A 56,862-nucleotide genomic window follows, 5' to 3' on the forward strand; every position below is an offset into this window, starting at 1 on the left:
GCTGGGTACCGCCTACCTGTCCATGGTCCATGCCCAGTTCAACGGCAACCGGGTGCTGGCCTCGGCGGCCTACAACGCCGGTCCCGGCCGGGTGAAGCGCTGGCTGAGCGGCGCGCGCCACCTGGCCTTCGACGTCTGGGTGGAGACCATTCCCTTCGACGAGACCCGGCAGTACGTGCAGAACGTGCTGGCCTATGCGGTGATCTACGGCCAGAAGCTCAACGCACCGCAACCGCTGGTGGACTGGAACGAGCGCTTCTTCGACGAGACCTGAGTGCCGCCAGGCTAGCCCTGATACCAGCCCAGCGGACTCGAAGGCACAACCGAGTCCGCTGCCCAGCCGCACGCCAGGGCCCTTCCAGCGCCCGACCGCCTGATCCCGCCGAGCTTGGTCCCTGGTGCGGGCTGCGCAAAGCAGCGCCACCCCCTATACTGCAGCCCCCTTTTTTCCGCTATTGAACCGGAGAAACCCATGCTCAAGCGTTCGCTGGCCCTGGCAGCAGGCCTGGCCCTGTCCCTGACTTCCCTGCTCTCCCACGCCGCCGACGAACTGCGCGTCTCGGCCATTCCCGACGAGGCGCCCACCGAGCTGATCCGTAAGTTCAAGCCCCTGGGTGAATACCTGGAGCAGCGCCTGGGCATGCCGGTGAAATTCGTGCCGGTCTCCGACTATGCCGGCGTGGTGGAAGCCATGGCCGCGGATCGCCTGGACCTGGCCTGGTTCGGCGGCTTCACCTTCGTCCAGGCCCAGCGCAAGGCGCCGATGATTCCCCTGGTGCAGCGCGAGGAAGATCAGCAGTTCACCAGCAAGTTCATCACCGCCGACCCGGCCGTGCAGACCCTGCAGGACCTCAAGGGCAAGACCTTCGCCTTCGGTTCGGTCTCCTCGACCTCGGGCAGCCTGATGCCGCGCTACTTCCTGCAAGAGGACGGCATCGTCCCCGAGCAGTTCTTCTCGCGGGTGGCCTATTCCGGTGCCCACGACGCTACCGTTGCCTGGGTCGCCGCCGGCAAGGCCGATGCCGGGGTGCTCAACGCCTCGGTGTGGAAGAAGCTGGTCGATGCCGGCAAGGTCGACACCGACAAGGTACGGGTGATCGCCACCACCCCGCCCTACTACGACTACAACTGGACGGTACGCGGCAACCTCGACCCGCAACTGGCGGCCAAGATCAAGCAGGCCTTCCTCGACCTGGACCCGGCCAAGCCGGCGGACAAGGCGATCCTCGACCTGCAGGCGGCCAGCCGCTTCGTGCCGACCTCGCCGGATAACTACAAGGGCATCGAGGCTTCCGCCCTGGCGGCCGGCCTGCTCAAGTGAGTCTCGCCCTCAGGGGCGTGACGCTGGTACACGCCGATGGCTCGCCCGCCCTGGCCGATCTCGACCTGCGCCTGGAGCAGGGCGAGCAGGTCGCCCTGATCGGCCCCTCCGGGGCAGGCAAGACCAGCCTGCTGCGGCTGCTGGCCACCGGGCTGCGGCCGGTCGCCGGGCAACTGGAGCTGCTCGGCGAAGACCCCTGGGCCCTCGGCAACCGGGCGCGGCGCCAGTTGCGCGCCCGCATCGGTCTCATCCACCAGGCACCCCCGCTGCCGGCCCGCCAGAGAGTCATCACCGCGGTGCTCGCCGGGCGGCTCGGCCAGTGGTCGCTGGCGCGCAGCCTGGTCAGCCTGGTGCATCCGCTGGATCGTGCCGGGGCCGCCGCAGCCCTGGCGCCGCTGGACCTGGCTGACCGTCTCTACGCCTCCTGCGATCAACTGTCCGGTGGCCAGTTGCAGCGTATCGGTATCGCCCGGGCGCTCTACCAGCAGCCGCAACTGCTGCTCGCCGACGAACCCGTGTCGGCCATGGACCCGGTGCTGGCCGGTCACACCCTGGAGGTGCTGCGCGACGCCGCGACCCGCCAGGGCACCACCCTGGTCACCAGCCTGCACAACGTCGAACTGGCCCTGCAACGCTTCCCCCGCATCCTCGGCCTGCGCGCCGGGCGGCTACTGTGGGACAAGCCCGCCAGCGCCGTGACGACGGACGATCTCGCCGCGCTCTATGCCAACGAGGGGCTGAACCCCGCCCCGGCGCCCGCTGCGCCGGCCACGGCCGAGACGCTCCTCGACCTGCCGCGATGCTGAATCCGCCCCACCGGGACCCCGCTGCCCGCCCCCGCCTGCTGCTGACCCTGCTGGCCCTGCTGCTGGCCTGGCCGACGCTACACCTGGCGGAATTCGATCTGCTCGGCCTCTTCAGCGGCGACAACGCCCGCACCATGGGCCACTTTCTCGCCGGCTTCTGGCCACCCGCCCATGACGCCGACTTCCTTGCCGTGCTGGGCCGCGCCACCCTGGAAACCCTGGCCATCGCCAGCCTGGGCATGGCCCTGGCCGCGCTGATCGCCCTGCCCGCCGCCCTGCTCGCCACCCGCGCCCTGTCGATCTCCGCGCTGCCCCGCGCCGGTCGCCCGGGACAGCTGCCGCGGGTGCCCCGCGGTCTGGTCCGTGGGGTGCTGATCGTGCTACGCAGCGTGCCGGAGATCGTCTGGGCGCTGCTGTTCGTCCGCGCCGTGGGCCTGGGCCCCACCGCCGGGGTGCTGGCCATCGCCATCACCTACGGCGGCATGCTGGGCAAGGTCTATGCGGAGATCTTCGAATCGGTCGATCCACGCCCGGCGCGCGCCTTGCTGCTGCAGGGCGCCGGTCGTCTGCAGGCCTTCGTCTATGGCGTGTTGCCCAACGCCGCCGGGGAGATGATTTCCTACAGCGTCTATCGCTGGGAGTGCGCCATCCGCGCCTCGGTGGTGATGGGCTTCGTCGGCGCCGGCGGCCTCGGCCAGCAGGTCGACCTGTCGTTGCGCATGTTCGCCGGCGGCGAGGTGGCCAGCCTGTTGCTGACCTTCCTGGTGCTGGTGCTGCTGGCCGATGTGCTCAGTCGCCTGCTGCGCCAGGTGGAGCGCAGCCAGGGCCGTGGCCGCGGAGTGCTGACGATAGCGGCGATGATCGTCGCCCTGCTCGCGTCCACCAACTACCTGGGCACCGCCTTCGGCGAATTGCTGAGCGCCCGTGCTTTGCGCCAGATGGGCAGCTTCCTGGCCGACTTCCTGAAGCCCGATTTCTCCCTCGCCCAACTGACGGCTGTGGTCCGGGGCGCAGTGGAAACCCTGGCGATGTCGGCCCTGGGCACCCTGCTCGCAGGATTGCTGGGGCTGCTGCTGGCGTTGCCGGCCGCCGGTCGTTTCGGCCTGACCGCCCTGGCCCTGGCGCGGCTGTTGCTCAATGCCCTGCGCGCCGTACCCGAGCTGGTCTGGGCAGCGCTGATGGTGCTGGCGGCAGGGCTGGGGCCCAACGCCGGTACCCTGGCCCTGGCCCTGCACACCGCCGGGGTACTCGGCCGGCTGTTCGCCGAAGCCCTGGAAAACACCCCCAAGGCGCCGGCCGAGGCCATCCGCCTGGCTGGCGGCGGCGCGATAGCGGCCTTTCTCTACGGCACCCTGCCGGCAGTCTGGCCGCAATTGCTGGCCTATCTGCTCTATCGCTGGGAAAACAACATCCGCATGGCCAGCATCCTCGGCTTCGTCGGTGCCGGTGGCCTGGGACAACAGCTGTATTTCAGCCTGAGCCTGTTTCAGCAGGCCCAGGCCGCTACCGTGATCCTCGGCATGCTGGTGCTGGTGCTGGGCGTGGATCTGCTGAGCAACTGGGCCCGGCAGCGCTGGGTCGTTCGTTAGAGCCTATTCAAAGGCTGCTGCGCGTCGGCCAAACGGCGTTGAAAAGACCCTGGGTCGCCAGCCCCGCCTAGGCGGCCCCGTCGAAATGCTCATTTACCATTCGTAAACCCGAGCGCGGGTCCGATCCGCTTCCTCAGTTCTTTTCGCCTTGTTTGGCTCTAGCTCGCGAGCCTTTGAACAGGCTCTTAGCGAATCTCCGGCAGCAGCAGCGCTGGCAACTGGGCGAGGAAGGCGGCTTCATCGTCGAGTTGGCGCAGGTCCAGCCAGAGGGCGTCGGCGTCGATCCGTCCCACCACCGGGATGAGTAGCTGGCGCAGGCCTTCCTCCAACTGCCGCAGGGCACGCCCCCGCAGGCGCTTGCTGACCTGGGGGCGACAGCACAGCGCCGCGCCAGGCAGGCGGGCCACGGGCTGGGCACCGCTACCGATCATGCCCAGCGCCGGCTCGACGCTCACGGCATAGGTCTCGCCCAGCACGGCGGCGAAGGTGGGTAGCAGCCGCTCGGCCTGGGCGGTGATCTCCTCGGCCGGGCGCGACAGCAGGCGCAGGGTGGGCAGCCGCTCGGCCAGCCGATCCGGATCGCGGTAGAGCGCCAGGGTCGCCTCCAGGGCGGCCAGGGTCAGCTTGTCGACCCGCAACGCCCGCTTGACCGGATTCTTCTTGATGCGTTCGACGAGGTCCCGACGACCGACGATCAGGCCGCACTGGGGGCCGCCGAGCAGCTTGTCGCCACTGAAGGTCACCAGATCCGCCCCGTCGCGCAGGGCCTGCTGCACCGTGGGTTCGGCGGGCAGGCCCCAGCGGGTCAGGTCCACCAGGGTGCCGCTGCCCAAGTCCTCCAGCAAGGGAACGTCGTGGGCGCGAGCGATGGCGGCCAGCTCCGCTGTGGCCACGCTGGCGGTAAAGCCCTGGACGCTGTAGTTGCTGGTGTGCACCCGCATCAGCAGCGCGGTGCGCGGGCCGATGGCGGCTTCATAGTCACGGGCATGGGTGCGATTGGTGGTACCCACCTCCACCAGCTTGACTCCGGCGCGGGCCATGATGTCGGGGATGCGGAAGGCACCACCGATCTCGATCAGCTCGCCGCGGGACAGCACCCCTTCCTTGCGCGCGCCGATGGCGTGCAGGGCCAGCAATACCGCCGCGGCGTTGTTGTTGACCACGGTCACCGCCTCGGCACCGGTGAGTTCGCGCACCAGCTCGGCCACCAGGTCGTCGCGATCGCCACGCTTGCCGGTGGCTAGGTCGAACTCCAGATTCATCGGCTGGCGCGCGGCCTGGGTCACCGCGGCGATGGCCTCTTCCGCCAGCAGCGCCCGCCCCAGGTTGGTGTGCAACACCGTGCCGGTGAGGTTGAATACCCGCCGCACCCGCGGCCGGCTGCTCAGGGCCAGGCGCTCGCCCAGGCGGCCGGCCAGCACGCCCTCTTCCACCTCTACGGCGGTCAGGGTGCCGGCCCGCAGGGCGTCGCGCAGGTCGTCCAGCAGCGAACGATAGCCGCCAAGGACCAGCTCGCGACCGTGGCGCTCCTCCAGCGGACGCGAAGCGGGATGGCGCAGCAGGCGGTCGATGGACGGCAGGCGGATGGCGGTCATGAAGGCCTCTCGGGTCGAGTCGAGCCCCAGTGTAGCCCGAACCGGCGACGGGTCGCCCAGCATGCGTCGGGCTGCTGCAGGCCTTGCCCGCCCTGGGCGAAAAGACCCGGGGCCAGACCTCGCCGTCTGGAAATGACCCCCGGGTTCCCGGTTTGCCGCGTGCCAGAGCCCGTCCTAGGATGGATTTCGAGCCTTTCCCCGGCAGTTGGCGAAGGCTAGACGACTATGCCCACCGCCCACGACAACAACAAAGGTGCCGTCATGTCCAAGAAAGCCTCCCCCTGGGCGAGCGATGCCCTCCTCGACACCAGTGACCTCATCAGCCTCGGCAACTTCACCTATCTACAGGCGCTGAAGAACGCCGCCCCGGCGCCGCTGCACCAGACCGCTTCAGCCACGACGCCTACCGTCAGCGAATTCCTCAATGGCGCCATCAGCGAGTACGTGCTGGGCGGCACCCCCGACGGCATGCGCCCTTTCCTGGTCGATGGTCATCAGATGACGCTGCACAACTCGCTCAACGGCGCGACGGCCCATACCTGGATCACCGCCGAGAACCAGTTGCTCATCAGCTACGCCGGCACCACCCGCGGCGAGAACCTGCTGATCGATCCCCTGTCCACCGCAGGAGGTTTGCTGAGCGACCTGCAGATCCTCAGCCAGCAGGTCTCCAGTGCGCAGCGGCAGTCGCTGGACTTCGCCCATCAAGTGATCGAGGCAGCAGCCAAGCAGGGCTATGGCACTCAGGACATCTTCGTCACCGGTCATTCCCTGGGGGGCATCTCGGCGGAATACGTCGCCCAGCAGACCGGCCTCGGTGGTATCAGCTTCGAGGCCTCGGGCATCCCACGCGATGCCCAGGCGGCAGGCCACGGCAGCAACTTCGTCAATGTGGTCACCCTTGGCGATCCGGTGGCCAACTACAGTTCCGACATCCACGGTGAGCAACCCTTCGCCCCCACCTTCGTCAGCCAGGCCGAGGGCGGCGGCAGCCTGCCGCACTATGGTTCGCTGTTCCTGATCGGTGCTCAATCAGACCAGCACGACCTGGCCCAGGCGGCGGCCAAGGTGGGCCATCTGTTCACTGGCGACAACGGCGGCCAGGCCAATCCTCTGGATGCCGCCCTGCACCCGGTCAGCGTCACCACGGGCCTGGCCGAGGCGGTGCGGCTGGTCGCCGAATTCCACCTGCCGGCTGCCGAATACACCAACCTGGGGGTGACCCCTACCGGCGGCTTTCTCGACACCCTGCCGGCCCATATCGGCACGGCCCATGGACCGGTGCTGATGGTCGGCAACTACAGCGTGGCGGAGCTACAGGCCTTTGCCGAGACCCACGCAACTTACGGCTAGCAGGCGGCCGGGGTATTTGGCGATACGCCGGAAGGAAACTTCCGGCGTATCGCCCGGGTCTGCCTCCCTATCGCTCGGGGCCTTCAGGGCCCCGCTACCCGCATCGACCAGGAGAGAGCCATGACCGACCAGGGTCCCCAGCGCATGACCGACGAAGAAGCCCAGGAATTCGCCACCGAGGTATTCAACCTCGCCCGCACCGGCAATGCCGAGGTGCTGGCCCTGGTGCTGGAAAAGGGCCTGACGCCCAACCTGCGCAATCACAAGGGCGACAGCCTGCTGATGCTGGCCAGCTACCACGGCCACCTGGAGGCCAGTCGCGTGCTGCTGGAACACCAGGCCGATCCGAACCTGGCCAACGACATGGGGCAGTCACCGCTGGCCGGCGCCGCCTTCAAGAACAACCTGGCCATGGCCGAGTTGCTGCTGGACCAGGGCGCCGCCGTGGAAGGCGCCATGCCCGACGGCAAGACCGCGCTGATGATGGCGGCCATGTTCAATCACGTGCAGATGGTGGAACTGTTGGTCGCGCGGGGCGCCGACCCGCAGGCGCGGGACGCCGCGGGCAACACGGCGCTGAGCGTGGCCCGCGCCATGGGCGCCCAGGATACGCCGGCCGTGCTGGAGCGACTGGGCGGCGCCTGATCAGGGCTTCTGGTAGCGATAGAACAGATTGGGTTCGCTGACCACATAGAGATTGCCGGCCGTATCCAGGGTAACGCCCTCGGGCTGGCGGATGCGCCGTGAGAGGCCGCCGAAGGGCGCCGCCAGGGAGCGGGTATCCAGGGTCCGGCCCTGGTCGTCGAGTTCGATCAGCACCCGCGATTCGTCGCTGAGCAGCAGCAGGTGGCCGCTGCGGCGATCGACGTGGATGGCGGACAGGTCACCGGTGCTGGGCGCCTGGTCCAGCCAGGCCTGGCGGTCGATGATGCGCAGGGCGAAGTCGCCGTCGAAGCTCTTGAGCAGGCCGCGGATTTCATAGAGCTTGCGCGGCGAATGTTCCTTGACCACGAACAGGCGATCATGGGTGGCGTCGTAGTCCAGGCCCTCGAAGCCCTGATTGGCGCGGGGGAACAGATCCAGGGTCAGGCTGCGATAGTCGCTGCGCTTGAGCACGTCGTCACCCTCGGGAATGTCCACCAGGGTCAGGGCGTTGGCACCCTCCTCCGCCAGCAGCAGGCGGTCGTTGCCCAGGTAGGTCACGCCTTCGACATCGTCGAAGCCTTCCAGCCGATGGCGTTCCAGCAGGTCGCCATCGCGACTCAGGGCCAGGAGTTCCGGTGGATTGTTGACCACCGCCCAGAGCCGATCCCGCACCGGGTCGTAGCTGAGGTCCGAGAGGTTCTCGCTGACGCCGGCCACCGGCTTGGCTTCCACCGCCACCCGGTAGCGACCGAGTTCGAGGGTAGGACGGGATTCGGCCTGCCATTGCTGGCCGAGCCAGAACAGCAGTTGGCTATCCAGGTGGCTGCTGCGCAGGCCCTGGGTGAGTCCTAGTGCCAGCAGCAGGGCCAGTCCCAACAGCCAAGCCCTGCGTCCGATCCTGATCCGTCTCACCCACGCCGTCATCGCCCTGCCCCGTCATCGCTGTACGGGGCGGAGTATCCAGGGCTGTCTTTATAGTTGTATGACAGAGCGCAGGCGCTTTTCAGCTGACGCCTAACGGCGCGGCTGGACAGGGTTGCCCTCCCAACGCGACCGCGCCGGCAGGGTCTCGCCCTTCATCACCAGCGACAGCGGGCCCAGTTCCACGTCGTCGCCGACCTGGGCGCCATAGAGCACCACGCTGCGCGGTGCCAGGTTGACGCCGGCGCCCAGCTCCACTTCGCCGACCTTCATCACCCGATCCTCGAACAGGTGGGTCTGGGGACCGGCCAGGGCATTGAGTTCGCCATGGTCACCGAGGCGCACGCAATCGAATTCGGTGAGGTCGGTGGTATCCAGGTAGGTGCCACGGCCCAGGCGAGCACCGAGCAGGCGCAGGGCCAGCGGCAGCCAGGGCGTACCGCGCAGGGTAGCGAGCAGATTGGGCACCGCCAGGGTTTCGTAGAGGCTGGTGATGGCCTCGCTGCGCCAGACGAAGAAGGTCCACATGGGCGCCGAGCGCGGACGATAGCGCCCCACTACCAGCCATTTCAGCGCCACCACCACCAGGAAGCTGGCCAGGGCGAAGGTGCTGCCGGCCAGCAGGGTCTCGCCCAGCAGGCTCAGCCAGGCGCCCTGCTGCCATAGCGGTACCAGGGCTTCGGCGATGGCGCAGCCGGCAGCCACGGTGAAGCCGGTGGGCAGCACGATGCGCAGGGCCTCGATCAGGCCGCGGGCCACCCGGCGCCAGGGCGCGGGGCGGAAGGTCAGGCTTTCCGGGTAGCCGGTGAGGACTTCCCGCGCCGGCAGCCGAACTGCGGGCGAGCCGAGCCAGGTTTCGCCCTGGCGCAACGGCACGCCTTCGTCGAGTCGACCCAGGACGCCAACCAGGGCGTCCTCGGGGATATGGCAGCCATCGGCCACGTAGGCGCCATTGCCGACGAAGCTGCGGCGGGCGACGGAGGTGCGCTTGAGGGTGATCCAGCCCTGGGCGATCTGCTCGTCGCCCAGCATCACGGCATCGGCGATGAAGGTCTCGTCACCGAGTTCCAACAGCGAGGATACCGGGCCCTGGGCAGTGGAGATCTCCGCATCGCGTCCCACGCGGGCGCCCAGCAGGCGGTACCAGAGCGACGAGTACACCGTGGCATAGAGTCCCTGCAGACTCTGCAGCGCCGACTCCTGGATCAGGTTGGCCAGCCATTTGCGCCAGTAGAAGAGACTGTCGACGGACCACTGGCCTTCTTCCAGGCGCGGCAGGATCAGCCGCCGGGCCAGGGCGCAGCCGAGCAGGGTCAGGGCGACGCTGACCACACCCAGCGGCAGCGCCAGCACGCCGTACTGCAGGGCATCGAGCAGCAGCGAAGAGGTATGCCACCAGGGCAGGCCGCCAAGGCTTTCCAACTCGTCGATCAGCAGCGCCAGGGGGAACAGCGGCATGAAGAACAGCACGGACACCGCCAGGCCGCTGAGGGCATAGAGGGTGTTCAGCAGACCGCGCTTGGCCCGCGAGCTGGGTGCTGGCGGTACGATGCGGGCGCCCACGGCGCCCTGGTCGCGGGCCGGAGCGCCTCCCCAGCTGCGCCCGGCCGGCACGCGTTGCCCGGCGCGGAGCGCGGACTGGGCCTGCAGCCGACCATTGTCACCGATGGCGGTATCGCCTTCGAGGATGGCATAGGAACCCACCTGGGCTTCCTGGCCGAGGGTCACGGCGCCGATCAGCAGTTCACCGCGCAACACCCGGGCGTTCTCGAAATTGACGCCGTTGCCCAGGCTCACGCCCTGCCCCAGGGTCAGCAATTCGGGGGCGCGCAAGGTAAAGGTACCGATAAACGCCTGGTCACCGACCTGGGCGCCCAGCAGCCGCAGCCAGCCACGCGCCAGCGGTGAGCCACTGAGCAGGTAGGCCGGGGCCAGGGCCAGGAAGCGCTCACCGAGCCACCAGCGGTAGTAGGTCAGGCCCCACAGCGGATAGCGCCCGGCTTCCAGGCGTCCGGTCAGGCGCTTGCCGACCAGGGCCACGGCGAATTCCAGGCCGATGGCCAGGACGAACAGACTCAGGGCGGTCAGCATCGCCAGGAGCAGCGCGGTACCGGAATGGATCAACAGCGGGAAGGCCAGGAAGGGGGCCAGCCAGCGGCCCAGGCGCAGGGTCAGCAGCGGCGGCAGGGCCACCGCCTGGGCCAGGCCACAGCGCCAGCGCCGCCAGCGACTGGGCGGCGCCCAGGCGTCGGTGGCGGTCGCCTGGCCCGCCTCGGCGGCATCCGCCTCCAGGGCCGCGGCGATGGCGCCCAGGGTGCGGCCGGCATAGACCGCCTTGACCGTGGCATTGGCATAGCGCGGGTCCTGGCGCAGCCGCGAGACCAGGCGGGCAGCGAACAGCGAGTGGCCGCCCAGGTCGTCGAAGAAATCCAGCTCGGCCTGCAGGGGCTGGCTGGGGAAGAGCTCGGCGGTGGCCGCTAGGACCGCACCAAGGGCGCCACTGGCCGCGGTAACCGGGGCCACGGCGGCGATGGCCAGCGGGCGTGCGCGCAGTTGCTTGCGGTCGATCTTGCCGGAGTTCAGCCGGGGCATCTCGCCGAGCCACTCGAAACGACTCGGCACCATGTACAGCGGCAGGCAGCCGGCCAGCTCGGTCCGCAAGAGATCGCTGCGCGGCACCGGGCCGCCGTCGCTGACCAGGAAGGCGACCAGTTGCTCCACACCGCTTTCTTCACGCAGCACCACGGCCACGGTACCCACGCCGGGTTGCCGCGCCAGGGTGGCTTCGATCTCGCCCAGCTCGACGCGATAGCCGCGGATCTTCACCTGGTCGTCGACGCGGCCCAGACAATGCACCTGCCCGTGCGCGTCGACCCGCGCCAGATCGCCGGTGCGATAGAGCTTGAGATCGTGGCTGCCGGTGCTCCAGGGGTTGGGCAGGAATTTCTCGGCGGTCAGTTCCGGGCGCCCCAGATAGCCGTCGGCGACGCCCGGACCGGTGATGCAGAGTTCGCCCACCTGGTCGCGCGGCAGCAGGGCCAGGGGTTTGGCGGCATCGGCAGGTACCACCAGCAGGCTGTAGTTGGGCAGCGGCCGGCCAATGGTCACCGGCTCGCCCGGCTGCAATTGCGCCAGGCTCGCCGAGACGGTGGCCTCGCTCGGGCCATAGGTGTTGAACAGCCGCCGTTGCGGCCGACTCCAACGCGCCACCAGCGACTCGGGGCACATCTCGCCGCCGAGGTTGATCAGCCGCAGACTGGGCACGTCTTCCGGCAGCAGCGCCAGCAGCGTTGGCACCACGTGCAGCACGCTGATGCGATTGGCGGTGAGCGCCCGAGCCAGGGCCTCGGGATCGGCGGTGATCTCCCGCGGCGCCAGCCAGAGGGTGGCGCCTACCAGGTAGCTGATCCAGATCTCTTCGAAGGACATGTCGAAGGCCACCGAGAACCCCTGGTAGACCCGGTCGCCGGCCTCGATGCCGAGCAGCGAATTCTCACTACGCAGGAAGTGGCAGATGCTGTCCTGGCGGATGCCGATGCCCTTGGGCTTGCCGGTGGAGCCGGAGGTGTAGATCAGGTAGGCGAGGTTGTCCGGCGAGACCTGGCCGCGGCGACGCAGGGTCTCGCCAGGGGCCAAGGGGGCGCTCAGCAGGGTCGGCGTCCAGCACTGCAGGCCCGGACGCGCCAGCAGATCGGCGAAAGGCGCCCCAGTGATCACGCCCACCGCCTGGGCATCCTCCAGGCAGAGGGCCACGCGGTCGGCCGGCGTTTCGGCATCGCAGGGCAGCCAGGCGGCGCCGGTCTTGGCGATGGCCAGTTGCATCACCAGCAGCTCGATGCCGCGCGGCAGCCAGAGGCCGACCACCCGCCCCGGTCCGGCACCCGCGGCCAGCAGCCGCGAGGCGGCGCGGCTGGCCCAGGCGTCCAGCTCGCCATAGCTCAGGCTGCGCTCGCCTTCGAGCAGCGCCGGCCTTTCGGGCGCCCGCGCCGCGGTGGCCTCGAACAGATCGGCGAGGACTTCGTCGCGACACAGGTCAGGGCGCCCGGCGCCTTCGACCAGACTGAGGGAGAGTTCGACAAGCGCTTCCATGGGGACAGCCTCTGGTTGTTTAGCGCAGTTTGTATCTCCCGGGTTACGCGCTCCTTAAGGTGCGCTTAGGGTTTGCTTAAGGCGGGATGGCGGCAGCCCCATGGAAGCCCCGACAGCTCTGGAATGCGGCTTTTTGCAGGTCCTACCACTGATCGGCGATGGATGGGAGTCGGGTCACCAGGCCAAAAAAAACGCCTCCCGAAGGAGGCGTTTTCGTCACTGCGGGATGATCAACGCAGATCGAAGCGATCCAGCTCCATCACCTTGGTCCACACCTTGACGAAGTCCTTGACGAACTTCTCCTGGGCGTCGGCACTGCCATAGACCTCGCTCAACGCCCGCAGTTGGGCGTGGGAGCCGAACACCAGGTCGACCCGGGTGCCGGTCCACTTCAGGGCGCCGGTCTTGCGGTCACGCCCCTCGAAGGTGGCCTTGTCCGGACCGGTGGCCTTCCACTCGGTACCCATGTCCAGCAGGTTGACGAAGAAGTCGTTGGTCAGGGTCTGCGGCCGCTGGGTGAAGACGCCGTGCTTGGCGCCGCCCACGTTGATGTCCAGCACGCGCAGGCCACCCAGCAGCACCGTCAGCTCCGGCGCGGTCAGGTTGAGCAGATGGGCCTTGTCCACCAGCAGGAACTCGGACTTGACCTTGAACTGCCCGCCCACATAGTTGCGGAAACCATCGGCCCAGGGCTCCAGGTGGCCGAAGGACTCGACATCGGTCTGCTCCTGGGAGGCATCCACGCGCCCCGGGGTGAAGGGCACGGTGATCGCGTGGCCAGCCGCCTGGGCAGCCTTTTCCACGCCGACGCTACCGGCCAGCACGATCAGATCGGCGATGGACACCTGCTTGCCCTGCGCCTGGAAATCGCGCTGGATACCTTCCAACACACCCAGCACCTTGGCCAGTTGCGCCGGCTGGTTGACTTCCCAATCCTTCTGCGGCGCCAGGCGCAGCCGGCCACCATTGGCCCCGCCCCGCTTGTCGGAACCGCGGAAGCTGGACGCGGCCGCCCAGGCGGTGCCGACCAGTTCGGACACGCTCAGGCCGGAGGCCGCCAGCTTGTCCTTGAGCACCTTGACCTCGGCGTCGCCCAGGGGCGCAGCCGTGGCCTTCGGCAGCGGGTCTTGCCACAACAGTTCCTCGGCCGGCGTTTCCGGGCCCAGGTAGCGAGCCAGCGGGCCCATGTCTCTGTGGGTCAGCTTGAACCAGGCACGGGCGAAGGCATCGGCCAGTTGGTCCGGGTTTTCCAGGAAGCGGCGGGAGATCTTCTCGTAGGCCGGATCGAAGCGCAGCGCCAGGTCCGAGGTGAGCATGGTCGGCTGGTGGCGCTTGCTCGGATCGTGGGCATCGGGCACGGCGCCCGCACCGGCGCCGTCCTTCGGCCGCCACTGGTGGGCACCGGCCGGGCTCTTGAACAGCTCCCACTCGAACTTGAACATGTTCTCGAAGTATTCGTTGCTCCAGCGGGTCGGCGTGGAGGTCCAGGTCACTTCGAGACCGCTGGTGATGGTATCGGCGCCCTTGCCGGTGCCGTAGCTGTTCTGCCAGCCGAAGCCCTGCTGTTCCAGGTCGGCGGCTTCCGGCTCGGCACCGACGCTGGTAGCCGGACCGGCACCGTGGGTCTTACCGAAGGCGTGACCGCCGGCGATCAGGGCGACGGTTTCCTCGTCGTTCATGGCCATGCGGCCGAAGGTTTCGCGGATATCGCGGGCCGAGGCCACCGGATCGGGATTGCCGTTCGGACCCTCGGGGTTCACGTAGATCAGGCCCATCTGCACGGCGGCCAGCGGATTCTCCAGCACGCGGCTGGGACCCTCGTTACGGCTGTGCTCCACCGGATGCTGCTCGGGCTGCGCGGTCAGCACGCCATCGCCGGGCTGCTCCATCTGCTTATGCTCGCCGTAGCGGACGTCGCCACCCAGCCAGACGGTTTCCGAACCCCAGAACACGGCATCGTCCGGCTCCCAGACGTCCTGGCGACCGCCGGAGAAACCAAAGGTCTTGAAGCCCATGGATTCCAGGGCGACGTTGCCAGTGAGGACGATGAGGTCGGCCCAGGAGATCTTGCGGCCATACTTCTGCTTGATCGGCCAGATCAGCCGGCGCGCCTTGTCCAGGCTGACGTTGTCCGGCCAGCTGTTGAGCGGGGCGAAACGCTGCTGGCCCTGACCGGCGCCGCCGCGACCATCACCGACGCGATAGGTACCGGCGCTGTGCCAGGCCATGCGGACGAACAACGGGCCGTAGTGGCCGAAGTCGGCCGGCCACCAGTCCTGGGAATCGGTCATCACGGCGCGCAGGTCGGCCTTCACTGCTTCGAGGTCCAGGCTCTTGAATTCGGTGGCGTAGTCGAACTCTTCGCCCATCGGATCGGACAGCGACGAGTGCTGGTGCAGGAAGTTGAGATTGAGCTGGTTCGGCCACCAATCCTTGTTGGTGGTACCACCGCCGGCGGCGTGATTGAACGGGCACTTGGATTCGGTCGACATCTTCTTGGCTACCTCAGCAGGGTCTTGTTCATCCGGTTGTTCAGCCACGACGACGCGCGGCGTTCTGGAGTGGTGGTACCAACGGGATCGGTCTACTGGACCGACCGGACCGGCGAGCGGATCAGCGCCGGCCAAGGGGGATTCCCACCACGGGCAAAGCGGACGTTTCGTTCGTTGTTATCCCTTCATCAAGACGGGTACGCCGACGAAGCGGCGTAACGTCCATACTAGACGGCTTGTGGAGCCTGTGTGATAGAAGGTTTTTTGCCGACCGATAGACTGGCTCTGCGAGAGGACCTCGCCACGACAGCAGCCTGCCGACCTATTCTTCGCGCGATAACGAGGGATCTCCACCGCTTTGCCGAGGTTCGCGCGGCTTGGCTTCGAGAAAACCAGCGGTCGCTCGGAGCGCACCACGGCTCAAGCACCCCAGCCGTGCTTACATACGGCAACAGAAGCCCCCTCGTCACCGGGGTTCGGGGAAACGGCCGCCCGCTGCCGGACGGCCGGGGCTAGCCGCTAGCCCGGGGCGAACAGCAGGTTGGGCGCATGGCGCTGGTAGCCCGCTTCCGCCAGGCGTACGTCCAGTGCCAGGCTGGCGAGATCGGCGGACAGGGGCTCGCTGCGGGCGTCGTGGTCGCGATAGAGGTGCTTGAGGTAGGTCTTGCAGTGGGCACAGGTCTCGGCGCGCAGCGGGGCTTTCTGGGCGTTGGCGTCGTCGGCATCCAGGGAGTAGTAGCCCAGGCCCTTGCCGGTCTCGCAGTGGCTGCACTTGACCCGCACGAAGTGCCATTCGCAGGCGCACAGCGAACAGGTGAGGTACCTCAGGCCGTTGGCCTTGCCCAGGTGATGGATGACGCCGGCCATGGGTGGCGCGCCGCAGCAGGGGCAGGACGTCTGGCTGCCCTGTTCGCGCAGGGCGCTGAAGTCGCTGCGTTGCAGCCAGTGGGTCCAAGCCACCTGCAGGGCGGCGCCGAGAAAGGGCACCACGCCAGCGGGCACCAGCTCGTAGCTGCCGGCCAGCAGGGCGATGGCCCAGGCCTTGCGTTGACCGGCAGCGGCCGCGCGTAGCTCGTCCAGCGCGGCCTGGACCGGTGCCTGACCACCCTTGAAGGTGTCCAGCAAGGCATCCAAGGCGGGCAGCCAGTCGCCTTCACGGACCAGGGTGTCGTAGCCCAGCGGCGGCAGGCCGTGCCTGAGGCTTTGGGCACTGCGCGCCTCGTCCAGCGGCAGGGGCGAGAGGCGGTCGAAGACCCCTTGCTGGGCCTCGCAGAGGTCGGCCATCAGCAGCAGGTAGTCAGCCAGCGCATTGCCGGCCGCCAACAGTCGCAGGCGGTCGGCGCGATAGCCGAACAGCTCGCCACCGGGCAGGAGGATGAAATCGGGATTGACGGCCGCGGCTTCGATTTCGCCGGGCTCGAGGATCTGGCCCGCCATGGCAGGGCTCCTTAGCAGAACGGTGGAAGATGGAGGATTCAGGATAGCGGGCGGGTCGAGATGCTGGGCTCCGCTGCCCTCACCCCAACCCTCTCCCCGAGGGAGAGGGGGTTAGACAGGTGCATGCGGAGGTTCCTGCACACCTCATCCGTAGGTTGGGTTGAACGCAGCGAAGCCCAACAACAGCCTCACTTCTTCTCGCGGGTGACCTTCTCGTACCACAAAGAGTGGTGCTTTTTCGCCCAGGCGCGACTGACCCAACCGGTCATCATCGCGGTCACCGAGCCCTTGATCCAGATCCCCGCATAAATGTGCACGATGATCGACAGCACCAGCACGAAGGCGGCGACGGCGTGGGCCAGGGCGCCCAGGCGGATCACCGGGATGGGGAACAGGTGGGCGAAGTACTGCCGCCAGATGACCACGCCGCTGACCAGCAGGACCAGCATGCAGGCCAGCAGTACCCAGAACAGGATCTTCTGCCCGGGGTTGTACTTGTCGATCGGCGGCAGCTTCTCCTCGCGGTTGTTCAGGACGTCGTTGATCTGCTTGAGCCACTGGGCGTCTTCGCGGCCGAGCTTGTTGTGCCGCCAGAAGCGGATCACCAGGAAGGCGAAGAAGACGAACATCGCCACGCCCATGAAGGGGTGCAGGATGCGCGTCCAGGTGCCACCACCGAACAGGTTCGACAACGGGAACAGCGCGGGATGGAACAGCGCCAGTCCCGACAGCCCGGCCATGAAGAACAGGATCGCCACGATCCAGTGGTTGGTCCGCTCGTTGGCGTTGTAACGCTGGATTTCAGGTTTCATCTCGATCTCCCAGGACGCCCCCGGCCAAACCGGGGGCGTACCCCTGCTAGGGCTGCTTGTCGTGCGGATCGAAGATCTGCACGGACGGACTCAGCTGCTTGACCTCGCCCTTGGGCGCATCGCCCTCGGGACGGGGCGGTGCCTCGACCACCTCGTCGTCGTCATCGGTCCGGTTCGGGCCGACGCGCACGTAATGGAAGAAGCCGGCCAGCACCGCCGCCCCCATGGCGAACAGCGCCAGGGGTTTGGTGAAGCCCTTCCACAGACCCACGGTGGGGCTGATGGTCGGATCCTTGGGCAGGTGGTTGTACAGCTGCGGCTGGTCGGCATGGTGCAGCACGTACATGACGTGGGTGCCCCCTACCCCAACCGGGTCGTACAGGCCGGCGTTCTCGTAGCCGCGGCTCTTGAGATCGACGATGCGCTCGGCAGCGTGCTCCTTCATGGCGTCCTTGGTACCGAAGACGATGGCGCCGGTCGGGCAGGTCTTGACGCAGGCCGGCTCCAGGCCGACGCCAACCCGGTCCGAACAGAGCGAGCACTTGTAGGCCTTGTTGTCCTTCTTCGAGATCCGCGGGATATCGAAGGGGCAACCGGCGATGCAGTAGCCGCAACCGATGCAATGGTCCTGGTTGAAGTCGACGATGCCGTTGGCGTACTTGACGATGGCCCCCGGACTCGGACAGGCCTTCAGGCAACCCGGCTCGGCACAGTGCATGCAGCCATCCTTGCGGATCAGCCACTCCAGCTTGCCGGCCTCGTCCTCGTGCTCGGTGAAGCGCATCAGGGTCCAGGAATCCGCGGTGAGGTCCGCCGGGTTGTCGTAGGTGCCGTGGTTGTGACCCACCTCATCGCGCAACTCGTTCCATTCCGAGCAGGCGACCTGGCAGGCCTTGCAGCCAATGCACTTGGACACGTCGATCAGCTTGGCCACTTCCGCCTGGGTGCGCACCGAGGTGTAGGCCTTGGTGGTCGCGGAGCGGGCATAGATATCTTGGCTTGCCATCACGCTTTCTCCACGTTGACCAGGAACGACTTGAATTCGGGCGTCTGGGTGTTCCCGTCACCCACGAAGGGGGTCAGGGTATTGGCCAGGTAACCCATCCGCGCCACGCCGGAGAAGCCCCAGTGGATGGGGATGCCGACGTGGTGCACCGTCTCGCCATTGACCTGCAGTGGGCGAATGCGCTTGGTCACTACCGCCTTGCAGACGATGTGGCCGCGCTTGGAGGTGACGCGCACGAGATCACCCGCGGCGATGCCCTTCTGCTTGGCCAGCACCTCGCCGATCTCGACGAACTGCTCCGGCTGGATGATGGCGTTGAGGCGGCAGTGCTTGCTCCAGTAGTGGAAGTGCTCGGTCAGGCGGTAGGTGGTGGCCGCATAGGGGAAGTCCTTGCGATCGCCGAAGTCCGCCCAGTCGTCCTTGAGCACCCGCGCCGCCGGGCTGTTGAGCGCCTTGCGGTTGTTGGGGTGCAGCGGGTTGACGCCGATGGGCGTCTCGAATGGCTCGTAGTGCTCCGGGAAGGGCCCCTCGGCCATCTTGTCCAGGGCGAAGAAACGCGCCACCCCTTCCGGGTTCATGATGAAGGGACTCATGCCGTCGGCCGGCTTGGCGTCGATCTTGTAGTCGGGCACGTCGGTGCCGCCCCACTTCTGCGCCTTGTCGTTCCACCACACCAGCTTCTTGCTCGGGTCCCAGGGCTTGCCGCTGGGGTCCGACGAGGCACGGTTGTAGAGGATGCGTCTGTTGTTCGGCCACGACCAGGCCCAGCCCAGGGTCTGCCCCATGTGGAAGGGATCGCTGTTGTCGCGCCGGGCCATCTGGTTGCCCTGCTCGGTCCAGGCGCCGCAGAAGATCCAGCAACCCGAGGCGGTGCTGCCGTCGTCCATCAACTGGCCGAAGCCGGCGAGTTGCTGACCGGCCTTGGCCGAGACCGCGCCCTTGGCATCCAGCACATCGGTGACCGCGTAGCCGTTGTACTCCTTGGCCAGCTCCTCGGGGGCCGGCTCCTCCGGCTTGGCGTAGGGCCAGGACAACCCCAGGATCGGATCGGGGAAGGCCCCACCCTCCTTGGCATAGGCCTCACGCAGCTTGAGGAACAGCTCGGCCATGATGGCGATGTCACTGCGCCCTTCCCCGGGTGCCTCGGCGCCCTTGAAGTGCCACTGCAGCCAACGGCTGGAGTTGACCAGGGAGCCGTCTTCCTCGGCGAAGCAGGTAGTGGGCAGGCGGAACACCTCGGTCTGGATTTCCGCGGTGTTCACATCGTTGTGCTCGCCGTGGTTGCGCCAGAACTCGGAGGTCTCGGTGGCCAGCGGGTCCATGATCACCAGCCACTTGAGCTTGGACAACCCGCGCAGCACCTTGGCCTTGTTGGGGAAGGCGGCGATGGGGTTGAAGCCCTGGCAGACATAGCCGTTGACCTGGCCCTTGCCCATCATGTCGAAGTAGCGCAGCACGTCGTAGCCGGCGCCGGTGACATCGACCTTGGGCAACCAGTGGTAGCACCAGTCGTTGTCCTTGGTGGCCTTGTCGCCGTACCAGGCCTTCATCAGGCTGACGTGGAACTTGCCGTAGTTCTGCCAGTAGCTCATCTGCCCCGGGCGCAGCGGCTTGCTGGCGCGCCGGGCGATGAAGGCGTTGTAGTCCTGCTCGCCGTCGCCGCCGATGGTCAGGTAGCCGGGCAGTTGGATCGACAGCAGGCCCAGGTCGGTGAGGCCCTGGATGTTGGAGTGACCACGCAAGGCGTTCATCCCACCACCGGGCAGACCGATGTTGCCCAGCAGCAGCTGCACCATGGCGCCGCAACGGATGATCTGCGCGCCGATGGAGTGCTGGGTCCAGCCCAGGGCATAGAGGATGGTCATGACGCGACCGGGCGCCGAGGTCTCGGCGATCTCGGCCCAGACCTTCTGGATCGCGTCGGGCGGCGTGCCACAGGTCTGGCTGGCCACTTCCAGGGTGTAGCGGCTGTAGTGCTGCTTCATCAGCTGGAAGACGCAGCGCGGATCCTGCAGGGTCGGATCAATCTTGACGAAGCCGTCGTCACCGATCTGATAGCCCCAGTTCACCTTGTCGGTGTAGGTACGCTTCTCGGCGTCGTAGCCGTTGTACAGGCCGTCCTCGAAGGTGAAGCCTTCCTTCACCAGGAAGCCGGCGTCGGTATAGTTGCGGACGTACTCCTGCTGGATCTTGTCGTGGGTGATCAGGTAATTGATCAGCCCGCCCAAGAAAGCGATGTCGCTGCCGGTGCGGATCGGCGCGTAGTAATCCGCCACCGAGGCGGAGCGGGTGAAACGCGGATCGACCACGATCAGCCGGGCGTTGTTGTGCGCCTTGGCCTCGGTGACCCATTTGAAGCCGCATGGATGGGCTTCAGCGGCATTGCCGCCCATGATGAGGACGAGATTGGCGTTCTTGATGTCGCTCCAATGATTCGTCATCGCACCACGGCCAAACGTCGGGGCAAGACCTGCCACCGTCGGGCCGTGTCAAACGCGCGCCTGGTTGTCGAAGGCCAGCAGGCCCAGACTCCGTGCGATCTTCTGCGTCAGATAACCGGTTTCATTGGAGGACGCCGAGGCGGCCAGGAAGCCCGTGGTCAACCAACGATTGACCGTCTGGCCCTGGTCGTTGGTGGCGATGAAGTTGGCATCGCGGTCTTCCTTCATCAGGGTGGCGATGCGCCCGAGCGCCTCGTCCCAGCTGATGCGGGTCCACTCGTTGCTGCCGGGCTTGCGGACTTCAGGGTACTTGAGGCGATTGGGGCTGTGGATGAAATCCAGCAGGCCGGCGCCTTTCGGGCAGAGGGTGCCGCGATTGACCGGATGGTCGGCGTCGCCCTCGATGTGAATGATGTTCTGGGCCACGTTCTTGGCCCGGTCGCCCATGCTGTACATGATCAGGCCGCAGCCGACCGAGCAATAGGGACAGGTGTTACGGGTTTCCACGGTGTGCGCCAGTTTGAAATGGCGCACCTGGTCGGCAAAGGCGGCTGTGGGAGCCATGCCTAACGCCGCCAGGCTGGATCCCGCAAGGCCGACTCCAGCGACCTTGAAGAATTGCCGACGGTTCATATCCACGTTTCTTATCCTCGTTCAGGCTGGACCCGGTACATGGCCGGGTCCTGAGGCAAGAGTAACCCAACCGCCCGGCTTATCGAGCACTAAGCGGTTGTCGCCGATCAATGGAAGTCGCCCTGGCGTCCCTCAGCTCGAGGCGGCCTGGCGGTTGGGCTTCTCCTGCATGGCTGGTGGCGCCTGCTCCGGCTGCAGCGGGTTGTCGCCCTGCTCGATCAGGCGCTCGCCGATCAAGCGCGAACCCTCGACGTTAAGGTGGTTGCCATCTTGGTACAGCGGGGTGCCGTCCAGGGCGGAATGACAGCGCTGGGCATCGCAGGTGATCGCCTTGGGATCCAGGGTCACCAGCTGCGGATAGCGCTGCTTGAGGTCGTCGAGGATCAGGGTGAAGGGCTCCTGGCGGCGCATCACCTCGGCCAGGTCGACGGCGCAATCGTTGCGGGTATGGAACAGGCGGTTCTTCACCTGGCAGGTATCACGCCCGGCGCCGACCTCGGGGATGCCGGCGAGGATCACCGGGGTGGCGCCACTCTCAGTGATGATGCGGATGGCATTGTCCATGCCCTCGCGCAGCAGCTCGGCGGGCGTCGCCGCGTCGCCTTCACGGCGCAGCACGTTGTAGTGCGACAGCCCCGCCTCGCTCATGCCTTCCAGGTACATCGGCCAGCGCCCGCCGAGCACCACGTAGCGATAGCCGCCCTCGCGAATGGCGCGGGTCACCACCGGGGCGGTGAGCTGGATCGAGGGGTCCAGGCGATTGCCCGGTCGGGTGATGTAGAGACCGGAGATACCCGGCAGGTAGAGGGTACCGCTGCGGGTCATGTCGAAGCCGCGCAGGCCGGCGTCCTTTAGCAGCACGTCGAGCATCCCGGTACTGGCGGCGGCGTGGGAATCCCCCACCAGCAGCACGTCCGGCCGTGGCCGGTCGGTGGCGCCCAGGCGGCAGCGCTCCGGCGTCCACTGGGTCGCCACGTTGCCGAATTCCTCGATGAAGCAGCCGCCGCGGGCGGTGACGAAGCTGCTGTCCAGCGCCTCGACCATGGCGGCGGTAGGACCGTCGTAACGCTGGGGGAAGCCCTGGAACTTGAGGGTCAGCCCGACCGCCAGAGCGCCGACCAGCAAAGGGGCAGCGTAGAGGGCGGCGAAGGTAACCCGCGGCGACCCGCGCAGCCGACCACGGAAGGGTTGCTCGACGAAACGCCAGGACAGGGTACCCAGCAGCAGCGAGGCCGCCACCAGGCCCAGGCGCAGGGCCAGGTCCTTGGGCAATTCCATGTAGTTGGCGAAGGCCATCAGCGGCCAGTGCCAGAGATAGAGCGAATAGGAGATCAGGCCGACGAACACCAGCGGCCGCTGTGCCAGCAGCCAGCGCGCCGGACCGCGACCGCTCTCGCCGGTCCAGATCAGCAATGCAGCGCCCAGGCAGGGCCAGAGGGCGTTGAAGCCGGGGAACAGGCTGTGGTGATCGAGGGTGAAGGCCGGCACCAGGATCAGCGCCAGGGCCAGGATTCCCAGGGCGCTCGCCTGCCCGGCGCTGGGGCGCGGCAGGCGGTCCCAGTAGAGGGCCAGCAGGCTGCCCAGCAGCAGCTCGAAGGCCCGCGCGTGCAGCAGGTAGTAGGCGGCATTGGGCTGGGCACGGGCGGCCCACTCCGACAGCGCCAACCCGGCGACGGCCAGCAGGATCGCGGCCTGGCCGCAGCGGCGCACGCCCAGCCAGCGATAGCCCAGCAGGAGCAGCACCGGCCAGAACAGGTAGTACTGCTCCTCCACCGCCAGCGACCAGGTGTGCAGCAGCGGCAATTCGTCGGCGGTGGGCGAGAAGTAGCCGTTGCTGGCGCGCCAGAAGAAGACGTTGGCGATCGACAACAAGGCCGCCATCAGGCTCTTGCTGTACACCGCCAGGTCTCGCGGCAGCAGGATGAAGGCGGCCGCCACGCTGGTGACCAGGGCCATGGCGACGAAGGCCGGCAGCAGGCGTCGCACCCGGCGCAGGTAGAAGTCGGCGAAGCTGAAGCGCCCCTGGGCGATGTCCGGGGCGGTCTTGCGGGTGATCAGATAGCCGGAGATGACGAAGAAGACGTCGACCCCGATGTAGCCACCACCGAAGGCGGTGAAGCCAGCGTGGTTGAGGACGACGAGCAGCACGGCGATGGCGCGAAGGCCATCGATGTCCCTGCGATAATTGAGCTCCATGGGGCTGACTCCTGCGTAAGGCCTCGACGGTCCAGTGGCGAAGCGCTCCAGGCTGGTCAGACAGGCTGGGGCGCGGCGCCACTGCAAGGATGTCGCGCATCCATCTGCGCAACGCGCCTTCGAGTCGCGCTTCCCGGAGATGTTCGCCAGCCGCGAGCAGTAACCGGCGAAATCTTGAACCAGGTCACTTCCGTGCGTATCCGTCCCGACCGCGACCACCAGTCCCGCCGATTCGGCGAGGACCGCAACTCATGCTAAAATAAGCGACTTTCCCCGCGATACCCCGGACCTTTCCCGTCATGTCCAATCGCCTGCCGACGCCGCCATAGCCGCACGCGCCGCTGCCGCCCGCTACCCTTCCTCGGGGCGTGCGTCCCTCATCCTGCCCCGTCGTTTTTTCGCGACCGCCCGCCACCGCGCCGTCGCCCGTTCCGGATACGCCATGAAACGAGTCTCTGCCCGCGCCGACATCCTGGCCGGCCTCACCACGTCCTTCGCCCTGGTGCCCGAGTGCATCGCCTTCGCCCTGGTCGCCCATCTCAATCCGCTGATGGGGCTCTACGGGGCCTTCTTCATCTGCACCCTCACCGCCCTCTTCGGCGGCCGCCCGGGCATGATCTCCGGTGCCGCCGGCTCCATGGCGGTGGTGATCGTCGCCCTGGTGGTCCAGCACGGCGTGCAGTACCTCTTGGCCACCGTGGTGCTCGGCGGCCTGCTGATGATCGCCTTCGGCCTGCTGCGCCTGGGCAAGCTGATCCGCATGGTGCCGCACCCGGTGATGCTGGGCTTCGTCAATGGCCTGGCCATCGTCATCGCGATGGCCCAGCTGGAGCACTTCAAGCAGGGCGGCGCCTGGCTGAGCGGCGCGCCGCTGTACCTGATGCTCGGCCTGACCGCGGCGACCATGGCCATCATCTGGCTGCTACCGCGTGTCACCCGCGCGGTGCCACCGGCCCTGGCCGCCATCCTCGGCGTGGGCCTGGCCGTGTATGGCCTCGATCTGCCCACCCGCACCCTGGGTGACATGGCCCATATCGCCGGCGGCCTGCCGCAACTGGCGTTGCCGGATATCCCCTGGAATCTCGACACCCTGCAGATCATCCTGCCCTATGCGGTGCTGATGGCCCTGGTCGGCCTGCTGGAGACGCTGCTGACGCTGAATCTCACCGACGAGATCACCGAGAGCCGCGGCTACCCCAACCGCGAGTGCGTGGCCCTGGGCGCGGCCAACCTCGCTTCCGGGCTGTTCGGCGGCATGGGTGGCTGCGCCATGATCGGCCAGACCATGATCAACCTGAGTTCCGGCGGGCGGGGCCGACTGTCCGGGGTGGTCGCCGGAGGGCTGATGCTGCTCTTCGTGCTGTTCCTCTCGCCCCTGATCGAACGTATTCCGCTGGCCGCCCTGGTGGGCACCATGTTCGTGGTCGCCCAGCAGACCTTCGCCTGGGCCTCGCTGCGGGTGCTGCACCGGGTACCGCGCAGCGACATGCTGATGATCGTCGCGGTCACCGTCATCACGGTGTTCGCCGACCTCGCCACCGCCGTGCTCTGCGGCATCGTCCTGGCGGCGCTCAACTTCGCCTGGCAGCACGCCCGCCGGCTCTATGCCGACAGCCACCTGGCCGCCGACGGCAGCAAGCAGTACCAGGTGCACGGCACCCTGTTCTTCGCCTCCACCGCCGCCTTCCTCAACCAGTTCGACCCGGCCGGCGATCCGCCGAAGGTGGTGGTGGACTGCAGCCACCTGAGCTTCGTCGATTATTCCGCGGTCGCGGCACTGCGCACCCTGCACGAACGCTACGCCAAGGCCGGCAAGCGGGTACGGGTGCTGCACCTGTCCCAGCGCTGCAAGCAACTGCTGCGCCGGGGCGGCGTGACGGACGACCTCGTCCTCGGCGATTGAACCCCGGGCGCCGCCGTTGGGTCTGTCGCAGCAATGCCCTGCGCTCGGAGACCCGCGGCCATGTCCAAGATCCTCGCCTGCCTCGACGGCTCGGCCGTGAGCGCCGCCGTCTGCGACTTCGCCGCCTGGGCCGGCAATGCCCTGGACGTGCCGCTGACCCTATTGCACGTGCTGGATCAGCGCCGTTTTCCCCGCCCCGGTAACGGCACCCCGCCGCCGCTGCTGGTCAATCGCGAGCACCTGCTCACCGAGCTGGCGGCGCTGGACGCCCGGCGAGGCAGCCTGGCGGAAGATCAGGGTCGGCTACTGCTGGATGCGGCGCAATTGCGGGTGGAGGAACAGCACGCCCGCTGCGCCGGCGCCGTGCTGCAACACGGCGACCTGATGGACTCCCTGGAAAGCCTGCAAGAGGATTTCGACCTCATCGTACTGGGCCGCCAGGGCGAAGACAGTCCGCCCAAGCGGCTGATCGGTCGCCACCTGGAAAGCGCCATCCGCCTCCTGCACCGCCCCTTGCTGGTCGCCGGCCACGCCTTCGTCAAACCCCAGGGCGTGCTGCTGGCCTATGACGACAGCAGCAGTGCGCGCAAGGCCGTGACCTGGGTGGCGAACTGCCGGCTGTTCGACGGCCTCGCCTGCCACCTGGTGACCGTCGGCCGCGATCGCGAGGAACGCCGCGCCGCCCTGGCCCGCGCCGCCGAAGAACTGCGCGCCGGGGGCCGTCAGGTCACCACCGCCCTCACCGACGGCGATGTGGAGCTGGGCCTGGAGCGCTATCGCAAACAGCACGGCCTGGAGCTGGTGGTGATGGGCGCCTTCGGCCATTCCCGCCTGCGCCACTTCTTCATGGGCAGCAACACCCGCAATATGCTGGAAGCCACCGGCAGTGCCCTGATCGTGGTGCGCTAGCGTCCGATGACGCGGGTCGGTCCACGTTGCATCAGGGCGATCCCCAGCAGGATCACCCCCGCTGCGGAGAGTTCACGCAGCCCCACCGCCTCGCCATTGGCCCAGCCGATGATCAGGGCTACCGCCGGAGTGAGATAGGTCGCGGCCGCCGAAGCGACGGCGCCCAGCCGCTCGAGCAGGGCGTAGTAGATCAGGAAGGCCAGCCCGGTGCCCAACACGCCCAGGCCGACGGTCACCCCCGCCAGCGCCCGCGGGTGTCGCAGCAACTCGCCCATACCCGAGGTATCGGTGACCAGCAGCAACAGCGCCAGGGCCAGCCCCATCTGCCAGGTCACCATCGCCAGGGGCGGCAGGCCGTGGGGCGCGAGAAACCGGCAGACATAGACGTAGGAACCGCCGAACAGCGCCGCCGCCCCGAGCATCCAGAGCACACCCCGGCCATTCAGCGCCGCCGCTGTGCCCTGCCAGGGCGCGATCAACAGCACCACGCCGAGAAAACCCAGCCAGACACCGCCAAGCATGGCGGCATTGGGTCTCTGAGCAGGAAGAAACAGCAGGCTGGCAAGGGTGGTGAACAGGGCGATGGTCCCGCCGAGCACGCCGGCGACGGCGGACGGCAGCAGTTCGGTCCCCTTGGCGATGGCGAAGTAGTAGAACGCCGTGGCCAACACCGCCATCACGCCGAAATGCGGCAGCAGCCGCAGTTGCCGGCGGCCCATCACGCCTCGCCGCCAAGCCACCAGCAGCAAGGGTACGAAGCCGCAGGCGACCCGCAGCAGGGTCATCTGCGCCGGTGAGATGACCTCGGCGGCCAGCTTCATGTAGATGAAGTTCGAACCCCAGCACAGGCCGAGCGCCCCGAACATCACGACGGTAAGACCCACGTTTCCCTCCTGGCAACCGCTGCCGAATCATGGAATAAAGGTCTCTATCTACAGGGCTCGCGCCAATTCCTGGCACGCTATCCATTGAGCCCAGCCAATAGCGGAACTAGGGTCAGGCCGACCATGACGACCAGCCAGCGACTCCCCCCGTTGAAAGCCCTGCACGCCTTCGAAGCCACCGGGCGGCGCGGCAGCTTCCAGTCCGCAGCCGAAGAGCTGTCCGTCACCCAGGCGGCGGTTGCCCAGCAGGTGCGCCAGTTGGAAGAACGCCTAGGCTTTCCGCTGTTCCTGCGTCAGCGACGGGGTTTGCAACTGAGCGAGCGCGGTCGCGCCTACTTCCACGACGTGCAGCGCGCCTTCGCCCTGCTCCGCGAAGCCACCGACACGCTGCTGTCGCGCAAACGGGTGATCACCGTGAGCGTGACGCCCACCTTCGCTGCCAAATGCCTGATCCCCCAATTGCCGGCCTTCGCCCAGGCCCATCCCACCCTTGATCTGCGGGTGCTGGCCAGTGATGTTCTGGTGGACTTCGCCCGGGATGGCGTCGACCTGGCGGTCCGCCTCACCCGCCGCTCCACACAGCGCGGCGTGACGGCGGACTTCCTCTTCGCCGAACTGATCGTGGTGGCCAGCCCAGCGCTGATCGGCGCCCAGCCGCTGCCGCTGGATGCGGCGGCGCTGGCCCGCTATCCCCTGCTCGACGACGGCCAGGCCGACTGGCCAGCGGTGCTGCAGGGCCAGCCCATACGCCAGGCGTTGCACATGAACCAGGCCGCCCTGGCCATAGACGCGGCCTTGGCGAGCCAGGGCGTGGCCATGGTCAATCGCCGATTCGTGCGCGAGGCCCTGGAAAGACGTCAGTTGCTCCAGGTCATGGTCGACCCCGTCCAGAGCGACTGGGGCTACTACCTGGTCATGCCGACGCGAAATCGTACGGACGCCGCCCTGGCGGCGGTCGGTGAGTGGCTGAAGATGCTGGCAAATGAGAGCGCCACGCCGCGCTGAGGCGCCTAGAAATCCACCCGCCCGCGACTGGCCTTGAGGCCGCTACGGCGCGACTTGCCTTCCAGGCGGCGCTGCTTGGAGCCGTAGGTGGGCTTGGTGGGGCGGCGGGGCTTTTCCGGGACATTGGCGGCGGCGATCAGGGCAGCGAGGCGCTCCAGGGCATCGGCGCGATTCTGCTCCTGGGTGCGGTACTGCTGCGCCTTGATCACCACCACGCCGTCACGGCTGATGCGCTGGTCACGCAAGGCCAGCAGGCGCTCCTTGAGCGGCTCGGGCAACGAAGACGCCTGGATGTCGAATCTCAGGTGGACGGCGCTGGAGACCTTGTTGACGTTCTGCCCACCGGCGCCCTGGGCGCGTACCGCGCTGAGCTGGATCTCCTGCTCGGGAAGCGTCAGGCGCTCGTCGATGACCAGGGTCACGCCGGTTGTGCGCCGCGGGTCAGCCAGGCGTCCAGCAGCGGCTCCAGCTCATCGAGCGGCTGGTAGCCGTTGGTGATCAACGCCAGTTGGCCATCACGCTCGGCCAGCAGGGTCGGGAAGCCGGCGATGCCCAGATTCAGCGCCCAGTCGAAATCCGCCTGGGTGGCCTGGTGCGCCGGTTCACCGTCGAACAGCGGAGCGAATTCGATGCGCGGCAGGCCACTGGCTTCGGCCAGTTCCACCAGCAGCGCCGGTTGGGTCACGTCGCGTGCCTCGACATAGAAGGCCTGCTGGATACGCTTGGCCAGGCTCCAGACGGCTTCCTCGTCGAGCTGGCGCGCCGCGACCAGGGCGCGACAGGCCGGCTCGGTGTCGTACACCAGGCCTTCCGGCGGCCCCTGGTCCAGGGCGAAGGGCTGGCCGGTGGTTTCCTGTACCGCCTGCCAGTAGGCCAGGGTCCGCACCCGGCTGGCGGTGTCCTGGGCCACGCGCTCACGGCGCAGGCCGCCCACCACCAGGCGCAGGGGAATGCCCCGGGCAGCCGCCCGCTCGGCCAGGCGATCCACCACCGGGGCGAAGCCCCAGCACCAGGAGCACATGGGGTCCATCACATAGAGCAGGCGACCGGGCATCCTAGACCTCCTCGGGGTGGGGTGTAGCGTTCAGCCGCGGATCGCGGCCGATGGGATGAGGCTCGTTGCGCAGGCGCGCGAGCTCGATCTGCTTCTGCCGCTCGCGCGCGCCGGCACGGGTCTTCTCCGACAGCGAATCCCAGCAGTGCGGGCAACTGATGCCGGGGCTGTAATGCGGCGACTGCATGTCTTCCGGCGAGACCGGATTGCGGCAGGCGTGGCACTGGTCGTAGACGCCCTCGGCCAACTCGTGGGTCACGGTCACCCGGTTGTCGAAGACGAAGCACTCGCCTTCCCAGCGCGATTCGGCCGCCGGCACCTCTTCGAGGTACTTGAGGATGCCGCCCTTGAGGTGGAACACCTCGGGGAAGCCCTCCTGCAGCATGAAGCTGGAGGCCTTCTCGCAACGGATGCCGCCGGTGCAGAACATGGCGACCTTCTTGTGCTGGGCCGGATCGAAGTGCGCGCGGATATAGGCCGGGAAATCGCGAAAGCTCTTGGTCTGGGGATCGATGGCACCCTTGAAGCTGCCGATGCCGACCTCGTAGTCGTTGCGGGTGTCGATCACCAGTACCTCGGGATCGTCCACCAGGGCATTCCAGTCCCGCGGCTCGACGTAGGTGCCTACGCGCTGGTTGGGATCGACACCGGGCACGCCCAGGGTGACGATCTCCTTCTTCAACTTGACCTTGGTGCGATAGAAGGGCTGCTCGGCGCAGTAGGATTCCTTGTGGTCGATGTCGACCAGGCGCGGATCGGCGCGCAGCCAGGCGAGCACGGCATCGATGCCGGCGCGGCTGCCGGAGACGGTGCCGTTGATACCCTCCTCGGCCAGCAACAGGGTGCCCTTGACGTCGTTCGCCAGCAGGATCTGCAACAGGGGTTCACGCAATTGGACGTAGTCGTCCAGGGTGACGAACTTGTACAAGGCCGCCACGACAATCTTGTCGGTCATCTTCGAGTTCCCAGGAGTAGCCCTCGCAAAGGGCGGACCGGTTAGAACCTGTTCATGACCTGCTGCGCGTCGGCCCAACCGCGTTGAAAAGGCCTTCGGAATGCTCATTTACCATTCGTAAACTCCGCTTCCTCAGGCCTTTTCGCCTTGTTTGTCTCTAGCTCGCTAGGTCGTGAAACAGGTTCTCTGACGAAAACGCCGGCAAGGATGCCGGCGTCGGTCAAATTTTAACCAATTAGCGAGGCGCCGAACAGTGGCGCCTTGAGATCAGTGCGCCAAATCGTGCTGGCTGCCGCCGCGGCAGGTGGGCGAATCCGGCGCCTGGCCCCGGGCGGCCCATTCTTCCGGGGTGTAGGTGTGCAATGCCAGGGCGTGGAACTGGCCCATGAGCTCACCGAGGGTGCCATAGACCTTCTGGTGCCGCTTCACCGCATTGAGCCCGGCGAAGTGCGCGCTGACCACCACCGCCTTGTAGTGGGTCTCCTGGCCACGGCTGTGCATGTGGCTCTCGTCCGCTACCTCCAGGTGCTCGGGTTGCAACAGGCCCAGGCTGGACTGGATACGTTCGCGCATGCTCATGGGGTTACCTCGACTGTGAGAACCATCATTCTAACGGGCTCGCGCCCAGGTCGGAATCGCCCCGTCGGCCAGGAAACGACGAAGCCCGGAACGGGTCCGGGCTTCGCGGGAGAGGTGGGCTCAGCGCTTGGCAGGCGGAGCGCCGTTGGCGGCACCCGCCGGCGGCTTGACCCCCAGCTCCTTGTCCATCTCGGCGAGGATACCGTTGACCTTGGGTACCGCCTGCTCCAGCTTGGCCTGGGTCAGCTCGGCGGACTGGGCCGACAGCCGCGGCATGGTGGCCAGCATTTTCTTGCCCAGGTCGGACTGGTAGAACTTGATCAGGCCTTCCAGCTCGTCTTCGGTGAAGGTGTCGGTGTACAGCTTGACCATGTCGGGCTTGATCTTGTCCCAGCCGATGGTGCTGTCCAGCGCCTGGTTGGCGCGGGCGGTGTAGCTTTCCAGCACGGCCTTCTTGCCGGGCGCCTTGGCCTGTTCGAAGTGCTGGGCGAACAGCTGTTGCACCTGGGCATAGACCGGAGTGGTCAGCTTGTCGGCATTGGCCAGCTTGAGAAAGCGCTCCGCGTCGGCCGCGTGGCTCTTGGCATCGGCCAGGGCGAAGCTGCTGGCGCTGGCGAGCACGACAACGGCGCCAAGCGTACGGAGGGTCTTCTTCATGGGCATCCTTCAGGAGGCTGAAAATGGACCGCGAGTGTGCCACAGGGCGGCTGAACCTGGCCTGAATTTATCGAGGACGACCAGTCAATTGAGAACACTTCCCATTTGGGAACCCTGGCGCTAACCTGCTGCCCAACCTAGTCACACCCATACCTTACGAGCGGAGACCGCCATGAGCCGTACCGAAACCGATAGCATCGGCCCCATCGAAGTGGCCGACGACGTCTACTGGGGTGCCCAGACCCAGAGATCGCTGGAAAACTTCGCCATCGGCACCCAGCACATGCCGCTGGCGGTGGTGCATGCCCTGGCCACGGTGAAGAAGGCAGCGGCGCGGGTGAACCTGAGCCTGGGTGAATTGCCCGAAGACGTCGCCACCCTGATCGAGAAGGCCAGCAGCGAGATTCTCGACGGCTTCCATGACGACCAGTTTCCCCTGGTGGTCTGGCAGACCGGCAGCGGCACCCAGAGCAACATGAACGTCAACGAGGTCATCGCCGGCCGCAGCAACGAACTGGCCGGCAACGGCAAGGGTGGCAAGAAGCCCGTGCATCCCAACGACCACGTCAACCGCGGCCAGAGTTCCAATGACTGTTTCCCCACCGCCATGCACATCGCCACGGCCCTGGCGGTGCATAACGATCTCCTGCCGGCCATCGCCGAGCTGTCCGGCGGCCTGGCGCTGCAATCGGCGCGCTACCAGCACCTGGTCAAGACCGGGCGCACCCACATGATGGATGCCACTCCGGTTACCTTCGGCCAGGAACTGTCGGCCTTCGTCGCCCAGCTGGATCTCGCCGAACGTGCCATCCGCAACGCCCTGCCGGCGGTGATGGAACTGGCCCAGGGCGGTACCGCCGTGGGTACCGGTCTGAACGCACCCAAGGGCTTCGACGAAGCCATCGCCAAGGCGATCGCCGAACTCACCGGCCTGCCCTTCGTCACCGCGCCGAACAAGTTCGCCGCCCTCGCCGGCCACGAGCCGCTGGTGGCCCTGCACGGCGGTTTGAAGACCCTGGCCGTGGCCCTGATGAAGATCGCCAACGACTTGCGCCTGCTGGGTTCCGGTCCACGCGCGGGCTTCGCCGAGGTCAAGCTACCAGCCAACGAACCGGGCAGCTCCATCATGCCGGGCAAGGTCAACCCGACCCAGTGCGAGGCGCTGTCGATGCTGGCCTGCCAGGTGATCGGCAACGACGTCACCGTCGGCTTCGCCGCCAGCCAAGGGCATCTGCAGCTCAACGTCTACAAGCCGGTGATCGCCCACAACGTGCTGGAATCCATCCGCCTACTGGCCGATGGCTGCCGCAACTTCAACACCCATTGCGTCACTGGCATGGAGCCGGACGAGCACAAGATGGCCGAGCACCTGGAGCAGGGGCTGATGCTGGTGACCGCGCTCAATCCACACATCGGCTACGACAAGGCCGCCGAGATCGCCAAGAAGGCCTACGCCGAGAACAAGACCCTGCGCGCCGCCGCGCTGGAACTCGGCCACCTGACCGATGCGCAGTTCGACGAGTGGGTCCGCCCGGAAACCATGCTGGAAGCCGGTGGCCGTGGCTGAAGCCCGCGGCGCCACGCCGCTGGAAGGGGACGGCCGGCGCCTGCTGGTCATCCAGGGCAATCCCAAGCGCACCAGTTTCTGCCAGTCGCTGGCCGACGCCTATGTCCAGGGCGCCCAGGCCAGTGGCCAGGTGGTACGTCAGCTCAAACTGGCCGAGGCCCAGTTCGACCCGGTGCTGCGCGAAGGCTACGATCTCTCGCAGCCGCTGGAGCCGGACTTGCTGGAAGCCCAGCGGCAGATCCACTGGGCCGAGCACCTGGTGTTCATCTATCCGGTCTGGTGGAACGGCCTGCCGGCGCTGCTGGCGGGCTTTCTCGAACGGGTGCTGCAGCCGGGCTTCGCCTTCGCCCAGCGCGACCAGACCTGGGGCGGAGAGCCCCTGCTGGCCGGACGCAGCGCCGAGCTGCTGGTCACCTCCGACACCCCGCCCTCCCCCTGGCAACGCCTGCGCAACCAGGCGCCCCATCGCCAGGGCATCCAGGAGGGTCTCGAAGCCTGCGGCATCCAGGTGCTGCAGGTGCACGAGTACTCGCCGGTACGGGCGGCCGACGAGGAACAGCGGTTGCGCTGGTTGCAGGAGGTGGAGCGGCTGGGGCGGAACGAGTAGGTCCGCTCATACCTTATCGCGGCCATGGGCCGCTCCTACACTGAACCGTAGGAGCAACTGTCTTCGCCTGAGCCACCGAAGATGACATCTGCTCGAAGCGCCCCCTCTCCCTCCGGGAGAGGGTTGGGGAGAGGTCCGCCTTGCAGGAAGCCTCCAGAGGAAAAGGCCGTACCGTTTTCTACGCTACGGATCTCATCTGATCTTTTTATCGCGGCCATGGGCCGCTCCTACAAAAACATTACGCCCTGTAGGAGCGGCCCATGGCCGCGATCATTACCCCCTCGTTGAATCCTTCGGCATAACCAAAGCGCCTTTTATTCTTTCCTGTACGAATCATCCGCCGTCACTATCGACGCTCCCCTTTCGTCCGCGGAGATCCGCCATGACCCGCTATCTCATCCTCCCTGGCTGGCAAGGCTCTGGCCCTGAACATTGGCAGACCCACTGGCAACGCCTGCTGCCGGACGCCCGTCGTGTCGAACAGGACGACTGGCAACGCCCCGATCCGCAACGGTGGGTGGATGCCCTCGACCAGGCCATCGCCAGTTCGCCCTCACCCGTGGTGCTGATCGCCCACAGCCTGGGTTGCGTGACCGTGGCGCGCTGGGCGGCCAGTGCCACGGTGGCGCGGCGGCAGCGGGTGCTGGCGGCGCTGTTGGTCGCCCCGGCCGACGTGGAACGCCAAGGCTGCCCGGCGGAACTGGTAGGGTTCGCCCCCCTGGACCGCCAGCCGCTGCCTTTCCCGTCGCGGGTGGTGACCTCGGACAACGACCACGCCATCAGCCTGTCCCGGGCCGACGCCCTGGCGCGGGACTGGGGCAGTGAGCTGGACGTGCTACCTGGCGCCGGCCATATCAATACCCGCTCCGGGCATCGCCAGTGGGAAGAGGGGCTGGTCCATCTGGCCAAGCTGGGTTCGCATCAGGGCCTGCGGGTCGCCTGAGCACGCCTGGCTGATCAGAAACGCCCCGACACCTGGGTCTGGCCGGCCTTGAGCCAGCCGATACTCTGCAGCACCGGGGCGAGCTCGCTGCCCGATTGAGCGGTGCCCTGTACCTGCCCGCGCCAGTTGGCCAGGCTCAGGCGCAACTCCAGGCGATGCTGCGCAACCTGCTCGAAGACGCCCTGCAACCAGGGTGCCGTCTGGCAATCCACCTGCAGCCGGGCCTCCCCCAAGGCCAATCGCCGCGGCACCAGAACCTGCACCCCAGCACCTTGCCAGCTGCCAGTGGCCGCCTGGCAACGGCGCCAACTGCCCTCCAGGCGCACTGTGCCGACCAGCCGACCAGCGAGCAACGCGCTGCCGGGTGCCTGCAACCAGCGCAGGTCGCCACCGGCGAGCTCGGCCCGCCATTGCCAGGGCCAGCCGCTCAGGGTCAGCCCCCAGGGGGCGGCCTCGGGCTCACCCACCGCGATCTGCAGCCGGCCTGGCCAACGTAGCCGCCACTGCCAGGGCCCGGCCCCGCCGCCCGGCCAATCGAGGCGCTGCATGCCGCCGCCGACCAGCGACCCCTGCAGGCCGACCGGGGTGACCTGGGGCGGTAGCAACCGCGGCAGCCAGTCCGCCGCGGGCCAATAGAGCAGGCAACCCAGGGCGAAGATCAGCAGGGCAAACAGGGTGAACGCCAGGCGCCTGAGCCAGCGGATCATGGCGCCCGCCCCGTCAGGATCGGGAGCACTTCCAGCTCGAAGGCCACGCCGCTTGGCTGGCTGCTGACCTTGAGCGTCCGCGGTAGCCAACCCCGCGTACGCGCCCAGGCCTGCAGCCGTTCGACGGCGCCCACGTCTGCGGCTTCGCCGCGCAGTTGCCAGGCTGGCTCGGCCAGGGTCAGGGCGCTGAAGGTCACCCCGCTCACGGCCCCGCGCCAGTCCGCTTCTTGCAGGGGCTGGGCGACGGGCAGGGCGCGGGCCTGGTCGGCGAGCTGGGACCAGTCCGCCGTGACTGGACGGCTGCCAGGCGTCGGTCGCAGCAGCAGGATGGTGGCCAGCACCAGAATGACCAGGCCGCCGAGGGCCAATCGGCGGCGCTCGGCGGGCAGGCGTTGCCAGTGCTGAAGGAGGGTGGTCATGGTCGCGGCTCCGGGGAGGTGGCCAGGCGCAGGGTCAGGCGGCCGGCCTGCCGTTCCCACTGCAGGGTATCGAATGCCTGGCCAAGTTGGGTGCGTAGGGCCTTGTCCAGGCTGGCCGGTCCGTCCAGCGCCACCCGAATGCCCTGTTCGTCCAGCGACCACTCCACCAGTCGCAGACCCGGCTGGGCGGCCAAGGCGGCCCCGAGGGGACCGCCCAGGCGCTGCCAGAGTCGCCAGCGCTCCTCCAGCTGGCGCTGGGTGCGAGCGGCCAGTTGGAGTTCCCCCGCCGCGCGGCCAGCGTCGAGACGTCCACTGGCCAGCCCCAGACGCTGGGCGACATAGGCCCGGTCCGTCTGGGCCTGGCGCCAGTGCTGGAGCTGTTGCAGCCCCAGATGCACCGCGGCCAGCAGGGCAGCAGCGGCCATGCCGGCCACTAGCGGCCGGGGGAGTCCCAAGGTAGGTCGGGCCCGGCGCCGGCCCTGACGCGGCCAGAGATCCTGGGGCGCGACGCCCTTGGCGGGCCGGGGCCAGAGGTCATCCCGGGTCTCGTTCGAGGCCGGCGTGAGGAGCGCGGCCAGGTCCGGCGGCAGACTGGCTTCGAGGGCGCACGGCCAGGTCAGCCAGAGCTCCCGGTCGTCGACGCGGGTCTTGAATCTCAGGCTGTCGCCCAGGCACAGACCTATCCCGTCCTCGGCAGTCGCCTCGGGCAGCAGCTGGAAATCGACCCAGCAGGCCGCCACCGTCCAGCCGCAGACGGCGCAGCGTTCGCGCCAGGCGTCCAGCAGCGCCCGATCCACGGCCAGCAGGCGCGACCGGCCAGGAGGGCGACCCAGGCAGACCAGGTGCTGGCCGCTGGCGTCCGCCAGCAGGTGGTCTTCCAGCAGCAGCCCCCACTCGTGCGGGCGCAGCCCCTTGGGCGCGGCAACGTCGAACAGGCTGCAGTCTTCGCCGTGCAGCAGCAGGGTCACCGGCTGGGCGCACGCCGGCAGCGCTGCCGTGGATTGGAGCTGGTCGTCCTGGAGGCGCGCGGCCATCAGTGGATTGTCCGGACCGGGCGGACCGGGGCGACGCGTGCGCAGCAGCAGGCGTTCGCCGCTGCGAGCCGGGCTGAGGTCGCGGCGCCAGAGGGGCAGATGGCGACCGAGGGTCAAGGAGGCGTGCATGGCATCAACCTGTCTGAGGCAGGGCGAAGGTGCAGACATAGCCGGCACCCTGGAGGATGAAGGTCAGCCGTATCCCATTGGCGGGTTCGGCCTGGGGCGGATAGGTAAGCCAGCGCCCGCCGCCGTGGAATTCCACTTGCAGGCGTTCGATGCCCGGCTGGTCATGGACCGTTTGCCAGGCGGGAGTGTCCACCGCATCCAGCTCGGCGCTGCGCCAGAGCCGCAGGCGCTCCTGGACGGCGTCCCATTCCAGGCGTTGGCGGCGCAACCGGCCGGCGCCCTGGTCCGCGCCGAGCGGCAAGGCATCCAGGGCGACCCAATCCAGCCGGTGTTCGGCGGGGCGCCAGTCCAGCGGGGCGTTGTGCAGCGGCAGGCGACGCTCCTGTAGCGGGCGCAGCACCAGACCGCCCAGACGCCGGTCCAGCAGGCCGCAGAGATCCAGCACCCGGGCGTTGGTCGACTCCCGGGCGGCCAGGCGACCGCGGGCATCGAGCCAGAGATTGACCAGGCTGCCGAGCAGCACGGCGAGCAGCGCCGTAAGGGCGATGGCCAGCAGCACCTCGATCAGGGTCATGCCCTGCTGGTGCTTCATGGGCGCGCCCCGGCGTAGACCGGCCAGTCGCCCAGGGCGCGGCGGTGGACGGCATCGGCATAGAGCGACAGGCGCTGCGCGCCCAGGGGGCCGCCCTCGCCGTCCAGACGCCAGTAGCAGCGCTCGCCGCCCTGGCTCAGTTCGCCCTGGTCGGCGGTGGGGCCTTCCACCTGCCAGCGGGCGGTGAGTTCGCGGGCGCAGAGCTGGGCCAGCTCGCGGGACTGGGCGACGCCGGCGATGTCCAGCCGCTGGCCGATCACCTGGCTGACGCCCACCGCCATGAAGGCGACGATGGCCAGGGCCACCAGCACCTCTAGCAGGGTGAAGCCGCTCTGCCTCATGGCCGTCCCACCGCGGCGCGACCGCGCGCGTCCACCGTCAGCAGCCACTGCCGCTCTTCCTCGGCGAAGGCCAGGCGCTGAGGGCGGGTATCGCCGTTCGGCCACCAGATCAGCCGCGGCTGCGCACTCACCGGCTCGGCCAATTGCAAACCGCTGGGCCAGCGCCCGTCGGGCAGGTCGGCACTGGCCAGGGGTTGCCAGCGCGGGCCCTGGGCATCGGCCACCAGTTGCAGATAGCGAAAGCCGGTGGCGTCGGCCTGCCAGCCGAGGACGCGGCCGCTACGGCGGGCGGTGTCCCGCGCCAGCTGGAAGTCGGTCGCCAGGCTTTCCAGCCGCCATTGCCCGGCCGGACTGCCGCCGCCCAGGCGCGCCACGCCCACCGCCGTGAGCAGGCCGACGATCAAGAGCACGACCATCAGCTCGAGCAGGGTGAAGCCGGCCTGGTGCCCTGACATGGCGACTCAGAGGGTCCAATTGCCGATGTCGGCATCGCTGCCCTCGCCGCCTTCGCGACCGTCGGCGCCGAGGGTATAGAGATCCACCCGACCGTGCTCACCGGGGATACGGTAGCGATAGGCAGCGCCCCAGGGGTCTTCCGGTAGGCGGCGAATATAGCCGTCGGCGCGATAGTTGCGCGGCTCGGGGGCCTGGGTCGGCTTGCTCACCAGGGCGACCAGGCCCTGCTCGGCGGTGGGATAGCGCAGGTTGTCCAGGCGATACATGTCCAGCGCCTGCTCCAGGCTGGCGAGGTCGGCGCGGGCCTTCTGCTGCATGGCCTTGTCCTGGTTGTCCAGCACATTGGGCGCGACGATGGCCACCAGCAGGCCGATGATGAAGATCACCACCATGATCTCGATGAGGGTGAAGCCGGCCTGGTGGGCGGGTACGGCGTGAGAGCGCATCGCGAAAGTCTCCTTGGGGTGCATCAGAGGTTGAGCGCCTGGTTGAGCTGCATGATGGGCAGCAGGATGGCGAGGACGATGGCCAGTACCACGCCGCCGAGGACGAGGATCAGCACCGGTTCGAACAGCGCCAGCGCCAGGTCCACCTGCTGGTTGAAATCCCGCTCCTGGGCATCGGCGACCCGTTCCAGCATGGCATCGAGGGTGCCGCTGGCCTCGCCGCTGGCGACCATGTTCACCAGCAGGGGCGGAAACACCGCGGTGCGGTCCAGTGCCCGGCCGAGGCCGGTGCCGGCGGTGACCTGCTCGATGGCCGCTTCCAGGGCATCGCGCAGCACCTGGTTGCCCAGGGTGGCGCGACTGACCTGCAGGCCTTCGAGCACCGGGATGCCACTGCCGACCAGGATCGCCAGACTGCGGGTCAGGCGGGCGCTGTCGAGGGTGCGCAGCAACTCGCCCAGACGTGGCAGGCGCAGCAGCTGCCGGTGCCAGCGCCGCCGCCACTCGACCTGGCGCAGCAGGCGCTGGAGACCGACCCCGGTCAGCAGCAGCAGGCCCAGCAACCAGGGACCGAAGACCAGCAGGCCGTCGCTCGCGGCCACCAGCGCGCGGGTGATCCAGGGCAGTTGCAGGCCGCTGTGGATGAATTGCTCGGTGAGCTTGGGCACCACGAAGGTCATCAGGCCGGCCACCACGGCGATGGAGACCAGGGCCAGCGCCAGGGGATAGATGAGCGCGGTGCGTGCCTTGTGGCGCTGGCGCTGCACCCGTTCGAGATAGTCGGCCAGGCGCTCCAGCACCGGCCCCAGGCGCCCGGCCCGCTCGCCGGCGGCCACCAGGGTCAGGTACAGCGGATCGAAGGTACCGGGATGGCGCCCGAGGCTGTCGGCCAGGGTATAGCCCTCGCGCACCTGGCCCAGCAGATCCAGCAGCAGCGCCTTGAGCACCGACTGGCGACTCTGGCGCTCGAGCATCTGCAGCGCCTCGGCCAGGGGAATGGCGGCGCCGACCAGGGTCGCCAGCTGGCGGGTGAAGTCGGTGCGGCTGTTGGCGTCCAGTCGTCCGGCGCGACTGCGCGCGCCCCGCGTCGGACCGGTCGCCTGCACCTGGCGGGGAAAGAGACCGCGCTCGCGCAGCAGTTGGCGGGCATGGCGCTCGCTCTCGGCCTGGATGACATCGCGCTGGCGGCGCCCGTCGCCGTCCAGCGCCAGGTAACGGTAGGCCGGCATCAGCGCAGCGCTCCGCCGCAGGCGTTATTGGTGCACCGCACGCAGCACCTCCGCCAGGCTGGTCTCGCCCGCCGCCAGGCGCTCCAGGGCGCTTTCGGCCAGGGTCGCGCGGCGGCCGTCGAGCAGCCGGGCCATCTCGCCTTCGCCGGCACCGCGATAGATGAGTTCGGCCAGTTCGGCGTCCAGGGCGACGAATTCGTAAAGCCCCAGGCGACCGCGATAGCCGCTGCCGTTGCAGCTCGGGCAACCCTGGGGCTCGCGCAGCCGTTCGAGCCTGGCCAGCCCTGGCAGCAGCGCCCGCTCGGCCGGGCGCAGCGGGCGCCAGGTGGCGCAAGCGCACAGCCGCCGCACCAGCCGCTGGGCCAGCACCCCTTTGAGGCTGGAGGCCAGCAGGAAGGGCTCCACGCCCATGTCGCGCAGGCGGGTGATGGCGCCCAGGGCACTGTTGGTGTGCAGGGTGGAAAGCACCAAGTGCCCGGTGAGACTGGCCTGCACGGCGATGCCAGCGGTCTCCACGTCGCGGATCTCGCCGATCATGATGACGTCCGGGTCCTGGCGCAGGATGGCCCTGAGGCCAGTGGCGAAGGTCAGGCCGGCACGGGGATTGACCGGCGTCTGGCCGATGCCGGGCAAGGCGTATTCCACCGGGTCTTCCACGGTGAGGATGCTGCGGCTGCCTTCGTTGAGCAGGCCCAGGCTGGCATAGAGGGTGGTGGTCTTGCCCGAACCGGTGGGGCCGGTGACCAGCAGGATGCCATTGGGCTGGGCCAGGGCGCCGCGCAGGCCGGCGTCGATGGCTGGCGGCAGGCCGAGGCGCGCCAGCTCCAGCAGGCTGGCCTGCTTGTCGAGGATGCGCATCACCACCCGCTCGCCGTGGACGCCGGGCAGGGTCGAGACGCGGATGTCGACGTCGCGGCCGCTGGCCCTCAGGGTGATGCGGCCGTCCTGGGGCTGGCGCTTCTCGGCGATGTCCAGCCGCGCCATGACCTTGATCCGCGACACCAGCATGGCCGACAGCACCCGCGGCGGGCGCAGCAATTCACGCAGCACCCCATCCACCCGCACCCGAACCACCAGCGCCTGCTCGTAGGTCTCCACGTGCAGGTCCGAGGCGTCCAGGCGCAGGGCCTCGGCGAACAGGGCGTTGATCAGGCGGATCACCGGCGCCTCGCCGGCACTGTCGAGCAGGTCCTCCACCCGCGGCAACTCCTCCATCAGCCCGGCCAGGTCGACGGTCTCGCCGAGGCCTTCCACCAGGGCTTCGGTGCTGGCTTGGCCGGCCTCGTAAAGCGGCCCCAGGCGCTGCTCGAAGACCTCGCGGGGCAGCCAGTCGCAACCCAGCGGCGGACCATGGCGGCGCTGCACCTCTTGCAGCAGCGCCAGGTCGGCATCCGTGCGGCACAGCAGCCGATAGCCATCGGGTCCGGCAGCCAGGGCGATGCCGGCCTGGCGCGCCAGGCGATAGGGCAGATTCGGCGTCATCAGAGGCCGTCCAGGCGCGCCCGCGCCGAGGGGTAGAGACTCTGCAGGGTGGGCGCGCCGCGCGTGCCCGGCGGCGTGGCCGGCAAGGCGGCGGCCGGGGCGGCCGCGCGCATGCCGCGGTACTTGTCTTCGCTGATCTGCTGCACCAGGCCCGGATCACGCAGGATGCGCGGGCGGATGAACACCACCAGGTTCTGCTTGGTGCTGGAGCGGGTGCGCGACTTGAACAGATTGCCCAGCACCGGCACGTCGCCCAAGAGTGGCACCCGCTGGTCGCTGTCGGTGCCCTCGTTGCTGATCAGGCCGCCGAGGACGATGAGGCCATTGTCCTCCACCATCACCGTGGTCTTGATCTCGCGCTTGTTGGTGACCACGTCGCTGGCGCGGACATTGTCGGCCAGGGACGAGACCTCCTGGACGATCTCCATGCGCACGGTGTCGCCTTCGTTGATCTGCGGCTTGAGGCGCAGCTTGACCCCCACCTCGCGGCGCTCGATGGTCTGGTAGGGATTGGCGTTGTTGCTGGTGACCGAACCGGTGACGAAGGGTACCTCCTGACCGACCATGATGGAGGCCTCGGCGTTGTCCAGGGTCAGCAGGGTCGGCGTCGACAGCAGGTTGAAACCGCTCTCGCTACGCATGGCCTGCAGCAGGGTGACGAAGTTCAGCCCGCTGCCGCCGAGGCGGCCGACCCCGGCGGAGATGCCCTGCATGCCCGAGAGCAGACTGCCCAGGGCGGTGGTGTCCTGGTTGGCCGCGGCAGCAGCGATGCCGTTGATGGGTGTGCCATTGGTGAAGTTGACGCTGCCCGCCGGCAGGTTGCCGTTGCGATCGAGGAACAGCCACTGGACACCGAGCTGGTTGGCCTTGGTGTCGGTGATCTCGGCGATGATGGCTTCCACCACCACCTGGGCACGGCGGATGTCCAGCTGCTGGATGATGCGTTTGTAGGCGGCCAACTCCCGTGGCGGACCGATCAGCACGATGGCATTGGTGCCCAGGTCCGCCTCCAGGCGGATGCCGGGTGCCCCTGTCGCCAAGGCCCCGCCACCCGCCTTGGCAGAGGAGATCGCTCCCTCTCCGTCACTCTCCATAGGGGTGGTATTACCGACGGGAGCCGCTGCCACGGGAATCTCCACCCGCGCCTCCTGGGTGACCTCGCCACTCAGGCCGCGCAGCACCTTGACCACCTCGCCGGCCTTGGCGTGGTGCAGGTAGACCACCTCGGTGTCGCTGGCCGCATCGCGGGAGACGTCCAGCTCGGCCACCAGCCGGCGTACCTGGCGGCGGACAGCTTCGTCACCGCGCACCATGAGGGCATTGCTGCGGGCATCGGCCAGCACCTGGACGCCACCACCGGCCTGGCCCCGGCTGGCCAGCAGGCGTTCCACCAGGGGCGCGGTGTCGCGGGCCTGGGCGTGGCGCAGGGCGATCATCTCCACCGGCTCGTCGCGCCCGCGATCCAGCCGCGCCAGCAACTGGCCGATGCGGCTGAGGTTGCTGCGCCAGTCGGTCACCACCAGCAGGTTGCTGGCCGGATAAGGCGTAGCGACCCCGACCCGGGTGTCCATCAAGGGGCGGACGATGCCCAGCAGCTGTTCGAGATTGCCACCGCGCACGGCGAACACCCGGGTCGCCACGGTATCGCCGGCGCCGGGCTTGGCCGGGGCGCCGTCGTCCACCTCCACCGGCAGCGGCTCGGTGCGCGCCGCCTGGTCCGGCAGGATCTTCACGCTGCCGTCGTCCAGCTCCACCGCGGCGTAGCCGTTGGCACGCAGCTGGGCCAGGGCCAGGGCGTAGACGTCATCGGCGGCCAGGGGCTGGGCGCTGCGTACCGTCAGGGTGCCGCGCACCCGCGGGTCGATGACGAAATTGGTGCCGGTGATGCGTCCCACGCTCTCGATGAACAGATCGATCTCGGTGTTCTCGAAATTGACCTCGAAGCGTTGTTCGGCCTGGACGCCGAGCAGCCAGAAGGCGAGGAGCAGGCCGCAATAGCTGCGTTTCTTCACAGGGACAGTCTCACGGGTAGGGCCAGGGCACGGCCCTGACGTTCCAGTTCCAAGGTCAGGGCGCCGGTGGCACGCCAGTGCGGTAGCCGTTGCAGCAGCGCCCGGGTATCGGCGACGGGGACGGCATCCACCCGGCGCAGCACATCGCCGGGCTCCAGGCCCAGGCCGCTGAAGAAGGCCGGCTCGGCGCCGGGCTGCAGGCGGTAACCGGTCAGCTCGCCGTGCTCGCGCACCGGGGTGGCGCGAATGCGTCTGAGCAGGCTGGCCAGGTCACCCTCCTCCGCTGCCAGCGCGGGCGCGGCCTTGACCGTGGTCGACGTGGCCGCACCGCTGGCGGCCAGGCCCACCAGCTCCCGTGGCGCCGGCCAGGACAGCCGCTCTTGGCGATCGCCGCGGCTGAAGACCAGGCCCTGGGCGTCGATGGCGGTCAGCACCAGGCCGGGTGCCAGGCTGTCCCCCTGCACCAGGGAAACCTGCCGCTCGCCGTAGCGCAGCACCACCACGGAGCCATCGATGGGTATCGCCTTGATCGCGCCGACCCACTGGATCGGCAGGTTACTGGGCGCTGCCCGGCTGGTGGCGCGCCAGTGAACGGCCAGTAGATCGGTAGCCGGCACCGGCGCGGTTTGGCTGCTCGGCGCTGGCGGCGCGAGCCAGAGCAGGCGCAGATCGCAGACCACACGCGCCGCCAGCCAGGCGGCGATACCCAGCCAGAGCAGCATGAGTAGCCGCAGGACCAGGGGATGGCTGAGCAGCCGCGCCATCAGGCCAGCCGCCCCAGACGCTGGCGCAGGGCAGCCAGCGGATGCCAACCGGGATGCCCCTCGACGAACTCCAGGCGCGGCACCGGTAGCGGTGGCAGTCCCCAGTCGGCGGACCGGGCGCGCAGATAGGCTTCCAGACGCTGCCAGAGCGCCTCGCCGCTGCCGAGGTCCCGTCCCAGGGCGAAGGTGCGACAGGTGAAGGAACCGCCCAGGGGCGCCTGCAGCGGCCCGATGCGCTGGCCACGGGGCGCGCCGTAGCGGCAACTCCACTGGGCACCGATCAACCGCGGCAGATCCTGGCTGTTGTCCAGCAGCAGGGGTTCGCCGAAACGGTTGTCGGCAGCCTCTTCCAGGAGGTTGCGCAGGCCATCGGCCGAGGTGGGCAACTCCAGTACCGTGGCCTCGTGACCGCCGCAGAGGGCGATCAGGTGTTCGCGGGTGATCCAGTCGCCCCGCCGTAGCGGCAGGTCGTATCTCAACCCGGGCAGCAGCACCGGCTGGGCCTCGCTGCCGCCCAGGGCCGCGGCGATCAGGGCGTCCCAGCTGCCGCCGAGCAGGTCGCGGCGCCAGAGATCCACCGGCGCCCGCGCCAGGCGCTGGTCGAGCCAGCCAGCGTGGGGCGCCCGGGCTGCCGCCAGCTGGCGTTGATGGCGTTCCAGCAGGGCGCGGTCGAGCACGCGCTCGGCCTGCACCGGATGGAAGACGGCGTCCAGGCGCCAGCCGTCGCGACCGCCACGGCAGCGAATCTCGAAGAAGCCGACGCCTCGAGTACCCGGCAAGCAGACTGGCAGCGGGCGACCACTGCCACGCATCACCGGAATCAGCTCCGGCCAGAGATCCTGACCCCGAGCACAGAGCAGCAGGTCCGCCTCTTCCAGCCGCTCGGCCAACCAGAGGCCAGGGCCGGTACCGACATCGGCCAGCACCACCAGCAGATCGGCCTTGGCTCGGGCCTCGGCCAGCACCGGGCGCAACCGGGCATACCAGTCGGCCAGGGGCGCCTGCTGGTCGCTGGCGTAGGGATCGGTGACGCCGACCAGGGCGATGCGCACGCCGTCGCGCTCGACCAGGGTAAAGGGAACGACGCCCAGGGCGGTGCGCTGCTCCTCGGTCAAGGTGGCACCCAGTACCGGGCGCGTGTAGCGGCGATAGAGGGCGGCGCTGCGCTCGGGCCAGAGCAGGCGCTCGTCGCTGCTCACCCGGGCGTCGCTGCCCAGCAGCAGGCTGCCATCGACGCCGGCTTCGCCACGGGTCAGCTGGGTCAGACCGCTGCCGTTCCAGCACTGGCCGTTTTCCAGGGTCAGGCTACGGGTCGCACCCTGGCGGGTGCGCAGTTGTGCCAGCTGGCTGGCCAGCGCGGCATAGCCGCCGTAGCGCTGGCCATCGCCACGCCCGGCATCGAGCAGGGGCGCCAGCGCCGGCGCCAGGCGTGCGGCATCGGCACCGGTACGCCAGGGCGCAGCACCGATGCGCCCGGCCGGGCCGAGGCGCACCCGAGGCACCACCGGCCAGCCGGGCTCGCGGGCATCCAGGGTGTCGGCCACATAGAGCACTTGCAGATCGGCAGCGTCCGAGCGGGTCGAGAAGCCCTGGGCACAGCCGCCCAGCACCGGCACCGTGGCGCCCACAGCGAGCCAACCCAAGACCTGGCGTCGTGCCCAGTTGCCCATCCGATATCTGCCTTGCGCGCTAGAGAGGGCGGCATCCTAGGCGGCAAGAAGCTACAAATTCATGACAAAACAACAAGTTACAAACTGTTACAGCTTGACCGACGGAAACTTAACGCCTGTAACCCTTCCGTCACCGGACCATCACAGAGCCTTCCTAAAGTCGCCGACTCCCGTGATCAACCAAGGAAGCTTTGCGCATGAGCACTTTCACGAGCGACGACCGTAATCGCAACGAAAGCGGCAACGAACCGCTGGACGCCGTCGTCGACCGTTACCTGTCGCGCCGCAGTGTCATGAAAGGAGGTCTGGGCGCCGCCATTGCGCTGATCGCGGGCGGCGGTCTCACCGCCTGCTTCGACGGCGGTGGCGGCTCGGACGACGATCCAGCCCCCAGCCAACCCACCACGCCGCAGCTCAAGCTCGGCTTCGACTCCATCCGTGGCGCCCGGATCGACGCCATCGTCCTGGCCGCCGGCTACAGCGCGCGCACCCTGGCGCCCTGGGGCACCCCGCTGAACAACCTCGCCAATGCCTGGCGCAGCGACGGCAGCAACACCTCCACCGACCAGGCCAACGCCGCCGGCATGCACCATGACGGCATGCACTTCTTCCCGCTGAACGATTCGAGCAGCGACGGCCTGCTGGCCATCAACTACGAATACATCGACCAGAAGGTGCTGCACCCCAACGGCCCGACCACCACCAACGGCAAGCGTCCGGCCGAGGAAGTGCGCAAGGAAATCAACGCCCACGGCGCGGCGGTGATCCGTATCCGCAAGGTCAATGGCATCTGGCAGGTGGTCACCAACGATGCCCTGAACCGTCGCTTCACCAGCGCCACGCCCATGGAGATCGCCGGTCCGTTGCGCGGCAACGCCAACCTGATCACTCCCTACTCCCCCGACGGCACCCGTACCCGCGGCACCAACAACAACTGCGGCAACGGCTTCACCCCCTGGGGTACCTACCTCACTTGCGAGGAAAACTGGCCGGGGATCTTCGTCAACAAGGGCACCCTGCCGGTGGACCAGAGGCGCATCGGCATCACCAACAAGAGCAATTACGGCTGGGAGACGCCAGCCGGAGACGCCAGCGAGGTGGACAACGAATTCCGCCGCTTCGACCTGACCCCCACGGGTGCCAACGCCACCCAGGATTTCCGCAACGAAGCCAGTGGCTACGGCTACATCGTGGAGATCGATCCCTACAACAGCGCCGCGCCGGCCACCAAGCGCACCGCCATGGGCCGCTTCCGCCACGAGGGTTCGGCCTACGGCATCCCGGTCGCCGGCCAGCCGCTGTCGTTCTACATGGGCGACGACTCGCGCAACGAATACATCTACAAGTTCGTCTCCGCCGCGGCCTGGGATCCGGCCGATGCCAACCCGGCCAACCGCCTGGCCACCGGCGCCAAGTACCTGGACAACGGCACCCTCTACGTCGCCCGTTTCGACGACGGCGGCAACGGCAAGTGGCTGCCGCTGACGGTCAACTCGCCGACCAAGGATGGCCGCACCCTGGGCGCCCTCTATGGTGACCTGGCCGGCATCATCCTCAACACCCGCGGCGCCGCCGACGCCGTGGGCGCGACCCCCATGGACCGTCCGGAGTGGACCACGGTCAACCCCTTCACCGGCGAGGTCTACGTCACCCTCACCAACAATTCCGCGCGCACCGCGGCCAACGCCGCCAACCCGCGGGTGCCCAACGTCAACGGCCACATCGTGCGCTGGAAGGACAACGGCAACCAGACCGACTTCACCTGGGACATCTTCGTCTTCGGCTCGGACGCCGGTGCATCGCCCGACATCAACCGCTCCGGCCTGACCGAACTCAACCAGTTCGCCAGTCCCGACGGCCTGGCCTTCGACAGCCGCGGGATCCTCTGGATCGAGACCGACAACAGCGACAACGCCGTGGCCGACTATACCAACGACCAGCTGCTGGCGGTCATACCCGCCCAGGTGGTGGACGGCAGCGGCAAGCAGATCGCCATCTCGGCCACCAACCAGACTGCGCTGCGCCGCTTCCTGGTCGGTCCCAACGGCTGCGAGATCACCGGCATCACCTGGACCCCGGACCTGACGACCATGTTCATCAACGTCCAGCACCCGGACAACTGGCCCTTCAGCGAAGTCGCCACCGAGGCCACCCCGACTGGCACCAAGGTCCGGCCGCGGGCCTCCACTGTGGTGATCCAGAAGCTCGACGGCGGCCAGATCGGCGTCTGATCGAGCCAGGCATAACCAGGCTCCCCGGTCGGGCACGACCGCGGGAGCTTTTTGCTTTCCCGCAAGATAGCTCCACGACCACCGACCCCACGCGGAAAAGGCTGCGCCGTTTTCCGCCCTACACCAGACGCTCGTCCGTAGCGTGGAAAACCGCGCCAGCGTTTTCCACTGATGCCCAGCCATCGCGGCCATCGCGGTCCGCCGACGCGGACGCTCCTACGATTACGGCAGAGTCTGTAGGAGCGGCCCATGGCCGCGATCAGCAAAACGCCAGAGTCCAGTAGGAAAGGCCGCAGCGACAGACCGCCATGCCCGCGATAAACCTCACCCTACTGCAACACCTCCGCCCCACCGGGCCCCGGCACCCACAGCGTGGTGTCCCGCGTCGCCAACAGCCGTACCCGCTGCGCCGGCACCGCCGCGTGCCAACGACTCACGCCTTGGGCGGACAATTGCCTTACCTGACGAAAGACCTGGCCATCACGCCTTACCTCCACCCCGAGCAGAAAGTCACCACTGTTGAGGATCAGCCGCCGGGTCAGCAGGGCGAAGGTCTCCTCCCCTACCCCGGGCAGCGCCTCGCGCAGGCCCTCGACGGTGGCATAGCCCTGGGCGGGCCGCGCCGTGATCAAGAGTTGCAGCGTCTCCCGCGGCACCTCGCCGAGGAAGAGCGCCTCCAGCAGCGGCAACTGCGCCAGGCCCAGGGCATTGGCGTTGAGGCGCCAGCCACCGGTTTCCGGCAGCGCACAGAGTTCGCGTAATTGCAGATGCCGACCAGGGCGCGCCGGCACGATCCGGTCCAGTTCGCCCACCTCGGCCAACGGCAGATTGGGCACCAGCAGCGGCGGGGCCAGGCGCAGGGCGTCGGGCGTTTCCAGACCGAATTCGCGGGTCTCGCCATCGGCGTCGACCCAATCAGCGAGGCGTTCGGCGAACCCCTGGGCCGTCAGCCCCGGTTCGGCCAGGCCACCAGGGCGCTGCTCCAACAGGAACTTCAGCTGCCGCAGCGCCAGGTCACGCTCCGGTCCGGCCAGGGCATTGACGTTGAAACAGCCATGCAGGTCGCGCAGCTGGGCGCGGACCTCGGCCCCTTCCACCTGGTAGGCCAGCACCTCGCCCCTCAGGCTGCGCCAGAACTCCGGCCGTTGCCGCGCCCCAGCCTGCACCAGCCCCTGCGTGACCACCTGCTCGGCTCCGGCCGCCAGCGCCCGCGCCAGGGTCTCGTGCTCCAGCAACCGCGCCCGCTGCAACTCGGCGCGGCCCTCGGCCAGCAGTACCGGCAACAGCGCCGCCACCAAGGCCAGCGCCCAGAGCGCCATGAGCAGTGCCACGCCTCTTTGTCGCCGCACCCGCATTCCCCCAGGCAAAAGCGGCATTGGAACCGACGCAGGTTGCAGAATCGTGGCAGGAATGCGCCAGGGCGGCGCTCAGGCCAGGCTGATCCACTGGCGACACCCGATCCCCCATGAAAAAACCCGCCACCAGGGCGGGGTTTTTCAACACGACGGCAGCATCACAGCTTGGCGATGGACACCTCGGTGGACTTGACGAAGGCGATCACCTCGCTGCCCACCTTGAGCTCCAGCTCCTTGACCGAGCGGGTGGTGATGACGGAGGTGACGATGCCGGCAGCGGTCTGGACGTCGATCTCGGAGAGCACCGAGCCTTCGATGATTTCCTTGATGGTGCCCTTGAACTGGTTGCGAACGTTGATGGCCTTGATGGTCATGGCAGAACTCCTCGGATGAACGATCAATAGGCCCAGCGCAGTTGCGTGGGCAGGGGTTGCACGATTTCGGGTAGATCGGGGTTGAGCGGCTGCTGGAGCACCCGCGCCAGCACCTCGGCTTCCAGACGGGCCAGCTGGGCGTCGCCCGCGGCGCGCGGGCGTGCCAGGTTTACGTCGAGATCCAGGCCGACGTGGCCGTCTTCGATGAGCACCACGCGGTCGGCCAGGGCCACCGCCTCGCCCACGTCGTGGGTGACCAGCAGCACGGTGAAACCATGGCGCTGCCAGAGGCCTTCGATGAGTTGCTGCATCTCGATGCGGGTCAGGGCGTCCAGGGCGCCCAGCGGCTCGTCGAGCAGCAGCAGGCGCGGCTGGTGGATCAGGGCGCGGGCCAGGGCCACGCGCTGCTTCTGGCCACCGGAGAGCGCCGAGGGCCATTCCTGGGCGCGATCGGCCAGGCCGACCGCCTCCAGGGCTTCCAGCGCCTTGGGCTTCCAGTCACCCTTGAGGCCCAGGCCGACGTTGTCGATGATGCGTTTCCACGGCAGCAGGCGCGCGTCCTGGAACATCAGCCGGGTGTCTTCGCGGTGCTGCGCCAGGGGTTCGTCTTGGCCGAGCAGGTTGCCACCGCTGGCCTTGTCGAGACCGGCCACCAGGCGCAGCAGGGTGCTCTTGCCGCAGCCACTGCGGCCCACTACGGCAACGAACTGGCCGGCCGGGATTTCCAGGTCGATCCCATGCAATACGGTGCGTTCGCCGAACTTTTTCACCACCTGTTGCAGCTTGAGGGCGATGCCCCGCGCCAAGGGCGGGAAGGCTTGGAGATTGGTCATGCGTGGGCCCCTTTCTGATAGGCCGGATGCCAGCGCAGCCAGGCGCGCTCCAGGCCGCGGGCGGCGAGGTCCGCCAGTTTGCCGAGCACCGCGTAGAGCAGGATGGCCAGCACCACGACGTCGGTTTGCAGGAATTCCCGGGCGTTCATCGCCAGGTAGCCAATACCGGAGCTGGCGGAGATGGTCTCGGCGACGATCAGCGTCAGCCACATCAGGCCCAGGGCAAAGCGCACCCCCACCAGGATGGACGGCAGCGCCCCCGGCAGCACCACGTGCCAGAACAGTCGCGCGCCGGAGAGGCCGTAGCTGCGGGCCATCTCCACCAGCGCCGGATCGACGTTGCGGATGCCGTGGTAGGTGTTGAGGTAGATGGGGAAGAATACCCCCAGGGCCACCAGGAACAGCTTGGCCGACTCGTCGATGCCGAACCAGAGGATCACCAGCGGGATCAGCGCCAGGTGCGGCACGTTACGGACCATCTGCAGGGTGCTGTCGAGCAGCCGCTCGCCCCATTTCGACAGGCCGGTAATGAAGCCCAGCGCCAGGCCGATGCTGCCGCCGATGGCGAAGCCGATGCCGGCGCGCCAGCCGCTGATGGCCAGGTGTTGCCACAGCTCGCCGCTCTTGACCAGGCTCCAGCCGGCTTCCAGCACCGCGGCCGGCGACGGCAGGATGCGGCTGGACAGCAAGCCGCTGCTCACCGACAGCTGCCAGGCAAGGATCAGGGCCACCGGGACCACCCAGGGCGCCAGCCGCTGCAATTGGCGTTCGGTCGTACTGCTCATGCCGGCCTCCCTCAGCTCTGCGCCGCTTTCTGCGGCAGGATGTCGTTGGCCACCATCTCGCCGAAGGGACTCACGTAGTTGGCACCTTCCACCTGGGTCGGCCGCTTGACCGGCAGGTGCGGGAACAGCAACTCGGCCACCCGGTAGGACTCTTCCAGGTGCGGATAGCCGGAGAAGATGAAGGTATCGATGCCCAGGGCGGCGTACTCCTTGACCCGCGCGGCCACGGTGGGGCCGTCACCGACCAGGGCGGTCCCGGCGCCGCCACGGACCAGGCCGACGCCGGCCCAGAGGTTGGGAGCGATCTCCAGGTTGTCGCGGCGGCCCCCGTGCAGGGCAGCCATGCGCTGCTGGCCGACCGAATCGAAGCGGGCGAAGGCAGCCTGGGCCTTCTCGATGGTGGCGTCGTCCAGGTTGGCGATCAGCCGGTCGGCGGCCTTCCAGGCTTCCTCGTTGGTCTCGCGGACGATCACGTGCAGGCGGATGCCGAAGCGCACGGTGCGCCCCAGGGCGTCCGCCTTGGCCTTGACCGTCTCGATCTTCTCGCGCACCGCGTCGAGCGGCTCGCCCCAGGTCAGATAGAGTTCCACCTGCTCGGCGGCGAGGTCCTGAGCGGCCTCGGAGGAACCGCCGAAATACAGGGGCGGACGGGGCTGCTGCAGCGGCGGATAGAGCAGCTTGGCGCCCTTCACCTGGATGTGCTTGCCCTCGTAGTCCACCTTTTCGCCTTCCAGCACCCGGCGCCAGATACGGGTGAATTCCACCGAGGCTTCGTACCTTTCGCTGTGGGATAGGTGCAGGCCGTCACCGGCCAGTTCGTCCGGATCGCCACCGGTGACCAGGTTGAACAGCGCCCGGCCGCCGGAGAGGCGATCCAGGGTCGCCGCCTGCCGCGCCGCCACCGTGGGCGAAATGATCCCGGGGCGCAGGGCCACCAGGAACTTGAGCTTCTGGGTGACCGGGATCAGCGAGGCGGCCACCAGCCAGGAATCCTCGCAGCTGCGGCCGGTGGGGATCAGCACCCCGCCGAAGCCCAGGCGGTCGGCGGCCTGGGCGATCTGGGTCAGGTAGCCGTGGTCGACCGCGCGGGCGCCGTCGGCAGTGCCGAGGTAATGGCCATCGCCGTGGGTCGGCAGGAACCAGAAGATGTCGAGACTCATGGGACGTTCTCCAGAAGGCGGAATCAGGGTTTGGCGGCGGCGGTCTGCAGACTGGCGGGCGGGGTCCACACCACGTCGCGGATGACCAGCGGCTTGGGAATCAACTTGAGGGCGGTGAAGGCGTCGGCGATCTTCTGCTGCTGCGCGGCCACCTCGGGGGTGACGAAGCGCGCGCCGTAGCCCTGGCGCTTGACCACGGTCAGGGCGGTATCCAGCGGCAAGTTGAGCAGCGGTGCCACCTGGGCGGCGACCTGGTCCGGGTGGGCCTTGGCCCACTCGCCCACCGAACGCACCTCGTCGACGATGGCGCCGACCTGCTCGGGATGGGCCTTGGCGAAACTGCGGGTGGCCAGGTAGAACTGGTGGTTGTCGGCCAGGCCGGTGGCATCCGTCAGGGTGCGCGCCTGTAGCTGGGTCTCGGCGGCGGCCTGGTAGGGGTCCCAGATCAGCCAGGCGTCCACCGCGCCGCGCTCGAAGGCAGCGCGGGCGTCAGCCGGTGGCAGGTAGACCGGCTGGATGTCCTTGTAGTCGATGCCCGCCTTGGCCAGCGCCTGCACCAGCAGGTAGTGGACGTTGGAGCCCTTGTTCAGGGCGATCTTCTTGCCCTTGAGCTCAGCCAGGGAATGGATCGGCGAATCCTTGGGCACCAGGATGGCTTCGCTGGTCGGCGCCGGCGGTTCGTTGGCCACATAGACCAGATCCGCACCGGCCGCCTGGGCGAACACCGGCGGCGTCTCGCCGGTCACGCCGAAGTCGATGCTGCCGACGTTGAGCCCTTCCAGCAGCTGCGGGCCGCCAGGGAATTCGGTCCACTGCACCTTGACGCCGTCCTTGGCCAGCCGCTGCTCCAAGGTGCCGCGGGCCTTCAGGGTGATCAGGGTGCCGTACTTCTGGTAGCCGATGCGTACCGTCTCTTCCGCCTGGGCCAGGCCGGCAGCCAGGGTCAGCAGGGAAACGGCCAGGATCGAGCGCTTGAACGAGAACTGCATGGCTAACGCTCCGTGTCAGATGCCCCAGCGTGCCTGGCCGATACGATCGGCCAGCAACTCGGGGGTCAGGGACTGGGGACGCCGCGCCAGGGCGGCATGGAATTGGTCGAGGGACTCGTACAGGCGCTGCTCCAGCGAAGGCGCCAGGGCCACGCCGGTCTCGGTGTAGGCCACCTGGCTGTCGTCGGCGAAGACGCCATTGAGGATCTCCTGGGCCTTGAGCGCCGAGAGCACCGGCTTGAGCGCATAGTCGATGGCCAGCAGGTGGCCGCTGGAACCGGCCGTGGCCAGCGGCAGCACCACCTTGTGGGTCAGGGCCCGCTCGGGCAGCAGGTCCAGCAGGGTCTTGAGGGCACCGGCCAGGGAGGCCTTGTACACGGGGGTGGCGATCACCAGGCCATCGGCGGCCTGCAACTGGGCGATCAGCTCCACCACCGGCGGGCTGTCGAAACGCGCACCGATCAGGTCAGCGGCGGGAAAGTCCTGGATCCGCCAGCACGACAGCTCCACGCCCCGCGCCTGCAGCCAGTTCGCGGCCAGATCCAGCACGCCGCTGGAGCGCGACCGCGCTGCCGGACTACCCGCCAAAGTCACCACCTGCATCGCCGCCTCCGGAAGAAAAAAGAGCGGTGTCGCGCCGCTCGAAAAGGAATGAGCGGACCTTAGCAGTGGGTGTTTATTCCCTAAAAATACCTTTTAGGCACTTGTTTATAACCAGAAAAACAAAACCCCGACCTGGGCCGGGGTTTCTTGTCACGGAAGATTTCAGCGATTGGGCTGCGGCGTCAGGCGCAGATAGGGTTTGACGGCGGTGTAGCCCTTGGGAAAGCGCCGCTTGATCTCTTCCTCGTCCTTGAGCGAAGGCACGATGACCACGTCGTCGCCATCCTTCCAGTTACCAGGGGTGGCCACCTTGTGGTTGTCGGTGAGCTGCAGGGAGTCGATCACCCGCAGGATCTCGTCGAAATTGCGCCCGGTGCTGGCGGGATAGGTGATGGACAGCCGTACCTTCTTCTGCGGATCGATGACGAACAGCGAGCGTACCGTCAGGGTGTCGTTGGCGTTGGGATGGATCATGTCGTAGAGGGTAGCGACGCTGCGGTCGGCATCGGCCAGGATGGGAAAGCCCACGGCAGTGGCCTGGGTTTCCTCGATGTCCTTGATCCAGCCCTGGTGCGATTCCAGGCCGTCCACCGACAGGGCGATCACCTTGACGTTGCGCTTGGCGAATTCATCCTTGAGCTTGGCGGTCAGCCCCAACTCGGTCGTGCACACCGGGGTGAAGTCGGCCGGATGGGAAAAGAGCACGCCCCAGCTGTCGCCCAGCCACTCGTGGAAGTGGATGCGGCCCAGGCTGGAATCCTGTTCGAAATCGGGGGCGATATCGCCCAGACGGATACTCATTGGCAGTTCTCCTGATGCAGGTAGGGATGAAGGCACTATGCCGCTCTGTACCGACGGCGGGAAAGATCGGATCGCGCTGTGGTTATAACGCGAAAGGCGCGGTCGACAGGGCCATCCCGTCGAATCGGCCAGGCGAAAATCGAGAAGCCAGTCACATCTCAACAGGGCGCTCCCCACCCAAGCGCAACGGCGGCTAGGGTGCTAGACAGGGAAACGATAAATCACTCCGTTCGGGCAACCCAAGGCTCCCGGCATGGTCTGTTGGCAAGACGAGGAGGAAACGTTCATGTTCGGCAAACGCAGTGATGACCCCGGGGCCAGCACCCACTTTCGTAGCGAGCGCGTCAGCGTGGTCAACGGTCAGTTCTTCTTCACCACCCGTGAAGGTACCTTGGAAGGCCCGTTCTTCAGCCGCGAGGAAGCCCTGAACCAGATCGACCGCTATCTGGAACGTCTGCAAACCGCCGAGGACCTGTTGCGCCAATCCGTCAGCAACGTCTGACCGACTGCGTCCTATCCTTTAGACTGCGCGCCCTGACCTCCAGGCCGCGCCGTCCATGACCGACTTCCAGCACGCCCAGCTCGACTGGGACGCCTCCGGGCAACCCCTCTCCCGCACCTATGGCGATGTCTACTTTTCCCGCGCCAGCGGTCTGGAAGAGACGCGCTATGTCTTCCTGCAGCAGAATCGGTTGCCTGAACGCTTCGCCGCCCTGGCGGGAGAGGTCTTCACGGTCGGCGAAACGGGCTTCGGTACCGGCCTCAACTTTCTCTGCGCCTGGCAGTTGTTCGAGGCCAAGGCGCCCCAGGATGCCCGCCTGCACTTCGTCAGCGTCGAGCGCTTTCCGCTCACCGCCGCTGATCTCGCCCAGGCGCTGGCGCTGTGGCCGGAGCTGGCGCCCTATAGCGCAGCGCTACAGCGGCAGTACCAGGCCATCCACCCAGGCTTCCAACGCCTGATCCTGGGCGGGGGACGCATCACCCTCACCCTGCTGGTCGGCGATGTGCTGGAGCGCCTGCCGGAGCTGGATGCCCAGGTCGATGCCTGGTTCCTCGACGGCTTCGCCCCGGCCAAGAATCCCGAGATGTGGACGCCGGCGCTGTTCGCCGAGCTCGCCCGGCTGTCCCGCCCCGGGGCCACCCTGGCCACCTTCACCTGCGCGGGTTTCGTCCGTCGCGGCCTGAACGAGGCCGGCTTCGCCATGCGCAAGGTGCCCGGCTTCGGCCACAAGCGGGAAATGCTGGCTGGCGGCCTGGAGCGCCCCGTCATCGCCCGTGCAGCGCCTTGGTACGCCCGCCCGCCCCGCCCGGAAGGTCCACGCAAGGCGCTGGTGATAGGCGCCGGCCTCGCCGGTTGCGCCACCGCCGCCAGCCTTGCCCGGCGTGGCTGGCAGGTAAAGGTCATAGAACGGCATGCCGCCCCTGCCCAGGAGGCATCCGGCAATCCCCAGGGGGTGCTCTACCTCAAGCTGTCGGCCCACGAGACGCCGCTGAGTCGACTGATCCTCGACGGCTTCGGCCTCACCTTGCGTGAACTGCAAGCGCTACCCACGGGTGCGGTCTGGTCGCCCTGCGGCGTGCTGCAACTGGCCCTGAGCGACAAGGACGCCGCCCGCCAGGCACAACTGGCGGCGCACTTTCCAGCCGACCTGCTGCACCCCCTGGATCGCGACGCCGCCAGCAACCACGCCGGCATCGGCCTGACGGCAGGTGGGCTGCTCTTCCCCGAAGGCGGCTGGGTCCATCCGCCGGCGCTGTGCGCGCACTGGTTGGCCCAGCCGAACATCGAGCTGATCACCGACACCGCCGTCGTCGGCTTGCAGGAGACGGCAGCGGGCTGGCGGGTCATGACGACCGACGCCACCTTCACGGCCACCGTAGTGGTAGTGGCCAGCGCTGCCCAGGCGCGGTCGTTGCTGCCGGAACTTCCGCTCAAGGCGATCCGTGGGCAGTTGTCGACGCTGCCCGCCACACCCCTGAGCCAAGAACTCGCTACCGTGGTCTGCGGCGAGGGCTACCTCGCACCGGCTCGCCACGGCGACCATTGCCTG

50 protein-coding genes and 1 pseudogene (2 of these 51 only partly in view) are annotated in these 56,862 nt (G+C 68.0%); 16 read left to right on the forward strand and 35 right to left on the reverse strand.

The annotated features are described in order from the left end of the window. From RND78_RS20115 to phnE, 5 genes and pseudogenes are all read left to right on the forward strand, one after another. Positions 1-274 carry the end of a transglycosylase SLT domain-containing protein gene (locus tag RND78_RS20115; protein WP_312731640.1) on the forward strand. 1,655 nt of this gene lie to the left of the window's left edge, so 274 of the gene's 1,929 nt are visible here — the last part of the coding sequence; its start codon lies off the left edge, out of view; its stop codon occupies positions 272-274. A gap of 198 nt (positions 275-472) precedes the next feature. Next, a complete protein-coding gene (locus RND78_RS20120) occupies positions 473-1,321 on the forward strand; it encodes a putative selenate ABC transporter substrate-binding protein (protein WP_312731641.1) in 849 nt (282 codons plus the stop codon). After that, positions 1,318-2,127: an ATP-binding cassette domain-containing protein gene (locus RND78_RS20125; RefSeq protein ID WP_312731642.1), complete on the forward strand. Its 810-nt coding sequence runs from the start codon at positions 1,318-1,320 to the stop codon at positions 2,125-2,127. The genes RND78_RS20120 and RND78_RS20125 overlap by 4 nt, the downstream gene beginning before the upstream one ends. Then, positions 2,121-2,933 (forward strand): annotated as a pseudogene (locus RND78_RS20130) (PhnE/PtxC family ABC transporter permease); the annotation flags it as partial. The gene RND78_RS20125 and the pseudogene RND78_RS20130, both read left to right, overlap by 7 nt. Positions 2,934-2,966: 33 nt before the next feature. Continuing rightward, positions 2,967-3,716 carry a phosphonate ABC transporter, permease protein PhnE gene (phnE, locus tag RND78_RS20135; protein ID WP_312731730.1) on the forward strand — a complete coding sequence of 250 codons (750 nt, stop codon included), beginning with the start codon at positions 2,967-2,969 and terminating at the stop codon, positions 3,714-3,716. Positions 3,717-3,901: 185 nt separating this feature from the next. On the opposite strand, the gene selA is transcribed toward phnE, so the two are convergent. Further along, positions 3,902-5,311, reverse strand: a complete 1,410-nt coding sequence (gene selA, locus RND78_RS20140) for an L-seryl-tRNA(Sec) selenium transferase (protein ID WP_312731644.1) — start codon at positions 5,309-5,311, stop codon at positions 3,902-3,904. Positions 5,312-5,572: 261 nt separating this feature from the next. Between selA and RND78_RS20145 the strand changes: the two genes are divergently transcribed. Further along, positions 5,573-6,664 carry a hypothetical protein gene (locus tag RND78_RS20145; protein WP_312731646.1) on the forward strand — a complete coding sequence of 364 codons (1,092 nt, stop codon included), beginning with the start codon at positions 5,573-5,575 and terminating at the stop codon, positions 6,662-6,664. Between the two features lie 120 nt (positions 6,665-6,784). Continuing rightward, a complete protein-coding gene (locus RND78_RS20150) occupies positions 6,785-7,309 on the forward strand; it encodes an ankyrin repeat domain-containing protein (RefSeq protein WP_312731647.1) in 525 nt (174 codons plus the stop codon). Here the strand turns inward: RND78_RS20150 and RND78_RS20155 are convergent, their stop codons facing one another. The 8 genes from RND78_RS20155 to RND78_RS20190 all read right to left on the reverse strand — a co-directional run bounded on the left by RND78_RS20155 (position 7,310) and on the right by RND78_RS20190 (position 23,336). Next, complete coding sequence (locus tag RND78_RS20155) at positions 7,310-8,233, reverse strand: SdiA-regulated domain-containing protein (protein WP_409457087.1); 924 nt, start codon at positions 8,231-8,233, stop codon at positions 7,310-7,312. A gap of 90 nt (positions 8,234-8,323) precedes the next feature. Continuing rightward, positions 8,324-12,319 carry a Pls/PosA family non-ribosomal peptide synthetase gene (locus tag RND78_RS20160; protein WP_312731650.1) on the reverse strand — a complete coding sequence of 1,332 codons (3,996 nt, stop codon included), beginning with the start codon at positions 12,317-12,319 and terminating at the stop codon, positions 8,324-8,326. A gap of 230 nt (positions 12,320-12,549) precedes the next feature. Then, on the reverse strand, positions 12,550-14,811 hold the full coding sequence (gene katG / locus RND78_RS20165) for a catalase/peroxidase HPI (protein WP_312731651.1): 2,262 nt from the start codon (positions 14,809-14,811) through the stop codon (positions 12,550-12,552). Positions 14,812-15,330: 519 nt separating this feature from the next. Then, a complete protein-coding gene (gene fdhE, locus RND78_RS20170; protein ID WP_312731652.1) occupies positions 15,331-16,248 on the reverse strand; it encodes a formate dehydrogenase accessory protein FdhE in 918 nt (305 codons plus the stop codon). 188 nt (positions 16,249-16,436) lie between these two features. Continuing rightward, positions 16,437-17,060, reverse strand: coding sequence for a formate dehydrogenase subunit gamma (locus RND78_RS20175; RefSeq protein ID WP_312731653.1), 624 nt, complete (start codon positions 17,058-17,060; stop codon positions 16,437-16,439). A gap of 46 nt (positions 17,061-17,106) precedes the next feature. Next, positions 17,107-18,066 (reverse strand): formate dehydrogenase subunit beta, encoded by a 960-nt coding sequence (gene fdxH / locus RND78_RS20180; protein ID WP_312731654.1) that lies wholly within the window; start codon positions 18,064-18,066, stop codon positions 17,107-17,109. Continuing rightward, positions 18,066-21,146 carry a formate dehydrogenase-N subunit alpha gene (gene fdnG, locus RND78_RS20185; RefSeq protein WP_312731656.1) on the reverse strand — a complete coding sequence of 1,027 codons (3,081 nt, stop codon included), beginning with the start codon at positions 21,144-21,146 and terminating at the stop codon, positions 18,066-18,068. Before fdnG ends, fdxH begins: the two co-directional genes overlap by 1 nt. A gap of 126 nt (positions 21,147-21,272) precedes the next feature. After that, a complete protein-coding gene (locus tag RND78_RS20190; protein WP_312731657.1) occupies positions 21,273-23,336 on the reverse strand; it encodes an acyltransferase family protein in 2,064 nt (687 codons plus the stop codon). Positions 23,337-23,778: 442 nt separating this feature from the next. On the opposite strand from RND78_RS20190, the gene RND78_RS20195 reads away from it, so the two are divergent. Together RND78_RS20195 and RND78_RS20200 are read left to right on the forward strand one after the other, a co-directional pair. After that, on the forward strand, positions 23,779-25,239 hold the full coding sequence (locus tag RND78_RS20195) for a SulP family inorganic anion transporter (protein ID WP_312731658.1): 1,461 nt from the start codon (positions 23,779-23,781) through the stop codon (positions 25,237-25,239). Positions 25,240-25,299: 60 nt separating this feature from the next. Then, on the forward strand, positions 25,300-26,148 hold the full coding sequence (locus RND78_RS20200) for a universal stress protein (protein ID WP_312731659.1): 849 nt from the start codon (positions 25,300-25,302) through the stop codon (positions 26,146-26,148). On the opposite strand, the gene RND78_RS20205 is transcribed toward RND78_RS20200, so the two are convergent. Further along, positions 26,145-27,032: a DMT family transporter gene (locus RND78_RS20205; RefSeq protein WP_312731661.1), complete on the reverse strand. Its 888-nt coding sequence runs from the start codon at positions 27,030-27,032 to the stop codon at positions 26,145-26,147. The genes RND78_RS20200 and RND78_RS20205 overlap by 4 nt on opposite strands. A gap of 123 nt (positions 27,033-27,155) precedes the next feature. Here RND78_RS20205 and RND78_RS20210 point away from each other — a divergent pair, with 123 nt between their 5' ends. Further along, a complete protein-coding gene (locus RND78_RS20210; RefSeq protein ID WP_312731662.1) occupies positions 27,156-28,037 on the forward strand; it encodes a LysR substrate-binding domain-containing protein in 882 nt (293 codons plus the stop codon). 5 nt (positions 28,038-28,042) lie between these two features. On the opposite strand, the gene arfB is transcribed toward RND78_RS20210, so the two are convergent. The 5 genes from arfB to RND78_RS20235 all read right to left on the reverse strand — a co-directional run bounded on the left by arfB (position 28,043) and on the right by RND78_RS20235 (position 31,282). Continuing rightward, complete coding sequence (gene arfB / locus RND78_RS20215) at positions 28,043-28,453, reverse strand: alternative ribosome rescue aminoacyl-tRNA hydrolase ArfB (RefSeq protein WP_312731731.1); 411 nt, start codon at positions 28,451-28,453, stop codon at positions 28,043-28,045. 2 nt (positions 28,454-28,455) lie between these two features. Further along, a complete protein-coding gene (locus tag RND78_RS20220) occupies positions 28,456-29,091 on the reverse strand; it encodes a DsbA family protein (RefSeq protein WP_312731663.1) in 636 nt (211 codons plus the stop codon). Position 29,092: 1 nt separating this feature from the next. After that, a complete protein-coding gene (locus RND78_RS20225) occupies positions 29,093-30,046 on the reverse strand; it encodes a rhodanese-related sulfurtransferase (protein WP_312731665.1) in 954 nt (317 codons plus the stop codon). A 267-nt stretch (positions 30,047-30,313) separates the two neighbouring features. Continuing rightward, positions 30,314-30,625 carry a BolA family protein gene (locus RND78_RS20230; RefSeq protein ID WP_312731667.1) on the reverse strand — a complete coding sequence of 104 codons (312 nt, stop codon included), beginning with the start codon at positions 30,623-30,625 and terminating at the stop codon, positions 30,314-30,316. Between the two features lie 120 nt (positions 30,626-30,745). After that, complete coding sequence (locus RND78_RS20235) at positions 30,746-31,282, reverse strand: DUF2059 domain-containing protein (protein WP_312731668.1); 537 nt, start codon at positions 31,280-31,282, stop codon at positions 30,746-30,748. Positions 31,283-31,454: 172 nt separating this feature from the next. On the opposite strand from RND78_RS20235, the gene RND78_RS20240 reads away from it, so the two are divergent. The 3 genes from RND78_RS20240 (at position 31,455) to RND78_RS20250 (ending at position 34,399) form a co-directional block, all read left to right on the forward strand. Next, complete coding sequence (locus tag RND78_RS20240; RefSeq protein ID WP_312731670.1) at positions 31,455-32,849, forward strand: class II fumarate hydratase; 1,395 nt, start codon at positions 31,455-31,457, stop codon at positions 32,847-32,849. Next, entirely contained in the window at positions 32,836-33,456 is a 621-nt protein-coding gene (locus RND78_RS20245) for an NAD(P)H-dependent oxidoreductase (RefSeq protein ID WP_312731672.1), read from the forward strand. Before RND78_RS20240 ends, RND78_RS20245 begins: the two co-directional genes overlap by 14 nt. A 382-nt stretch (positions 33,457-33,838) precedes the next feature. Beyond that, positions 33,839-34,399 carry an alpha/beta hydrolase gene (locus RND78_RS20250; protein WP_312731674.1) on the forward strand — a complete coding sequence of 187 codons (561 nt, stop codon included), beginning with the start codon at positions 33,839-33,841 and terminating at the stop codon, positions 34,397-34,399. Between the two features lie 14 nt (positions 34,400-34,413). Here RND78_RS20250 and RND78_RS20255 read toward each other — a convergent pair whose 3' ends face one another. Genes RND78_RS20255 through RND78_RS20310 form a run of 12 tightly spaced genes read right to left on the reverse strand, consistent with a single transcriptional unit; the run spans position 34,414 to position 45,680 of the window. Beyond that, positions 34,414-35,106: a hypothetical protein gene (locus tag RND78_RS20255; RefSeq protein ID WP_312731676.1), complete on the reverse strand. Its 693-nt coding sequence runs from the start codon at positions 35,104-35,106 to the stop codon at positions 34,414-34,416. After that, positions 35,103-35,525, reverse strand: coding sequence for a hypothetical protein (locus tag RND78_RS20260; RefSeq protein WP_312731678.1), 423 nt, complete (start codon positions 35,523-35,525; stop codon positions 35,103-35,105). The genes RND78_RS20255 and RND78_RS20260 overlap by 4 nt, the downstream gene beginning before the upstream one ends. Further along, on the reverse strand, positions 35,522-36,688 hold the full coding sequence (locus RND78_RS20265; RefSeq protein WP_312731680.1) for a type II secretion system protein GspL: 1,167 nt from the start codon (positions 36,686-36,688) through the stop codon (positions 35,522-35,524). The genes RND78_RS20260 and RND78_RS20265 overlap by 4 nt, the downstream gene beginning before the upstream one ends. Before the next feature lie 4 nt (positions 36,689-36,692). Then, positions 36,693-37,280, reverse strand: coding sequence for a prepilin-type N-terminal cleavage/methylation domain-containing protein (locus tag RND78_RS20270; protein ID WP_312731682.1), 588 nt, complete (start codon positions 37,278-37,280; stop codon positions 36,693-36,695). Next, positions 37,277-37,621: a prepilin-type N-terminal cleavage/methylation domain-containing protein gene (locus RND78_RS20275; RefSeq protein ID WP_312731684.1), complete on the reverse strand. Its 345-nt coding sequence runs from the start codon at positions 37,619-37,621 to the stop codon at positions 37,277-37,279. The genes RND78_RS20270 and RND78_RS20275 overlap by 4 nt, the downstream gene beginning before the upstream one ends. Next, positions 37,618-38,076 carry a GspH/FimT family pseudopilin gene (locus RND78_RS20280; RefSeq protein ID WP_312731686.1) on the reverse strand — a complete coding sequence of 153 codons (459 nt, stop codon included), beginning with the start codon at positions 38,074-38,076 and terminating at the stop codon, positions 37,618-37,620. Before RND78_RS20280 ends, RND78_RS20275 begins: the two co-directional genes overlap by 4 nt. A 6-nt stretch (positions 38,077-38,082) precedes the next feature. Beyond that, on the reverse strand, positions 38,083-38,523 hold the full coding sequence (gspG, locus tag RND78_RS20285; protein WP_312731688.1) for a type II secretion system major pseudopilin GspG: 441 nt from the start codon (positions 38,521-38,523) through the stop codon (positions 38,083-38,085). A gap of 23 nt (positions 38,524-38,546) precedes the next feature. Then, on the reverse strand, positions 38,547-39,752 hold the full coding sequence (gene gspF / locus RND78_RS20290) for a type II secretion system inner membrane protein GspF (protein ID WP_312731690.1): 1,206 nt from the start codon (positions 39,750-39,752) through the stop codon (positions 38,547-38,549). A gap of 24 nt (positions 39,753-39,776) precedes the next feature. Then, on the reverse strand, positions 39,777-41,234 hold the full coding sequence (locus RND78_RS20295) for an ATPase, T2SS/T4P/T4SS family (protein WP_312731692.1): 1,458 nt from the start codon (positions 41,232-41,234) through the stop codon (positions 39,777-39,779). Continuing rightward, positions 41,234-43,246, reverse strand: a complete 2,013-nt coding sequence (gspD, locus tag RND78_RS20300) for a type II secretion system secretin GspD (protein WP_312731694.1) — start codon at positions 43,244-43,246, stop codon at positions 41,234-41,236. Before gspD ends, RND78_RS20295 begins: the two co-directional genes overlap by 1 nt. After that, positions 43,243-44,010, reverse strand: coding sequence for a hypothetical protein (locus tag RND78_RS20305; RefSeq protein ID WP_312731696.1), 768 nt, complete (start codon positions 44,008-44,010; stop codon positions 43,243-43,245). The genes gspD and RND78_RS20305 overlap by 4 nt, the downstream gene beginning before the upstream one ends. Continuing rightward, positions 44,010-45,680, reverse strand: a complete 1,671-nt coding sequence (locus RND78_RS20310; protein WP_312731698.1) for a lipoprotein UxpA — start codon at positions 45,678-45,680, stop codon at positions 44,010-44,012. The genes RND78_RS20305 and RND78_RS20310 overlap by 1 nt, the downstream gene beginning before the upstream one ends. Positions 45,681-45,877: 197 nt before the next feature. Here RND78_RS20310 and RND78_RS20315 point away from each other — a divergent pair, with 197 nt between their 5' ends. After that, positions 45,878-47,911: a PhoX family phosphatase gene (locus tag RND78_RS20315; protein ID WP_312731700.1), complete on the forward strand. Its 2,034-nt coding sequence runs from the start codon at positions 45,878-45,880 to the stop codon at positions 47,909-47,911. Between the two features lie 329 nt (positions 47,912-48,240). On the opposite strand, the gene gspK is transcribed toward RND78_RS20315, so the two are convergent. The 8 genes from gspK to RND78_RS20355 all read right to left on the reverse strand — a co-directional run bounded on the left by gspK (position 48,241) and on the right by RND78_RS20355 (position 54,811). Next, positions 48,241-49,242 (reverse strand): type II secretion system minor pseudopilin GspK, encoded by a 1,002-nt coding sequence (gspK, locus tag RND78_RS20320; protein ID WP_312731701.1) that lies wholly within the window; start codon positions 49,240-49,242, stop codon positions 48,241-48,243. A 182-nt stretch (positions 49,243-49,424) separates the two neighbouring features. Further along, the gene (locus RND78_RS20325; protein WP_059230179.1) at positions 49,425-49,640 is read right to left on the reverse strand and encodes a molybdopterin-binding protein; all 216 of its coding nucleotides are present in this window, start codon (positions 49,638-49,640) and stop codon (positions 49,425-49,427) included. Between the two features lie 23 nt (positions 49,641-49,663). Next, entirely contained in the window at positions 49,664-50,473 is an 810-nt protein-coding gene (ssuB, locus tag RND78_RS20330; RefSeq protein ID WP_145009657.1) for an aliphatic sulfonates ABC transporter ATP-binding protein, read from the reverse strand. Next, positions 50,470-51,258 carry an aliphatic sulfonate ABC transporter permease SsuC gene (gene ssuC, locus RND78_RS20335; RefSeq protein ID WP_145009660.1) on the reverse strand — a complete coding sequence of 263 codons (789 nt, stop codon included), beginning with the start codon at positions 51,256-51,258 and terminating at the stop codon, positions 50,470-50,472. The genes ssuB and ssuC overlap by 4 nt, the downstream gene beginning before the upstream one ends. A gap of 11 nt (positions 51,259-51,269) precedes the next feature. Continuing rightward, complete coding sequence (gene ssuD / locus RND78_RS20340; RefSeq protein WP_312731707.1) at positions 51,270-52,418, reverse strand: FMNH2-dependent alkanesulfonate monooxygenase; 1,149 nt, start codon at positions 52,416-52,418, stop codon at positions 51,270-51,272. 23 nt (positions 52,419-52,441) lie between these two features. After that, positions 52,442-53,407: a sulfonate ABC transporter substrate-binding protein gene (locus RND78_RS20345; protein ID WP_312731709.1), complete on the reverse strand. Its 966-nt coding sequence runs from the start codon at positions 53,405-53,407 to the stop codon at positions 52,442-52,444. A gap of 15 nt (positions 53,408-53,422) precedes the next feature. Beyond that, entirely contained in the window at positions 53,423-54,010 is a 588-nt protein-coding gene (gene ssuE, locus RND78_RS20350; protein ID WP_312731710.1) for an NADPH-dependent FMN reductase, read from the reverse strand. A gap of 162 nt (positions 54,011-54,172) precedes the next feature. Then, on the reverse strand, positions 54,173-54,811 hold the full coding sequence (locus RND78_RS20355) for a peroxiredoxin (RefSeq protein WP_312731711.1): 639 nt from the start codon (positions 54,809-54,811) through the stop codon (positions 54,173-54,175). A gap of 286 nt (positions 54,812-55,097) precedes the next feature. Between RND78_RS20355 and RND78_RS20360 the strand changes: the two genes are divergently transcribed. Next, entirely contained in the window at positions 55,098-55,313 is a 216-nt protein-coding gene (locus RND78_RS20360) for a DUF6316 family protein (RefSeq protein WP_312731712.1), read from the forward strand. A gap of 55 nt (positions 55,314-55,368) precedes the next feature. Further along, positions 55,369-56,862, forward strand: partial view of a bifunctional tRNA (5-methylaminomethyl-2-thiouridine)(34)-methyltransferase MnmD/FAD-dependent 5-carboxymethylaminomethyl-2-thiouridine(34) oxidoreductase MnmC gene (gene mnmC / locus RND78_RS20365; protein WP_312731713.1) — the 5' portion only. It continues 441 nt past the right edge of the window; the window shows 1,494 of its 1,935 coding nt (coding positions 1-1,494); its start codon is at positions 55,369-55,371; the stop codon falls past the right edge of the window.

The organism is Pseudomonas oryzihabitans, from assembly GCF_032027545.1.
Classification (GTDB): domain Bacteria; phylum Pseudomonadota; class Gammaproteobacteria; order Pseudomonadales; family Pseudomonadaceae; genus Chryseomonas; species Chryseomonas oryzihabitans_F.

Excerpts from the sequence above, each read along its gene's own strand:
- RND78_RS20120 (WP_312731641.1), top strand. The coding sequence starts at position 473 with ATGCTCAAGCGTTCGCTGGCCCTGGCAGCAGGCCTGGCCCTGTCCCTG.
- selA (WP_312731644.1), bottom strand. The coding sequence starts at position 5,311 with ATGACCGCCATCCGCCTGCCGTCCATCGACCGCCTGCTGCGCCATCCC.
- RND78_RS20145 (WP_312731646.1), top strand. The coding sequence starts at position 5,573 with ATGTCCAAGAAAGCCTCCCCCTGGGCGAGCGATGCCCTCCTCGACACC.
- RND78_RS20150 (WP_312731647.1), top strand. The coding sequence starts at position 6,785 with ATGACCGACCAGGGTCCCCAGCGCATGACCGACGAAGAAGCCCAGGAA.
- RND78_RS20155 (WP_409457087.1), bottom strand. The coding sequence starts at position 8,233 with ATGACGGCGTGGGTGAGACGGATCAGGATCGGACGCAGGGCTTGGCTG.
- RND78_RS20160 (WP_312731650.1), bottom strand. The coding sequence starts at position 12,319 with ATGGAAGCGCTTGTCGAACTCTCCCTCAGTCTGGTCGAAGGCGCCGGG.
- katG (WP_312731651.1), bottom strand. The coding sequence starts at position 14,811 with ATGTCGACCGAATCCAAGTGCCCGTTCAATCACGCCGCCGGCGGTGGT.
- fdhE (WP_312731652.1), bottom strand. The coding sequence starts at position 16,248 with ATGGCGGGCCAGATCCTCGAGCCCGGCGAAATCGAAGCCGCGGCCGTC.
- RND78_RS20175 (WP_312731653.1), bottom strand. The coding sequence starts at position 17,060 with ATGAAACCTGAAATCCAGCGTTACAACGCCAACGAGCGGACCAACCAC.
- fdxH (WP_312731654.1), bottom strand. The coding sequence starts at position 18,066 with ATGGCAAGCCAAGATATCTATGCCCGCTCCGCGACCACCAAGGCCTAC.
- RND78_RS20190 (WP_312731657.1), bottom strand. The coding sequence starts at position 23,336 with ATGGAGCTCAATTATCGCAGGGACATCGATGGCCTTCGCGCCATCGCC.
- RND78_RS20195 (WP_312731658.1), top strand. The coding sequence starts at position 23,779 with ATGAAACGAGTCTCTGCCCGCGCCGACATCCTGGCCGGCCTCACCACG.
- RND78_RS20200 (WP_312731659.1), top strand. The coding sequence starts at position 25,300 with ATGTCCAAGATCCTCGCCTGCCTCGACGGCTCGGCCGTGAGCGCCGCC.
- RND78_RS20210 (WP_312731662.1), top strand. The coding sequence starts at position 27,156 with ATGACGACCAGCCAGCGACTCCCCCCGTTGAAAGCCCTGCACGCCTTC.
- RND78_RS20220 (WP_312731663.1), bottom strand. The coding sequence starts at position 29,091 with ATGCCCGGTCGCCTGCTCTATGTGATGGACCCCATGTGCTCCTGGTGC.
- RND78_RS20225 (WP_312731665.1), bottom strand. The coding sequence starts at position 30,046 with ATGACCGACAAGATTGTCGTGGCGGCCTTGTACAAGTTCGTCACCCTG.
- RND78_RS20230 (WP_312731667.1), bottom strand. The coding sequence starts at position 30,625 with ATGAGCATGCGCGAACGTATCCAGTCCAGCCTGGGCCTGTTGCAACCC.
- RND78_RS20235 (WP_312731668.1), bottom strand. The coding sequence starts at position 31,282 with ATGAAGAAGACCCTCCGTACGCTTGGCGCCGTTGTCGTGCTCGCCAGC.
- RND78_RS20240 (WP_312731670.1), top strand. The coding sequence starts at position 31,455 with ATGAGCCGTACCGAAACCGATAGCATCGGCCCCATCGAAGTGGCCGAC.
- RND78_RS20250 (WP_312731674.1), top strand. The coding sequence starts at position 33,839 with ATGACCCGCTATCTCATCCTCCCTGGCTGGCAAGGCTCTGGCCCTGAA.
- RND78_RS20255 (WP_312731676.1), bottom strand. The coding sequence starts at position 35,106 with ATGATCCGCTGGCTCAGGCGCCTGGCGTTCACCCTGTTTGCCCTGCTG.
- RND78_RS20260 (WP_312731678.1), bottom strand. The coding sequence starts at position 35,525 with ATGACCACCCTCCTTCAGCACTGGCAACGCCTGCCCGCCGAGCGCCGC.
- RND78_RS20265 (WP_312731680.1), bottom strand. The coding sequence starts at position 36,688 with ATGCACGCCTCCTTGACCCTCGGTCGCCATCTGCCCCTCTGGCGCCGC.
- RND78_RS20270 (WP_312731682.1), bottom strand. The coding sequence starts at position 37,280 with ATGAAGCACCAGCAGGGCATGACCCTGATCGAGGTGCTGCTGGCCATC.
- RND78_RS20275 (WP_312731684.1), bottom strand. The coding sequence starts at position 37,621 with ATGAGGCAGAGCGGCTTCACCCTGCTAGAGGTGCTGGTGGCCCTGGCC.
- RND78_RS20280 (WP_312731686.1), bottom strand. The coding sequence starts at position 38,076 with ATGTCAGGGCACCAGGCCGGCTTCACCCTGCTCGAGCTGATGGTCGTG.
- gspG (WP_312731688.1), bottom strand. The coding sequence starts at position 38,523 with ATGCGCTCTCACGCCGTACCCGCCCACCAGGCCGGCTTCACCCTCATC.
- gspF (WP_312731690.1), bottom strand. The coding sequence starts at position 39,752 with ATGCCGGCCTACCGTTACCTGGCGCTGGACGGCGACGGGCGCCGCCAG.
- RND78_RS20295 (WP_312731692.1), bottom strand. The coding sequence starts at position 41,234 with ATGACGCCGAATCTGCCCTATCGCCTGGCGCGCCAGGCCGGCATCGCC.
- RND78_RS20305 (WP_312731696.1), bottom strand. The coding sequence starts at position 44,010 with ATGGCGCGGCTGCTCAGCCATCCCCTGGTCCTGCGGCTACTCATGCTG.
- RND78_RS20310 (WP_312731698.1), bottom strand. The coding sequence starts at position 45,680 with ATGGGCAACTGGGCACGACGCCAGGTCTTGGGTTGGCTCGCTGTGGGC.
- RND78_RS20315 (WP_312731700.1), top strand. The coding sequence starts at position 45,878 with ATGAGCACTTTCACGAGCGACGACCGTAATCGCAACGAAAGCGGCAAC.
- RND78_RS20325 (WP_059230179.1), bottom strand. The coding sequence starts at position 49,640 with ATGACCATCAAGGCCATCAACGTTCGCAACCAGTTCAAGGGCACCATC.
- ssuB (WP_145009657.1), bottom strand. The coding sequence starts at position 50,473 with ATGACCAATCTCCAAGCCTTCCCGCCCTTGGCGCGGGGCATCGCCCTC.
- ssuC (WP_145009660.1), bottom strand. The coding sequence starts at position 51,258 with ATGAGCAGTACGACCGAACGCCAATTGCAGCGGCTGGCGCCCTGGGTG.
- ssuD (WP_312731707.1), bottom strand. The coding sequence starts at position 52,418 with ATGAGTCTCGACATCTTCTGGTTCCTGCCGACCCACGGCGATGGCCAT.
- RND78_RS20345 (WP_312731709.1), bottom strand. The coding sequence starts at position 53,407 with ATGCAGTTCTCGTTCAAGCGCTCGATCCTGGCCGTTTCCCTGCTGACC.
- ssuE (WP_312731710.1), bottom strand. The coding sequence starts at position 54,010 with ATGCAGGTGGTGACTTTGGCGGGTAGTCCGGCAGCGCGGTCGCGCTCC.
- RND78_RS20355 (WP_312731711.1), bottom strand. The coding sequence starts at position 54,811 with ATGAGTATCCGTCTGGGCGATATCGCCCCCGATTTCGAACAGGATTCC.
- RND78_RS20360 (WP_312731712.1), top strand. The coding sequence starts at position 55,098 with ATGTTCGGCAAACGCAGTGATGACCCCGGGGCCAGCACCCACTTTCGT.